This window comes from Polynucleobacter sphagniphilus (assembly GCF_029892205.1).
In the GTDB taxonomy this organism is placed as follows: Bacteria; Pseudomonadota; Gammaproteobacteria; order Burkholderiales; family Burkholderiaceae; genus Polynucleobacter; species Polynucleobacter sphagniphilus.
The window spans coordinates 56,893-113,437 of sequence record NZ_JARXVX010000001.1; the positions used below are offsets into that span (position 1 = coordinate 56,893).

64 protein-coding genes (2 of these 64 running past the window's edge) are annotated in these 56,545 nt (G+C 44.8%); 31 read left to right on the top strand and 33 right to left on the bottom strand.

Annotated elements, in window-relative coordinates:
• Positions 1–152, top strand: the end of a protein-coding gene (gene ribD, locus M2125_RS00300) for a bifunctional diaminohydroxyphosphoribosylaminopyrimidine deaminase/5-amino-6-(5-phosphoribosylamino)uracil reductase RibD (RefSeq protein ID WP_280742530.1). The gene continues 967 nt to the left of window position 1, outside the view; only the last 152 of its 1,119 coding nucleotides appear in the window; the start codon falls outside the window, past its left edge; it ends in the stop codon at positions 150–152.
• Between the two features lie 7 nt (positions 153–159).
• On the top strand, positions 160–777 hold the full coding sequence (locus tag M2125_RS00305) for a riboflavin synthase (protein ID WP_076024034.1): 618 nt from the start codon (positions 160–162) through the stop codon (positions 775–777).
• Positions 778–783: 6 nt separating this feature from the next.
• Here M2125_RS00305 and queC read toward each other — a convergent pair whose 3' ends face one another.
• From queC to tolQ, 7 genes are all read right to left on the bottom strand, one after another.
• The gene (queC, locus tag M2125_RS00310; RefSeq protein WP_076024035.1) at positions 784–1,524 is read right to left on the bottom strand and encodes a 7-cyano-7-deazaguanine synthase QueC; all 741 of its coding nucleotides are present in this window, start codon (positions 1,522–1,524) and stop codon (positions 784–786) included.
• Positions 1,525–1,538: 14 nt separating this feature from the next.
• Complete coding sequence (gene ybgF / locus M2125_RS00315) at positions 1,539–2,270, bottom strand: tol-pal system protein YbgF (RefSeq protein WP_076024036.1); 732 nt, start codon at positions 2,268–2,270, stop codon at positions 1,539–1,541.
• Positions 2,271–2,774: a peptidoglycan-associated lipoprotein Pal gene (gene pal, locus M2125_RS00320; RefSeq protein WP_277540393.1), complete on the bottom strand. Its 504-nt coding sequence runs from the start codon at positions 2,772–2,774 to the stop codon at positions 2,271–2,273.
• Between the two features lie 145 nt (positions 2,775–2,919).
• A complete protein-coding gene (gene tolB, locus M2125_RS00325; RefSeq protein ID WP_425334227.1) occupies positions 2,920–4,221 on the bottom strand; it encodes a Tol-Pal system beta propeller repeat protein TolB in 1,302 nt (433 codons plus the stop codon).
• A 3-nt stretch (positions 4,222–4,224) separates the two neighbouring features.
• Positions 4,225–5,055, bottom strand: coding sequence for an energy transducer TonB (locus tag M2125_RS00330; RefSeq protein WP_076024039.1), 831 nt, complete (start codon positions 5,053–5,055; stop codon positions 4,225–4,227).
• Positions 5,056–5,086: 31 nt separating this feature from the next.
• Positions 5,087–5,509, bottom strand: coding sequence for a protein TolR (tolR, locus tag M2125_RS00335; protein WP_076024040.1), 423 nt, complete (start codon positions 5,507–5,509; stop codon positions 5,087–5,089).
• Positions 5,510–5,511: 2 nt separating this feature from the next.
• Entirely contained in the window at positions 5,512–6,168 is a 657-nt protein-coding gene (gene tolQ / locus M2125_RS00340; RefSeq protein ID WP_277540389.1) for a protein TolQ, read from the bottom strand.
• 65 nt (positions 6,169–6,233) lie between these two features.
• Here tolQ and glyA point away from each other — a divergent pair, with 65 nt between their 5' ends.
• Positions 6,234–7,478 carry a serine hydroxymethyltransferase gene (gene glyA / locus M2125_RS00345; RefSeq protein ID WP_280742305.1) on the top strand — a complete coding sequence of 415 codons (1,245 nt, stop codon included), beginning with the start codon at positions 6,234–6,236 and terminating at the stop codon, positions 7,476–7,478.
• A gap of 6 nt (positions 7,479–7,484) precedes the next feature.
• Positions 7,485–7,931, top strand: coding sequence for a transcriptional regulator NrdR (gene nrdR, locus M2125_RS00350; protein WP_280742306.1), 447 nt, complete (start codon positions 7,485–7,487; stop codon positions 7,929–7,931).
• On the opposite strand, the gene M2125_RS00355 is transcribed toward nrdR, so the two are convergent.
• Together M2125_RS00355 and M2125_RS00360 are read right to left on the bottom strand one after the other, a co-directional pair.
• The gene (locus M2125_RS00355) at positions 7,924–9,645 is read right to left on the bottom strand and encodes an O-linked N-acetylglucosamine transferase, SPINDLY family protein (RefSeq protein ID WP_280742307.1); all 1,722 of its coding nucleotides are present in this window, start codon (positions 9,643–9,645) and stop codon (positions 7,924–7,926) included. The two genes, nrdR and M2125_RS00355, sit on opposite strands and share 8 nt — an antisense overlap.
• Positions 9,642–10,982, bottom strand: coding sequence for a radical SAM protein (locus M2125_RS00360; protein WP_280741372.1), 1,341 nt, complete (start codon positions 10,980–10,982; stop codon positions 9,642–9,644). The genes M2125_RS00355 and M2125_RS00360 overlap by 4 nt, the downstream gene beginning before the upstream one ends.
• A 22-nt stretch (positions 10,983–11,004) precedes the next feature.
• Between M2125_RS00360 and M2125_RS00365 the strand changes: the two genes are divergently transcribed.
• Entirely contained in the window at positions 11,005–12,609 is a 1,605-nt protein-coding gene (locus tag M2125_RS00365; protein ID WP_280742308.1) for an autotransporter outer membrane beta-barrel domain-containing protein, read from the top strand.
• A 148-nt stretch (positions 12,610–12,757) separates the two neighbouring features.
• On the opposite strand, the gene adk is transcribed toward M2125_RS00365, so the two are convergent.
• The 6 genes from adk to M2125_RS00395 all read right to left on the bottom strand — a co-directional run bounded on the left by adk (position 12,758) and on the right by M2125_RS00395 (position 16,701).
• A complete protein-coding gene (gene adk, locus M2125_RS00370; protein WP_280742309.1) occupies positions 12,758–13,423 on the bottom strand; it encodes an adenylate kinase in 666 nt (221 codons plus the stop codon).
• Between the two features lie 96 nt (positions 13,424–13,519).
• Positions 13,520–14,278 carry a 3-deoxy-manno-octulosonate cytidylyltransferase gene (gene kdsB / locus M2125_RS00375; RefSeq protein ID WP_280742310.1) on the bottom strand — a complete coding sequence of 253 codons (759 nt, stop codon included), beginning with the start codon at positions 14,276–14,278 and terminating at the stop codon, positions 13,520–13,522.
• Positions 14,279–14,290: 12 nt separating this feature from the next.
• Positions 14,291–14,470 (bottom strand): Trm112 family protein, encoded by a 180-nt coding sequence (locus tag M2125_RS00380; protein WP_076024048.1) that lies wholly within the window; start codon positions 14,468–14,470, stop codon positions 14,291–14,293.
• 12 nt (positions 14,471–14,482) lie between these two features.
• The gene (lpxK, locus tag M2125_RS00385; RefSeq protein ID WP_280742311.1) at positions 14,483–15,574 is read right to left on the bottom strand and encodes a tetraacyldisaccharide 4'-kinase; all 1,092 of its coding nucleotides are present in this window, start codon (positions 15,572–15,574) and stop codon (positions 14,483–14,485) included.
• Positions 15,575–15,625: 51 nt separating this feature from the next.
• Entirely contained in the window at positions 15,626–16,072 is a 447-nt protein-coding gene (locus M2125_RS00390; RefSeq protein ID WP_083657551.1) for an ExbD/TolR family protein, read from the bottom strand.
• The gene (locus M2125_RS00395; RefSeq protein ID WP_280742312.1) at positions 16,069–16,701 is read right to left on the bottom strand and encodes a MotA/TolQ/ExbB proton channel family protein; all 633 of its coding nucleotides are present in this window, start codon (positions 16,699–16,701) and stop codon (positions 16,069–16,071) included. Before M2125_RS00395 ends, M2125_RS00390 begins: the two co-directional genes overlap by 4 nt.
• 314 nt (positions 16,702–17,015) lie before the next feature.
• On the opposite strand from M2125_RS00395, the gene xseA reads away from it, so the two are divergent.
• Both xseA and M2125_RS00405 read left to right on the top strand, forming a co-directional pair.
• Positions 17,016–18,221, top strand: coding sequence for an exodeoxyribonuclease VII large subunit (xseA, locus tag M2125_RS00400; protein ID WP_280742313.1), 1,206 nt, complete (start codon positions 17,016–17,018; stop codon positions 18,219–18,221).
• Between the two features lie 54 nt (positions 18,222–18,275).
• Complete coding sequence (locus M2125_RS00405; protein WP_277540371.1) at positions 18,276–18,470, top strand: type II toxin-antitoxin system VapB family antitoxin; 195 nt, start codon at positions 18,276–18,278, stop codon at positions 18,468–18,470.
• 22 nt (positions 18,471–18,492) lie between these two features.
• Here the strand turns inward: M2125_RS00405 and murB are convergent, their stop codons facing one another.
• Entirely contained in the window at positions 18,493–19,530 is a 1,038-nt protein-coding gene (murB, locus tag M2125_RS00410; RefSeq protein WP_280742316.1) for a UDP-N-acetylmuramate dehydrogenase, read from the bottom strand.
• A gap of 94 nt (positions 19,531–19,624) precedes the next feature.
• Here murB and M2125_RS00415 point away from each other — a divergent pair, with 94 nt between their 5' ends.
• The 9 genes from M2125_RS00415 (at position 19,625) to M2125_RS00455 (ending at position 24,361) form a co-directional block, all read left to right on the top strand.
• Positions 19,625–20,110, top strand: coding sequence for a YajQ family cyclic di-GMP-binding protein (locus M2125_RS00415; RefSeq protein WP_076024053.1), 486 nt, complete (start codon positions 19,625–19,627; stop codon positions 20,108–20,110).
• A 4-nt stretch (positions 20,111–20,114) separates the two neighbouring features.
• Positions 20,115–21,044, top strand: coding sequence for a site-specific tyrosine recombinase XerD (gene xerD, locus M2125_RS00420; protein WP_280742532.1), 930 nt, complete (start codon positions 20,115–20,117; stop codon positions 21,042–21,044).
• Positions 21,045–21,146: 102 nt separating this feature from the next.
• Complete coding sequence (locus tag M2125_RS00425; protein WP_076024055.1) at positions 21,147–21,380, top strand: antitoxin; 234 nt, start codon at positions 21,147–21,149, stop codon at positions 21,378–21,380.
• Positions 21,377–21,769: a type II toxin-antitoxin system tRNA(fMet)-specific endonuclease VapC gene (gene vapC / locus M2125_RS00430; RefSeq protein WP_280742317.1), complete on the top strand. Its 393-nt coding sequence runs from the start codon at positions 21,377–21,379 to the stop codon at positions 21,767–21,769. Before M2125_RS00425 ends, vapC begins: the two co-directional genes overlap by 4 nt.
• Before the next feature lie 67 nt (positions 21,770–21,836).
• Entirely contained in the window at positions 21,837–22,490 is a 654-nt protein-coding gene (gene plsY / locus M2125_RS00435) for a glycerol-3-phosphate 1-O-acyltransferase PlsY (RefSeq protein WP_076024057.1), read from the top strand.
• A gap of 2 nt (positions 22,491–22,492) precedes the next feature.
• Positions 22,493–22,864 carry an MAPEG family protein gene (locus tag M2125_RS00440; protein WP_076024058.1) on the top strand — a complete coding sequence of 124 codons (372 nt, stop codon included), beginning with the start codon at positions 22,493–22,495 and terminating at the stop codon, positions 22,862–22,864.
• Between the two features lie 14 nt (positions 22,865–22,878).
• Positions 22,879–23,682: a GTP cyclohydrolase I gene (folE, locus tag M2125_RS00445; RefSeq protein WP_076024059.1), complete on the top strand. Its 804-nt coding sequence runs from the start codon at positions 22,879–22,881 to the stop codon at positions 23,680–23,682.
• Positions 23,683–23,687: 5 nt separating this feature from the next.
• Entirely contained in the window at positions 23,688–23,903 is a 216-nt protein-coding gene (locus tag M2125_RS00450) for a hypothetical protein (protein ID WP_076024060.1), read from the top strand.
• 149 nt (positions 23,904–24,052) lie between these two features.
• Complete coding sequence (locus M2125_RS00455) at positions 24,053–24,361, top strand: high-potential iron-sulfur protein (protein WP_076024061.1); 309 nt, start codon at positions 24,053–24,055, stop codon at positions 24,359–24,361.
• Between the two features lie 132 nt (positions 24,362–24,493).
• Here the strand turns inward: M2125_RS00455 and M2125_RS00460 are convergent, their stop codons facing one another.
• On the bottom strand, positions 24,494–24,640 hold the full coding sequence (locus M2125_RS00460; RefSeq protein ID WP_277540358.1) for a hypothetical protein: 147 nt from the start codon (positions 24,638–24,640) through the stop codon (positions 24,494–24,496).
• A gap of 105 nt (positions 24,641–24,745) precedes the next feature.
• Complete coding sequence (locus tag M2125_RS00465; protein WP_280741365.1) at positions 24,746–25,957, bottom strand: glycosyltransferase family protein; 1,212 nt, start codon at positions 25,955–25,957, stop codon at positions 24,746–24,748.
• Positions 25,958–26,033: 76 nt separating this feature from the next.
• Here M2125_RS00465 and M2125_RS00470 point away from each other — a divergent pair, with 76 nt between their 5' ends.
• Complete coding sequence (locus M2125_RS00470) at positions 26,034–26,930, top strand: alpha-1,2-fucosyltransferase (RefSeq protein ID WP_277540355.1); 897 nt, start codon at positions 26,034–26,036, stop codon at positions 26,928–26,930.
• Positions 26,931–26,937: 7 nt separating this feature from the next.
• Here the strand turns inward: M2125_RS00470 and M2125_RS00475 are convergent, their stop codons facing one another.
• Positions 26,938–27,873, bottom strand: a complete 936-nt coding sequence (locus tag M2125_RS00475) for a glycosyltransferase family 2 protein (RefSeq protein ID WP_280741364.1) — start codon at positions 27,871–27,873, stop codon at positions 26,938–26,940.
• Positions 27,874–28,032: 159 nt separating this feature from the next.
• Here M2125_RS00475 and M2125_RS00480 point away from each other — a divergent pair, with 159 nt between their 5' ends.
• The 8 genes from M2125_RS00480 to M2125_RS00515 all read left to right on the top strand — a co-directional run bounded on the left by M2125_RS00480 (position 28,033) and on the right by M2125_RS00515 (position 37,224).
• The gene (locus M2125_RS00480; RefSeq protein WP_277540353.1) at positions 28,033–29,496 is read left to right on the top strand and encodes a mannose-1-phosphate guanylyltransferase/mannose-6-phosphate isomerase; all 1,464 of its coding nucleotides are present in this window, start codon (positions 28,033–28,035) and stop codon (positions 29,494–29,496) included.
• Positions 29,497–29,504: 8 nt separating this feature from the next.
• Positions 29,505–30,461: a GDP-mannose 4,6-dehydratase gene (locus M2125_RS00485; RefSeq protein WP_277540351.1), complete on the top strand. Its 957-nt coding sequence runs from the start codon at positions 29,505–29,507 to the stop codon at positions 30,459–30,461.
• A gap of 9 nt (positions 30,462–30,470) precedes the next feature.
• Entirely contained in the window at positions 30,471–31,601 is a 1,131-nt protein-coding gene (gene gmd / locus M2125_RS00490) for a GDP-mannose 4,6-dehydratase (protein WP_280742318.1), read from the top strand.
• Between the two features lie 46 nt (positions 31,602–31,647).
• Positions 31,648–32,628 (top strand): GDP-L-fucose synthase, encoded by a 981-nt coding sequence (gene fcl, locus M2125_RS00495; RefSeq protein ID WP_280741360.1) that lies wholly within the window; start codon positions 31,648–31,650, stop codon positions 32,626–32,628.
• Between the two features lie 7 nt (positions 32,629–32,635).
• On the top strand, positions 32,636–33,388 hold the full coding sequence (locus tag M2125_RS00500; RefSeq protein ID WP_280741359.1) for a hypothetical protein: 753 nt from the start codon (positions 32,636–32,638) through the stop codon (positions 33,386–33,388).
• 162 nt (positions 33,389–33,550) lie between these two features.
• Positions 33,551–34,483, top strand: a complete 933-nt coding sequence (locus tag M2125_RS00505) for an FkbM family methyltransferase (protein WP_280742319.1) — start codon at positions 33,551–33,553, stop codon at positions 34,481–34,483.
• A 70-nt stretch (positions 34,484–34,553) separates the two neighbouring features.
• Entirely contained in the window at positions 34,554–35,897 is a 1,344-nt protein-coding gene (locus M2125_RS00510) for a hypothetical protein (protein WP_280742320.1), read from the top strand.
• 160 nt (positions 35,898–36,057) lie between these two features.
• A complete protein-coding gene (locus tag M2125_RS00515; protein WP_280742321.1) occupies positions 36,058–37,224 on the top strand; it encodes a hypothetical protein in 1,167 nt (388 codons plus the stop codon).
• 154 nt (positions 37,225–37,378) lie between these two features.
• On the opposite strand, the gene M2125_RS00520 is transcribed toward M2125_RS00515, so the two are convergent.
• Complete coding sequence (locus tag M2125_RS00520; protein WP_280742322.1) at positions 37,379–38,233, bottom strand: hypothetical protein; 855 nt, start codon at positions 38,231–38,233, stop codon at positions 37,379–37,381.
• Positions 38,234–38,237: 4 nt separating this feature from the next.
• Positions 38,238–38,435: a helix-turn-helix domain-containing protein gene (locus M2125_RS00525; protein WP_280742323.1), complete on the bottom strand. Its 198-nt coding sequence runs from the start codon at positions 38,433–38,435 to the stop codon at positions 38,238–38,240.
• An 82-nt stretch (positions 38,436–38,517) separates the two neighbouring features.
• Between M2125_RS00525 and M2125_RS00530 the strand changes: the two genes are divergently transcribed.
• Complete coding sequence (locus M2125_RS00530) at positions 38,518–39,444, top strand: site-specific integrase (RefSeq protein WP_280742324.1); 927 nt, start codon at positions 38,518–38,520, stop codon at positions 39,442–39,444.
• On the opposite strand, the gene M2125_RS00535 is transcribed toward M2125_RS00530, so the two are convergent.
• Both M2125_RS00535 and M2125_RS00540 read right to left on the bottom strand, forming a co-directional pair.
• Complete coding sequence (locus tag M2125_RS00535; protein ID WP_280742325.1) at positions 39,441–39,860, bottom strand: divergent PAP2 family protein; 420 nt, start codon at positions 39,858–39,860, stop codon at positions 39,441–39,443. The two genes, M2125_RS00530 and M2125_RS00535, sit on opposite strands and share 4 nt — an antisense overlap.
• Entirely contained in the window at positions 39,857–40,714 is an 858-nt protein-coding gene (locus M2125_RS00540) for a decaprenyl-phosphate phosphoribosyltransferase (RefSeq protein WP_280742326.1), read from the bottom strand. Before M2125_RS00540 ends, M2125_RS00535 begins: the two co-directional genes overlap by 4 nt.
• A 187-nt stretch (positions 40,715–40,901) precedes the next feature.
• Between M2125_RS00540 and M2125_RS00545 the strand changes: the two genes are divergently transcribed.
• Both M2125_RS00545 and M2125_RS00550 read left to right on the top strand, forming a co-directional pair.
• A complete protein-coding gene (locus M2125_RS00545; protein WP_280742327.1) occupies positions 40,902–42,251 on the top strand; it encodes an FAD-binding oxidoreductase in 1,350 nt (449 codons plus the stop codon).
• A 1-nt stretch (position 42,252) separates the two neighbouring features.
• Positions 42,253–43,002 (top strand): SDR family NAD(P)-dependent oxidoreductase, encoded by a 750-nt coding sequence (locus M2125_RS00550; protein ID WP_280742328.1) that lies wholly within the window; start codon positions 42,253–42,255, stop codon positions 43,000–43,002.
• A 23-nt stretch (positions 43,003–43,025) separates the two neighbouring features.
• On the opposite strand, the gene M2125_RS00555 is transcribed toward M2125_RS00550, so the two are convergent.
• The 9 genes from M2125_RS00555 to M2125_RS00595 are packed head-to-tail and all read right to left on the bottom strand — an operon-like array spanning position 43,026 to position 54,740.
• Positions 43,026–43,973, bottom strand: coding sequence for a lysylphosphatidylglycerol synthase transmembrane domain-containing protein (locus M2125_RS00555; protein ID WP_280742329.1), 948 nt, complete (start codon positions 43,971–43,973; stop codon positions 43,026–43,028).
• A 6-nt stretch (positions 43,974–43,979) separates the two neighbouring features.
• On the bottom strand, positions 43,980–44,381 hold the full coding sequence (locus tag M2125_RS00560; protein WP_280742330.1) for a GtrA family protein: 402 nt from the start codon (positions 44,379–44,381) through the stop codon (positions 43,980–43,982).
• Positions 44,378–45,664 (bottom strand): NAD(P)/FAD-dependent oxidoreductase, encoded by a 1,287-nt coding sequence (locus M2125_RS00565; protein ID WP_280742331.1) that lies wholly within the window; start codon positions 45,662–45,664, stop codon positions 44,378–44,380. Before M2125_RS00565 ends, M2125_RS00560 begins: the two co-directional genes overlap by 4 nt.
• 14 nt (positions 45,665–45,678) lie before the next feature.
• Positions 45,679–46,617, bottom strand: coding sequence for an NAD-dependent epimerase/dehydratase family protein (locus M2125_RS00570; RefSeq protein ID WP_280742332.1), 939 nt, complete (start codon positions 46,615–46,617; stop codon positions 45,679–45,681).
• Positions 46,618–46,632: 15 nt separating this feature from the next.
• A complete protein-coding gene (locus M2125_RS00575; RefSeq protein ID WP_280742333.1) occupies positions 46,633–48,429 on the bottom strand; it encodes a hypothetical protein in 1,797 nt (598 codons plus the stop codon).
• A gap of 9 nt (positions 48,430–48,438) precedes the next feature.
• A complete protein-coding gene (locus M2125_RS00580) occupies positions 48,439–51,519 on the bottom strand; it encodes a glycosyltransferase (protein ID WP_280742334.1) in 3,081 nt (1,026 codons plus the stop codon).
• A complete protein-coding gene (locus tag M2125_RS00585; RefSeq protein WP_280742335.1) occupies positions 51,519–52,895 on the bottom strand; it encodes an ABC transporter ATP-binding protein in 1,377 nt (458 codons plus the stop codon). The genes M2125_RS00580 and M2125_RS00585 overlap by 1 nt, the downstream gene beginning before the upstream one ends.
• Positions 52,885–53,727, bottom strand: coding sequence for an ABC transporter permease (locus M2125_RS00590; RefSeq protein ID WP_280742336.1), 843 nt, complete (start codon positions 53,725–53,727; stop codon positions 52,885–52,887). The genes M2125_RS00585 and M2125_RS00590 overlap by 11 nt, the downstream gene beginning before the upstream one ends.
• A gap of 20 nt (positions 53,728–53,747) precedes the next feature.
• Positions 53,748–54,740 (bottom strand): glycosyltransferase family 2 protein, encoded by a 993-nt coding sequence (locus M2125_RS00595; protein ID WP_280742337.1) that lies wholly within the window; start codon positions 54,738–54,740, stop codon positions 53,748–53,750.
• A 236-nt stretch (positions 54,741–54,976) separates the two neighbouring features.
• On the opposite strand from M2125_RS00595, the gene M2125_RS00600 reads away from it, so the two are divergent.
• The 3 genes from M2125_RS00600 to M2125_RS00610 are packed head-to-tail and all read left to right on the top strand — an operon-like array spanning position 54,977 to position 55,904.
• Entirely contained in the window at positions 54,977–55,255 is a 279-nt protein-coding gene (locus tag M2125_RS00600; RefSeq protein ID WP_076022754.1) for a type II toxin-antitoxin system RelE/ParE family toxin, read from the top strand.
• Entirely contained in the window at positions 55,255–55,590 is a 336-nt protein-coding gene (locus tag M2125_RS00605) for a HigA family addiction module antitoxin (RefSeq protein ID WP_076022755.1), read from the top strand. Before M2125_RS00600 ends, M2125_RS00605 begins: the two co-directional genes overlap by 1 nt.
• Positions 55,590–55,904, top strand: a complete 315-nt coding sequence (locus M2125_RS00610) for a hypothetical protein (RefSeq protein WP_076022756.1) — start codon at positions 55,590–55,592, stop codon at positions 55,902–55,904. The genes M2125_RS00605 and M2125_RS00610 overlap by 1 nt, the downstream gene beginning before the upstream one ends.
• A 196-nt stretch (positions 55,905–56,100) precedes the next feature.
• Here the strand turns inward: M2125_RS00610 and M2125_RS00615 are convergent, their stop codons facing one another.
• On the bottom strand, positions 56,101–56,545 hold the 3' portion of the coding sequence (locus M2125_RS00615) for a M23 family metallopeptidase (protein ID WP_280742338.1). 254 nt of this gene lie beyond the right edge of the window; the window shows 445 of its 699 coding nt (coding positions 255–699); the start codon falls outside the window, past its right edge — the gene reads right to left on this strand; it ends in the stop codon at positions 56,101–56,103.

Here is a 56,545-nt window from a genome sequence, read left to right on the forward strand (position 1 = left end):
TGCTGTATTACGCCCCTTTCTTTATGGGAGAGGGTATTGGTATGGCTAATATCTCTTTGCCCAGCCTAGAGCAGCGCCAAAATTGGCAGATCATCGATCAACAATTGTTTGGCGCAGACTTACGTATTCGACTACTTCAATCATCAAAATAGACCTCATATGTTTACTGGAATCATCACTGCAGTTGGAAAAATTACATCAGCCCAAGCGAAGGGTGATGGCATGCATTTGCGGGTGGAAGTGCCCGATGGCTATTTGAGTGACGTTGCTTTAGGTGACAGCATTGCGATTCAGGGTGCTTGTATGACGGCGACTCAAATCGAAGGCAATACTTTCGCGTTAGATATCTCTGCTGAGTCGCTTCAAAAAACAGTTGGATTGGATGCCCTGGGCGGTGTCAATTTAGAAAAGGCTTTGCGTTTGAATGACCGTTTGGGCGGCCATTTAGTCAGCGGTCATGTGGATGGTGTTGGTACAGTTGCGCACTTTGCTGCCGTGGCCCAAGATGCCTACGGCTCCTGGTTGCTGCGCATTGAGGCACCGCAAACACTTGCTGCTTTTTTAGCCTACAAGGGTTCGATTGTAGTTAATGGTGTATCGCTCACAGTGAATAAAACAGAAGACACTGCTACTGCCTGTATGGTGGATATCAATCTCATACCCCACACCTTGCAAAGTACTACCTTAGGTAAGTTAAAGCAGGGCGATCAAGTGAATTTGGAGATTGACCTTATTGCCCGTTACGTGGCTCGCATGCTTGAGACACAAGCAAAATAAAAAAACTTATTTCTTTTGGTAGCGAGTGGGGTCGCTGAGCTTGGCTTGCAAGAAGCCTGCTTGCCTTAAGCGACAGGATTCACATTCACCGCAGGCTTCCCCCAAGTCATTTGCTTGATAGCACGATACTGTTTGCGAGTAATCAACGCCTAAGGTGCTTCCTAAAGCGATGATCTGCGCTTTACTCATGCTAATGATGGGCGCGTGCACGCGGAAACGATTTTCATTATTTAAAGCTTCTACACCGGCTTTAGTGGCCAGATTAGCCATTGTTTCAAATGAAGCTACGTATTCAGGTCGGCAGTCAGGATAGCCTGAGTAATCCACTGCATTGGCGCCATAAAAAATATCTAGCCCACCTAAAGACTCTGCCCAGCCTAAGGCTAGTGACAGCAAAATGGTGTTGCGGGCAGGTACATAGGTCACCGGAATTTCTTGATCATTACCGGGTGTAATGGGCACATCAATCGATGAGTCAGTTAAGGCAGAGCCACCAAAGCGGGTGAGATCAAGATTGACAACCTCATGACGCACTACACCCATTTTTTTCGCAATGTGTTTAGCCGCTGCTAATTCAGAAGAGTGACGTTGGCCATACCCCACTGAGAGAACATAAGGGGCGTAACCTAAATCTTTTGCTAGAGCGAGGATAGTGGTTGAATCGAGTCCACCAGAAAACAAAATGACGGCAGGCGCATTGGGTATTCTGGGGGCAAGGTTTTCAAATGCAGCGGACAACTGTGACATAAATGAATGGTGACTTACTTGATAGTAGCCAAGAGTTGATGTGCGTCCTTTGCGGTGTCGCTATCTGGATATTTGGCAATAATTTCATTCAATGTTTTTTTAGCAGCTGCTTTATTCCCGCTCTCTAGCTGTGAACTACCCAAGGTCAGCATGGCCGCAGGAATGCGCGGGTGATTTGGGTAACGTTTGATGAGTGCTTGCAACTGAGCAATAGCACCCGCATAGTTTTTATTGGCATATTTGCTATTGCCACTCCAGTAGAGGACCAGTGGCAAATAGGGGCTTTGCGGGTACTTATTGGCAAAAGCAGAGAAGGCATCCTCCGCTTTTTTGAGGTTACCAGCCTGAAACGCTTTTAAAGCATCGTCATACGCTTTTTTCTCGCCAGGCTGCACGGTGCCGGTAACACCTTCAATGGTTTCAGTACGCGGCTCAAAATTACCCAGGCGGGTATCTAAATCTTGGTAGTACGTTTTCTGACTGCTACCAAGATCTTCACCTTGTTTTTCTAAATTCTCAATCTTGCCGCGCAGTTCCGCATTCTCAGTCTTGAGCGTCTCAATTTGATTCTGCAATTCCAGCTGAGTAGTCGCTAAAGATTTACGCAGATCCAGAATGGCTTTACGAGCTTCATCATCTGAGAACAGAGCCCATGCGTTGCTTGAAAGGGTCAAGCAAATGAGGGTAGCACTTAAACAAAACGCTCCTGAGAGCGTTTGTTTAAAAAGGTATTGAGACTTTTTCATTTAGTTGGTGATGTACACAATATCAGCACGACGGTTTTCAGCCCAAGCTGCTTCGTTATCACCTTCAGCTTTTGGTTTCTCCTTACCAAAGCTGACTGCTTCCATTTGGTCATCCGATACGCCCATCAGGTTTAAAGATTTGCGTACGGCATCAGAACGACGTTGACCCAAAGCCAAGTTGTATTCGGCGGTACCACGATCATCGGTATTACCCTGGATGATGATTTTTTGTTTTGGATTAGCCTTTAAGTAGCTAGCATGAGCAGACAATAATTTTTGGTACTTGGTCTGCACAGTGTATTCATTGAAATCAAAATACACGCTGCGTTGATAGAGTGGGCTTTGTGGATCATTCCAAGGCTGTGAAGCAAAATTGCCAGAACCACCTTTAGAGCCATCAGCATTGACATCGTCTAATGCTACGCTTGAGCAAGCGGCCAAGAGTAGAGCGCTTGCCCCTAAAATTGCTAATGTTGCGGCGCGGCGCGCAGTAAAAATCGTCATGATCTTCCCTTTTTTCTTACAAAATAAGTAACTAAATAACTGAATACTTAATATTATGCTCCCAAGAGACTTTATTTTTCACTCAAAGCCCCATTTTTAGGCACTAAATCGGGCTTTCACCACATTGTGAAATAAGTTTGCAGCCTTAGTCCATAAATGGACCCCAGGATGGTTGACGTATATCCGATCCTGGAATGGTGAGCACTTGCTTCGAGTTGCCGTCCACTGAGACTGCCGCTAATACGCGTTTGCCATTGACCTTGGTGGAATAGAGGACATAACGACCATTGGCTGCAAAAGAGGGAGATTCATCGGAGCTGCCATCCGTTAGCGCTTGCGCATCACCGGTAGCGAGATTAAGGATATACAGGCGGAAGGCGCCCCCAATATTGGCGATATAGGCTAGGTACTTGCCGTCTGGGGAGATGCGTGGCGAAGTTACAAAACCTTGCTTGTATGTCACGCGCTTGGCGCCCTCGACCTGTTCTCCTTCAGCACTCATACGATAAATTTGCGGATTGCCACCACGATCGCTCGTAAAGTAGATGGAGCGGCCATCGGGAGAGTACTGTGGTTCGGTATCAATCGTGCTGCCGCGTGTTAAACGACGCAGGCCAGTACCATCTGAATTAATTTCATAAATTTGAGTATTGCCATCTTTTGAGAGGGATACTGCGAGCTTTTTGCCATCAGGCGACCATGCTGGTGCACTGTTATTCCCCTTTTGGTTGGAAAGGGAAATGCGGCGGCCGGTTGCTAGCTCGTGGACGTAGATTACGGGTTTGCGATCCTCAAAAGAAACGTAAGCCACCTTCTTGCCATCGGGTGACCAAGACGGAGAAATAATAGGCTCAGCACTATTGAGTGCATTGCGAATATTTTGACCATCCGCATCTGAGATGACTAAGCGATAACGCTTGCCTTCTTTAATGACATAGGACAGACGGGTCGAAAATACACCGCGCTCACCCAGTAATTTGAAGATGATGTCATCAGCAATTTTGTGAGCAACGGCACGCAGATTATCGGCGCTGGATGACAGATTAAGGCCGCCTAAACTTTGGGATTTGCGAATGTCAAACAGCTTGTAGTGGATATCAAATTGACCATTGCCAGTTTGCACAACGGAGCCAACGACCAGGGCATCTGCGCCGCGCGCCGCCCAGGACTTGTAATTGGGAGTGCCTTCATCGCTTTCGACAGCATTACCATTTTCGGTATTTTTAAAGTAGCCACTGCGCGCTAAATCTTGACGAATGATCTCGGTGACATTGGTAGGTAATTTGTTCTCATCCTTAAAGCGCATGACTGCAATCGGATAAAGCGATTGACCAACACCAGTAATTTCAATATTCATCTGGGCAAAGGCCGGCGTTATAAAGCCCATGCTACAGAGGGAAAAAGCACAAAGAGCGATGGAGAATGGTTTCTTAAACAAATGCAACATGCTTTAGTCCTTGGGTTTAAAGGTGAGCTTTACTTGTCGTTGAGGAATTTTGCCATTGTCATCTTTTGGCAAGCTTTCAGCGCGAGTTAAGGCAAGTAGTACTGCGCGATCCCAGCCCGCATTGCCACTGGAGGTCAGAATGCTGGTGCTTAAGATAGCCCCATCCGGAGCCAAATCTACTTTGATCACTGCCGCTGGATTGCCACTGATTGATTCAGGGTTAAACACAATTAAGGGTTTGACCTTTTTAATTACTTTATCGGTCCAGCCAGGTGGGGCATTGCCGCCGCCACCAACCCCACTGCCACTAGTACCTCCACTGCCACCTTCCGCCCCAGCAGCTGCGCGTAGCTTGGCCAATTGGTCGGCACGTACTTTTTCAGCAGCAGCATCTGCTTTGGTTTGCGCTGGTGAGGGGGCTTCTGCTTTTTTGGGAGGCTCAGCTTTTTTAGGTGGTTCGACCTTTTTCGGTTTTTCTACCTCTTTTGGAGGAGGTGGTTTGACTGGCGGCACTGGCTTTGGCGCCTCTTTCACCACCTCTTTTTTCGGAGTCTCTTTTTCAACCGGCTTTTTCTTGACAGCAATTTCAGCAGCTTCTTCTTTTACTTCTGTCTTGAGTTCTGGTTCTGGAGTAACTACCGTTGGGACAGGGGCATCCCAAAGTTCCACTTCGACCCCAGCCGGAGTGCTGTTATTCCACTGAATGCCAATCATTAAAAAGGCTAGCAAGCCTAAGTGAATGACGAGCGAAAAGGTAAAAGCACGCTTGGTACTTTCGCTCTTCGTTAAGCGACCGCGCTCAAAGGGCTTGGGCGAGAAGGGCACGCTATTCATGAATAATGGATTGTGAAAGAAATAATGATGCTTATTGGCTCTTTACCGCTAGGCCAACCCGTTTCACGCCATTCTCTTTTAATTTGGACATGACTTCCATCACCACTTCATATTTGATGGATTTATCGGCTGCCAGAACTACGGGCTGCTCAGCGGAATTTTCAGCTTGACTGCGTGCAAATGCACCGAGTTCAAATTTAGTTAAGGTTTGGGTGGGTTGGCCATCTTTGCGCACAATCACATTTTCATCAGCATCAATGGTTAAAAATACAGGTGGTAGGGCTTGTACCTTCGCGCCACCAACGGTAGGCAGATTGACTACTCCGGGGTTAACCATGGGGGCGGTGACCATAAAGATGACCAAGAGCACTAACATCACATCGATGTAAGGCACCACATTAATGTCGGACATGACCCGACGTTTAGAGTTTCTTTTGAGTGAGGAGCTGGCCATACTTATTTACCTACAGCTTGGCGTTGCAAGATGTTGGTGAATTCCTCAATAAAACTTTCAAAGCGAATGGCCAAGCGATCAACATCAGTGGCAGCGCGGTTATAGGCAACCACGGCTGGTATCGCTGCAAACAAACCAATTGCCGTAGCTACTAAAGCTTCAGCAATACCAGGCGCTACTGCAGACAAGGTAGCGTTTTGTACGTTTGCCAAGCCACGGAAAGCGTGCATGATGCCCCAGACGGTTCCAAATAGGCCGATATAAGGAGAAACCGATCCAACTGACGCTAGGAAGGGGAGATTGGCTTCCAGGTTATCCATCTCGCGCTGATAAGTGGCTTTCATGGCGCGGCGTGCGGCATCAATTTCACGTACTTTTAAGAACTCTTGCATCCCTGCCTCAAAAATATGCTCTAAGACGGCATCGCTGCGGGTATTGCGCTGCGAGGCTTCTAAAAGGGTGTTGAGGTCGCCGCCAGACCAAAAATCACGCTCAAAGCGCTCGGTATCGCGCCGCACACCCCGCAAAACAGCTGTTTTTTTGAAAATAATGGTCCACGAGGCAATCGACATGCCCAGTAATAAGAGCATTACCAGTTGAACCAGCAGGCTTGCATTAAGGACAAGGGAGAGAAAGGAGAGGTCTTGAGTAGGGTTCATGTGTGGATTTTGTATGATGTAGGTTGATTTTACTTAAGCAATCCAACTTCTTCAGGATTATTACTATGTTTGACCGTCAAAACACCCTCGCCAAAACTGACTCTGAGTTATGGGCAGCCATCGAAAACGAAAATCGCCGTCAGGAAGATCATATTGAGCTGATTGCTTCTGAGAACTACACCTCTCCAGCAGTCATGACAGCGCAAGGCTCACAGCTAACCAATAAGTACGCAGAAGGTTACCCAGGCAAGCGCTATTACGGTGGTTGTGAGTTTGTGGACGTGGCTGAACAGTTGGCGATTGATCGCGTGAAAGCGCTGTTTGGTGCGGAAGCGGCAAACGTACAGCCCCATTGCGGTGCCTCTGCTAACCAGGCGGTATTTTTAGCTTTCTTAAAGCCAGGCGACACCTTTATGGGGATGAGTTTGGCCGAAGGTGGTCACCTAACCCACGGTATGGCATTGAACATGAGCGGTAAGTGGTTTAACCCCATTGCCTATGGCTTGGATAAGAATGAAGAAATTGATTACGAGCAAATGGAGCGCTTGGCTCGTGAGCACAAGCCTAAATTAATTATTGCTGGCGCATCGGCGTATTCAAAAAAAATTGATTTTGAGCGCATTGGCAAATTAGCCAAAGAGGTGGGCGCGATTTTCATGGTGGATATGGCGCACTATGCCGGCTTGATTGCTGCTGGTGTCTACCCAAATCCTGTGCCACATGCTGACATTGTGACCTCTACAACACATAAGAGTTTGCGCGGTCCTCGTGGCGGCATCATTTTGATGAAAGCGGAGCACGAGAAGGCAATTAATTCAGCGGTATTCCCTGGCTTGCAAGGCGGCCCTTTAATGCATGTGATTGCGGCTAAAGCGGTTGCCTTCAAAGAGGCGCAAGAACCTAGCTTTCAGGATTATCAAAAGCAGGTAGTAGCTAATGCTAAAGCCTTGGCAGAAACCTTGATTGAGCGTGGTTTACGGATTGTTTCAGGTGGCACAGACTCGCATGTGATGTTGGTAGATTTACGTGCCAAGAAAATGACAGGTAAAGAGGCCGAACGGGTATTGGGTGAAGCGCACATTACCTGTAACAAAAACGGTATTCCAAACGATCCGGAAAAACCGATGGTGACAAGCGGAATTCGTTTGGGCTCACCAGCGATGACCACTCGCGGTTTCAAAGAAGCCGAGGCAAGACAGGTTGGTCATTTCATTGCCGATATTTTGGACAACCCAAATGATCCCGAGAATATTGCTAAGGTGCGCGCGCAAGTTGCTGAGCTCACTAAACGCTTCCCGGTTTACGGCTAAGCACACGTGCGCTGCCCATTTTGTCATGGTGACGATACCCAGGTGATGGACACCCGGGTATCGGATGAGGGCGATACCATTCGCCGCCGTCGCCGTTGCACTGCCTGTGACAAACGTTTTACAACCCATGAGCGCGCAGAGCTAGCGCTGCCTTCAATTGTGAAAAAGAATGGCAGTCGCGTGGAATACAGTCACGAGAAATTAGCCAGCTCTATTAAGCTGGCATTACGCAAGCGCCCGGTTTCATCTGATTCAGTGGACGAATCCATTGGGCGGATTGAAGAGAAACTCCTCAGTCTAGGTGAAAAAGAAATTCCCAGTGAGCGCGTCGGTGAATTAGTGATGCGTGAGCTTAAACGCTTAGACAAAGTGGCATACATTCGCTTTGCTTCTGTCTATCGCAGCTTTGCGGATATTGAATCTTTTGAGAGTGCGCTCAAAGAGCTCAAGTAGCAATAATTTCTTCTATCAGTCGTACAAAATGTTTTACAAATATTGCGGGGCTTCCTAGCGAACTCGTTAAAAATCTCTTTCTAATGGATGTGCGAAGTTGAGAGAGCTCCTCTAGATCGCTGGTAAGTTTGATTGCTTGGGCTGTGAATTCTTCAGCGCTGCTAGTGATGTATTCATCTAAGCCAATTTGATGCAGGATGCTCGCCGCTTGATTAGATACAGGTATGCTACCAGTTCTAGTAAGTACGGGTACGCCCATCCATAATGCCTCACAGCAGGTAGTGGCACCTGAAAATGGGAATGTATCTAGAGCAATATCAACCTCATTATAAAAATGAAAAAGAGACTCATGATCGCAATCAGAATAGAGTTCAACCCTGGCATTTTCAATTCCAAGATCAATAAAAGCATTGCGAATAGATTTTCTGACTTCAGGGTCTTGGAGGGATTTCCAGCGTAATTGAAGCTTAGATTTTGGAATTGCTTTTAAAGTAGTCGCCCAAGTGTTTAAGCAGGTTTGGCTAATTTTGGATGTATTGCAAAAGCTGCCAAAAGTAATTACTTTATTTTGTAAGGCTGGTAATGGCGCTATCTCAATAGCATAAGGAGCTGTGTAATTAAAGCGAGAGCACTCGAGTTCATAGACTTTTTCAGTAAAAAAATCATTTGGAACGCCATCCAGGTGCTTTTTATCAAATATCACGCCGTCAATTTCTGGCATATAAGTTGATGAGAAGTAGCCGAGATAACTGAGTTGCTTTGGAGCAATGCGTTGATTAAATATTTGCAATCTACCACCAGCGGTATGTCCCGATAAATCAATTAAAACATCATTGCCATCTTGTTTCATTTGATTGATTAACTCTCCATCATTGATCTGACCAATAAAGCGGAATTCTGATGCGGTAGATATGATTGTTTGCGTTAATGGATCGATCTGATGATTTGTATAGTAGACAACGGTTTTGTAATGCGCGCTTAGTTCTTTTAGAAGGGCTACAAAAAACCAACCAACAGGGTGTTGCCTCATATCGCCCGAAATAAATCCAATTTGCCATGGATGTCCGGGGGACTTATTTTTAGCTGGGGGGATGTGCGTTAATTTTTCAGTATGTTTTAAGGCATGCTTAGCTATGACAATATACTTTTCTGGTGCTTCAGAATAATTTGAAAGCATCAAGATATTGGAGATCGTGCTGAAATCAAAAATACCTTTTTGAATGCGCTCAGCCAAAATTTCCAAGGCTTCAGTTACCCGCATTTGTTCGCAAAGACTAATTGCTAGATTATTGATTGCGCCGATGCTTAACTTTTCCCTCTCAATAACATCAAGCACTTCAGATGCTTTGGATGGCTTTCCAATATTAATATAGGCAGTTGATAATGCTGTTCTAGCCCTTTCTCCACAATGGGTCGAAAGCAGTGGGCTCAAAATGGCAAGAGCATCTAAATACCTCCCTTGTGCGAGGAAAATATTACCCCTTTGTAATTTTGCCTCATGCAAAATAGCAGCATCAAGATTTTCTGTTTGATTTACTACTACCAGTGCTTCATCTAACTTTCCAAGACCCATGAGTGCTGATGAGAGCTCCAAATACAATACTGCATTGAGGGGTGTCAACGAGATGAGCTCTTGATATTGACTAATAGCTAACTCGAATTGTCCTGACAGAAGATAATTGCGGGCGACTTGGGCATCAATTTGCATATTCATAGATCTTGAATTGTTAAATGCAGATTGTTACGGATGCATACAGTGCAAAAAGAATGTTGGTATTTCAATGCTTCAATTTTGCTGGTGGTATGTTCCATAAAATAGATCTTTTCATTTGCTTTTTCTGATAAATCTTGGGTTGTGCCACAACATAAAGAAACCGAGCCATCATAATTAATGGCAGTCATATTAAAGCGTAACTCGCAATCCATATTTCCAGATCTTTTTGGCTTTACATTTTTGACAATGCTATTTGGATGAAAAAATAGCTGCGCCTCTATTCCGGATGGTTTCTCATCACCTTTTTCAATCAAGGATAGCGCTTTTTCAATGGGGGCCATGATGGCGTAAGATGGCCTATATCCAAAGCCAAACTGGTTTGCTAGCGCTTGAATTTGCTCCATTTCCTCGGCTGTATTTTTATAGAGATGGTGCCCGATCCAAATGTCAGTCGTGGATTTATTGCGGTCTCTAGCAAGTGCCAGCGTTTCAAAATTGGCTATTACAGTATTGATGTTGCCACGCTCGTGTGTAATGCCATAAATCTCCTGCTTTAAACTCGATATAGATACCTTTAATCTAGTTGGATTTGCCTGCATCAGTTCGTTGATGCGATGGGTTATGTTGAGATTGGTTGAAACGAAAGAAGTCAGCTGAGCACTGTGAATGAGCTTAATGTAATCTGGGAGGCGCTCGTTTAGTAGTGGTTCACTCCAGTTGAATAACCAAATATCAGGGGAATATTCCCCGCTTTCCATGCAAATCTTATTTAAGATATTGGCAAATAATTCCTTTTGCATTAAGCCCTTTGCCATTCCATCTTTATTGCCGATTGGGCAGGTGGGGCAGCGTAAGTTACATCCCCCCACAATATCAATTGCATAGACATAAGAGTTTGACTCTATCGGACTATAGCGCTCAAGTTGTTTTTTTTGAGCAGGACTATAGATCGTCTTTTCTAGGTAAGCTGGGATCTCAATTTGCTTTTTCAGTGCATTGAAATCTGGAATCTCAAGTTGATGAATCGCTGCATATTCTAGCCATACTTGGGCATGTTTTTTATAAGCTTGTGCCAAATAGATTTGAATGAGAAGATGAACTGCTTTATTTCGGTCAATTTCATTTCCAGCGTCTAGGGCAAAAGCATCTTGCACAAGAGCATCACCTTTTAGAACTCCGCGGCGCAGTAGTAATGTACCCATATTAAAGAGTGCCCCTGCATGCCGAGGGTTAATACGGAGAGCCTGTGCATATAAGTTTTCAGCCCTTTCTGTTAAATTGAGTTGATAACATTCGGTGGCCGCAAGGAGTAATTCATTTAATGTTTGTGTACTCATTGCACTAATTTAATGGAATATTATGAAATTCAGTAAACCCTCACCACTAAGCCTATTTCTGCTTGCTATGTCTGCATCCGGTGGGGCATATGCAGTCAACTGTACCCCTGGGACCTATAGTTCAACTGGCCAAGATACAGCACCTGGTGGATGTATTCCAGCTCCCGTCGGTACTTATGTTTCAACTTCAGGGGCAACCGTTGCAACACCGGCAGCAGCTGGTTACTACGCCCCCGTTACTGGTCTGACTGCGGCCCTTTTGGCCCCAGTTGGCTCGTATGTTCCCGGCACAGGCGCGTCTGCTCCAACACCGGCACCAATTGGTAGCTACGCCCCCGTTACTGGTCTGACTGCGGCCCTTTTGGCCCCAGTTGGACATTTTGTACCTAGCGTCGGTGCAATTGCTGCTATACCAGCTGGACCTGGAACTTATGCCCCCACTACTGGTATGTCAGCTGCGCTGCAAGCCCCAGTGGGAACTTATGTTGCTAATACAGGTGCAAGCGCTCCAACACTTGCGCCAGCCGGTAGTTTTGTCTCCACTACTGGGCAGACTGCCGCTGCTTTTGCGCCTATCGGCAGTTATGTTACTAGTTTTGGTCAGTCATCAGCTACGCAAGCATCCCCGGGTTTTTATACCTATGCTCCCGGCGCATCTAATCAGGTGCCCGCTGGTCTGATGTCAGGACCCATGAATACAACCATTCGTGCAAATGAGGCCAGTATTCGCGATGCAAGTGCGCTGATCGAAGACGGCAATGACGCAACGATCAAATCGTCCTTCTACTTCCAGGGAGGCTCAGTTGATCAAATTGGTCAATCTTCCGGGGCACGTCAAAACATTTCCTTTTGGGGATTAAACCTAATGGGTAATTTATTTGGCAGTAAGGATGAGCCCGGTGGGATTTATGCTAACGTGAGCTCAGCGAATTATTCAGCAGGCTCAGATGGAAGTGGTAATGGGTTGGGCGTAAGTCTTGGGATTTTTAAGAAGCTTCAATTGGATACGGTGAAGTTGATTGGGACTGTTGTACTGGGTAACTATCAATACAGTAATACTCGACAGAACCTTTCCCAGGGGGAGATTTCTGGGGTGACAGCTAGTAATCAGGGCGCTACTGGTAATACGAGTGTGAATATTTACGGGGTTAATGCTCTGGGCTTGTTGCCATTGACTAATGCCCTGTCAAATCTAGATGGGTTTTTGAATGTGGCTGTCACAAACTATGCTTTCACTGGGATGAATGAATCTGCTACTGGTGCGAATGGAAATCCCAGTGCAGGTCTAAATTCGTCCTCAATGAATTACGTTTCAGTTCCTGCGACTCTCGGTGCAAAATACTATTTAATGGATCCATCAAATCAGAAGCAATTGGGTGCAATCTCCATTGGTTATAAGTATGACTTTGGTAAGTCATCGAATTTAAATTTAGCTACGCAGTCCGCCCCTAGTTACCAATTTGGTATGCCAATCGCCTTGACGAACGCACGCGCCACGGTGATTGAGATTTCTTCAGCTAATTATGAATTACAGAAAGACCTTAGTTTGTCTGCTGCAATTTCAACCGAGTTTTCCAGTAATTATTCTTTCTACCAAGGCTCGATCAGATTACTGAAGTTATTTTAGAAATGCTGACATGAGGGGGTGGGCGCCACCCCCTCAAGAATTCTTATGCAGCAATATCTCTAAGCCCCACTTTGTGTTTAATATTTTTTCAATCGTTAATAAAAAAGTCGGCGAAACCAACCGCAGGCTTTTTTTGGCTTTATGCTGATTACTTCAAAGCAGCATAGATCGAAGCTGTGATCTCTTCCACTTTCCCAGTACCGCTTACCTTGCGATAGGCTGGCGCTCTTACCGTGTCAGTCGCACTACTTTGGGTGGCCCAAGTAGAGTAGTACTCCACTAATGGCCTGGTTTGATCGTTATAAACCTGCAGACGCTTGCGCACCGTTTCTTCTTGATCGTCATCACGCTGAATCAATGGTTCGCCTGTGACATCATCTTGACCTGCCACTTTGGGTGGATTGAATTTGATGTGATAAGTGCGACCTGAGGCTGGATGAACGCGACGACCACTCATGCGATCAATGATTGCATCAAACGGTACATCGATTTCTAGGACATAGTCGATGGGCACGGCTGCATCTTTCATTGCCTGCGCTTGAGGAATGGTGCGTGGGAAGCCATCAAACAAGTAACCCTTACTGCAATCAGGTTGTGTCAGACGGTCTTTTACCAAGCCAATAATGATGTCGTCAGAAACGAGTCCGCCTGCATCCATAATTTTCTTGGCAGCAATACCTAATTCAGTGCCTGCTTTTACTGCGGCACGCAACATATCGCCTGTTGAGATTTGTGGAATGCCAAATTTTTCACAAATGAACTGAGCTTGTGTTCCTTTGCCAGCACCTGGTGCACCGAGCAGAATTAACCGCATTGTTTTCCCCTTTGAAGACCTTAGATTGTCTCGTATTTTTTTGGGATCTTGACCCCGTAAGTCTTAGGATTATCCCCGAGAAGTGCCAGAGACCCTTTAAGCCGGAAAATCACCCAGGATTTGCCGAACGCGCTCGAGGTCTTCGGCGGTATCCACCCCTGCTGGCGGGGCTTCTGAGGCAGTATGAACAGCAATGCGATAGCCATTCCACAGGGCGCGCAACTGTTCTAAGGCCTCAGCCTGCTCTGGAGGAGCCGGGTCTAGGCGCGTATATGCCTGCAAAAACTCAGCCCGATAGGCATAAATGCCTAAATGGCGTAAGTGGCTTGTTGATGTATTGGGATCTCGCACAAAGGGAATCGGTGCCCTGGAGAAATAAAGCGCTTCACCTGCCTTATTGAGGACGACTTTGACCGCATTGGGATTGTCAATTTCTGCTGGGTCACAGATTTGAACGGCTACTGTAGAAATTGCGCATGCCGGATGATCGGCTAGTGTTTGGGCTACTTGATTAATCAGCTCTGGTGGAATGAGAGGTTCATCACCTTGCACATTGACGACTAAAGTTTGCGGAGGGAGTTTGAGTAGGCGTGCTACCTCGGCAATGCGATCGGTACCAGTAGGGTGATCGGCGCTAGTGAGCAAGCACTCAATTCGATGTTCCTGACATGCCTGGGCAATTTCAGGTGAATCCGTTGCCACAATGACGCTTTGGGCCAGCGATGCTTTTGCTCGCTCTGCCACCCGAATCACCATGGGTTTACCGCCAATGTCAGCAAGAGGTTTGCGCGGCAAGCGCGTAGAACCCAAGCGGGCCGGTATAACTACGAGAAATTCCAGAGGGGACTGACTCATCAAAATGAGCGCTTAAACCAACTCATCAGCAGTCAAGCTACGTGCTTCATCCACTAGCATGACGGGGATGTCATTGCGGATGGGGTATGCCAGGCGATCGGCTTTACAAATGAGCTCCTCTTTTGAGGAAGCTAAATGCAATGGGCTCTTGCACAAAGGGCAAACCAAAATTTCAAGTAAACGTTTGTCCATGCTGTTTCCGTTTTATAAAGTGTAGCCCTGAGGGTCTGGTCTGTGCAAAATGGATGTGACCCATTCAATGAATGCCTCGGGAAGCGCTAAATTCTGCGGCACCACCCAAATCCGCTCATCCTGTATACCCGCACATTTTACGGCATCCTTTTCGGTAATCAGAATGTACTGAGCAGCCAGATTCTCAAAGAATGGGGCTGTGTAAGTCGCATGGTCAGCCAGTGCAATTCCCTTGAGCGCAATCCCCTCTTTTTGGAGATCATCAAAAAAACGCTGTGGGTTACCAATAGCCGCTACTGCAAGCACATTATGTTGCAATGAGGCCTGCGCTATTTCTGCCAAGCTATTCGTGTGAGTAGAATGAATGAGTTGGTAAGGCTGTCCCAAATGGGTGCTTAAGTCGAACGCACGACGACCCATGAAATACTCATCGTTAAGATTGTGCCTGGATGCATTGTTAGCTGACATTCCAGTCATGAGTGTGGCATCACGATCACGCGTGCTTGGTTCGCGTAAGGGGCCTGCAGGTAATAAAAACCGATTACCTTCACCGCGTGCATCGCGCACTACCAATTCAATATCGCGGCCACCTTCGCGTGCTGGCCAACGTTTAAGACCGGCATGCTGCAAACCATCATCACTAATGATGACGTTAGTCTCTGGAAATTGCTTTAGTAGCGCTTCAATCGCAGCCTTGCGTTTTGGAAAAACCCACATTGGGAATTGCCCATCCGTTCTTTTGGCAATTAGCACCGGTTCATCCCCAACCATGGCAGGATCAGACTCTTTGGTCACTTGCATGGGGGTGGATAAAGATTGCGCGCCATAGCCTCTGCTAATAATCCCTGGTTTCCAACCGAGCCGTGCAAGTTGTGTGGCTAAGGCAATCACGATCGGTGTTTTACCAGTGCCACCCACCCGAATATTGCCCACAATGATGATGGGTACCGGCAAGCCTTTTTTCTGCCCTAGTTCAAGATCGCTTATGAGCTGGCGCGCACGCAGACCCAAGCCATACAGCCAAGAAAGGGGCCATAGCAAGAGGCTGATGGGTCCACGTCGTTCCCAAAAGCGTGGCGCATGTTTAAAAAAAGCCTTTTGCATTTTCGCGGTTATAGGTTTTTTAGAAAAGAGCATGAACTGTACTTTTGCCCATTATTTTTTAGTTTGACTACTAAAAACAATATTGGTGACATTGGCATCACGCGCTGCTTCAAGGGCGCTCATCACTGCTTGATGGGGTGCTCTAGCATCAGCGTCAATTTCAACTTGTATGTTTCCATTGGCATCTTTGCTTGTAATGCTATTGATCGCTTCGCTTAGTTGCAGGCGATCAGTCATTTTTCCATTGATGGCGTAACGACCATCTCGGCTAACAGCAATATGAATTTGCTTGATCTCTGTTTGGCTGTCGCTGCCATTTGCGGTTGGTAGGGTAATGGCTAATTCTTGATAGTGTGTAAAAGTAGTGGAGATCATCAAGAAGATCAAGACCACCAAGAGCACATCAATAAATGGAATGAGATTGATCTCAGGTTCAGGAGCAACTTCAACGGCTCCTAATGAAAACCTATTTTGCCGGCGGTGGCTTAACCAACTCATTGTCTTTCCAAAGCAGCTGGATAGAGTCTTTTAAACATTTGCCGTGTGAACTCTTCACACTCACGTTGACGATGATTGGCCATCGCCCTTAGCCCACGCCAAGCCGCCAATGCAGGCACTGCAATGAGTAAACCAAAAGCAGTGTTGTAAAGGGCTACCGAGATTCCATGTGCGAGCTGTTGGGGGCTACCTGCTGCGCCGCCACTACTACCGAAGATATCAATCATGCCAATGACTGTGCCAAATAGGCCTAATAGTGGAGCGACTGTAGCAATGGTGGCTAATGCACCGAGATAGCGATCCAGTTTGAGCCAAACAGCCCCAGCGCTTGCTTGCAGTTCGTCTAAGGCCGATTGGGCGCTTTGACCAGCACTCTTTTCACGCAAGACACATGCTAATAGCGGGCTTGCAGGTGAGAGTTGGGAGAGGGTGGTAATTTCTGCTGAGGTCAGTGTTTTTTGATTGGCCAGCTGTTCAGTGAGGCTAAAAGCGATTTCCAGGCAATTTTTAGGCAGGATGTGAATTTGGCGCAGATACCAGGCCCGCTCAATCACGATGGCGAGCCCCACGATGGAGATGATCAATAAGGGCCAAATAGGCCAGCCAGCAGACAGTAGAATGGAGTACATAAGCTCAGTACTTTAGCTCAATTAGTTACCCGCTTTCAGATTGCTTGCCTGTGGATAACTCTGTGCAAAACTTTTTAGTCAAAGAGAGGTAAGTCCTTGATTGATGGTGGAGTTGGGGTTTTAAGGGTGTATTGAGACTCCAATATCTAGAATATTTGTTGATATAAAACAATGGCTTGAAAATAATGTGTTGGATTTATGAGACGATCGGGGTCAGTAACTACTTACTTCAAATCCATGCTTTTAGAGCCAATCAGCTTCTGTGGATAGATATGGCCAGCAAAGCCTGATAATTACAGGAATGAAAAGAAAAAATGTCGGAAATATCTAAGCAAATCCTCAGTGTCGGCGATCTAAACCGCGCCATTGCAAGCTCTTTAGAAGAGCGTTTTGATAGCGTTTGGGTGAGCGGGGAGATTTCGAACTTCAAAGCCTATGACAGTGGGCATTGGTATTTCTCTTTGAAAGACGAAGAAGGCCAGATCCGCTGCGTGATGTTCCGAGGGCGTAACAGTCAAGTTGGCTTTATGCCGCAATCCGGTGATTTGGTTGAGGTGAGTGCGAATTTGGGTTTGTATGTGCCCAGGGGCGATATTCAGCTGACAGTGCAATCCTTACGCCGCGCCGGGATGGGCGGACTGTACGAAGCGTTTTTAAGGCTCAAAGCCAAATTAGCGAATGAAGGTTTGTTTGATGCCGAGCGTAAACGTGATATCCCAAGTCACCCGCGCTCCATTGGCATTATTACCTCGCCACAAGCAGCCGCTTTAAAGGATGTCCTGAGCACTTTGGCTAGAAGGGCGCCGCATATTCCCATTGTGATCTATCCCACCCTGGTCCAAGGCCCAGATGCTCCTGCGGGAATCATGGCTGCGCTCAAGGCGGCAGAAAAAGAACATGCTGTCGATGTGCTTTTGCTGGTGCGTGGCGGCGGTAGCATTGAAGACTTGTGGGCCTTTAATGATGAGCAATTGGCTTATGCCATTGCCCAGTCACCTATTCCAGTAGTCAGTGGGGTGGGCCACGAAACAGATGTCACGATTGCTGATTTTGTTGCAGATTTGCGTGCACCTACACCAACGGGCGCTGCCGAGTTAGCCGCTCCCCGTAAGGATCAACTCTTGCAAGAGTTAGCCGCAATCGAGCAAGCACTTTTACAACGTGCCACACAAAGAATCGAACGTGAAGCGCAAACTTTGGATCAACTGGCTCTGCGCTTAAATCACGCTTTGCCCAATCCAGATCGTATGCGCGAGCAAATTACCAATTGGCAACAACGTTTAAATCAGGCGTGGAATGTGCGTGTAGATAACCTCAAACGCAATCAAAGCCACTTTGCTGCTCAACTAGAAATGCTCAACCCACAGCGCACCCTAGAACGTGGTTATGCAGTCATTCTGAACAATCAAAAACAAGCCGCGCGTCATCCCAAGCAGCTCAATACCGATACCAGCTTTGAGATTCGGTTAGCGGAGGGTCAGGTGCAGGTGCAGTTTTCGGAAGTATTACAAGGGCAATAAATCCAAAGTGCCAATATCGAATAACGGTACGTTATTTTGGAACAAGGAGACCCTATGAAAATAACAGTAACCATTGAAGATGCCTTGTATGAAAAGGCTCTAGAGTTTGCCGATCCTGCTATGGATGATTCCGATGTCATTAGCAAAGCGATTAAAACATTTATCCGAATGAAGGCATCTAAGCGCTTAATTGCATTGGGGGGATCATTGCCGCAGATGCAGGAGATTGCTCATCGATCTGGTAATTAGTAATAGGTAATAGGCGCTTTATTCAGAAGATATTGGGTTCAATCTGCAATGGCACCCCAAACTTTTGCAGTACCGTTTCTTGAATATGTTTTGCAAGATCGAGAATATCTTGCGCAGTAGCGCCACCATGATTGACCAACACTAAGGCTTGATTCTGGTAGACACCAACAGCACCTACGCGCTGGCCCTTAAAGCCGCACTGATCAATAAGCCAACCAGCTGCTAGCTTTCTATTGCCAGATTGATCTGGGTAAGAGGGTAGGCCAGGAAATTCCTTACTCAGCATCTCGTATTGAGTATGGGGCACCAGCGGGTTTTGGAAAAAACTGCCTGCATTACCAATCACTTTGGGATCTGGTAATTTTCTAGTACGAATTTGACAGACCGTATGAAAAATATCTTGTGGGCGAGGATCTTGAATGTCCGCTAGCACCTGAGCCAATTCAGCGTAGTCCAGCTTAGGGCTCCACGGCTTCGGAATCTTAAAGGCGACCTTTGTCACAATAAATCGCCCCGGGTTTTGCTTGAAGTAGCTATCGCGATAAGCAAAGCGGCACTCGTCTTTTGAGAGGGTGACAAAGGCATTAGCCTGCACATCATAAGCTTCTATAAAGTCAATAAATTGCGCCACTTCTAAACCATAAGCACCAATATTTTGAATCGGTGCAGCGCCTACCGTTCCGGGTATTAAAGCTAAGTTTTCTAGGCCAGGTAAATCATTATCTAAAGTCCAGCTAACAAATTCGTGCCAGCCCATGCCTGCGCCAACGATTACCTCTGTATACGAAACATCACTTTTACTGATTTCACATCCGGGAATATTGATCAGTAATGTGGCCCCAGGCAAATTGGCAGGAAGGATGACATTGCTTCCTCCGCCTAATACTCTCCAGGCTAGATTGGCATCTTTAATAGTGCTCAAGAGTGCGGGTAATTGTTCGGGCGCGCTGACCTCATAGGCAAACTGCGCCTGGCATTGCAGGCCAAAGGTATTGCGATCCGTCAGATCGTAATGGGATAGCAATTTTGCTGGCAAGGGCGCATTTTGAGCACGGTTCATGCCACAATCTTATTCGTGTTCCAAGTTTGCTCAAAAAAAGTGGGTAATTCTTGGAAAAGCATTCACTAATAAAGCATTTAATTAAGGAGTAGCTATGCCCTCATTTGACGTGGTTTGCGAACCAGACATGATTGAATTAAAAAATGCCATCGAGCAGTCCAATAAAGAAATCACCAATCGTTTTGACTTCAAAGGCTCTGATAGCCGTGTAGAGCAAAAAGACGAAACCCTCATTTTGTTTGGTGACGATGATTTCAAACTGGGTCAAGTACGTGATGTGCTCTATGGCAAGATGGCTAAGCGCAATGTGGATGTGCGCTACCTCAAGGATGAAAAAACCGAGACCATTGGCGGCGATAAGCGCAAACAGACCATGAAGGTCCAAAAGGGCATTGAAACCGAATTGGCTAAAAAGGTCGTACGCGTGATTAAAGACAGTAAGGTCAAAGTGCAGGCGAGTATTCAGGGGGATGCAGTACGAGTGACTGGTGCCAAGCGCGATGATCTACAAGAAACCATGGCTTTATTGCGTAAAGAAATAACAGAAGCGCCATTAGGTTTTAATAATTTCCGTGACTAAGAAAATGATTGTGGTTGAGAAATCAGCTGCAATAGCACCAGCAAGCCAAGAGGCTATCGAGCGCTTTTGTGATGCATGTTGGTTAGAAGATGGGCTAGCACAAAATAGCTTGTCAGCCTATCGCCGCGATTTATTGCTATTAGCCCAATGGTTGTTTAAAGAAAGTGGGACTGATTTATATGCAGTGACCGAGAAAGACCTCACTGCCTATATTGCCCATCGTCGTTCTGATAAGGCAACCACCGCTAATCGTCGCCTGACTGTCTTTAAGCGCTTTTATCGCCATGCCTTACGTATGAACTTGGTAAAACGTGACCCCTGTATTGGTTTGCGCGCTGCCAAGCAAGCACTGCGCTTTCCAAAAACGTTGAGTGAGGATCAAGTCACCGCTTTATTGAACGCACCGGATATTAATACCCCTTTGGGTCTGCGTGATCGCACGATGTTAGAGCTTATGTATGCCAGTGGCCTACGCGTTTCTGAAATTGTCTCCTTAAAAACCGTGGCGATTGGTCTTAATGAAGGCGTAGTGCGCATTGTCAATGGTAAAGGTGGCAAAGAACGTTTGGTGCCTTTTGGAGGCGAGGCAGGGCAGTGGCTACGGCGTTATTTTGCCGAGGCTAGAACACCCTTGCTTGAGGGGAAAACCAGCGATGCGGTATTTGTGGGGCGTCACACTGGTGGCGCATTGACCCGGCAAGCTTTTTGGGCCCTGATTAAGCGTTATGCCACGGTAGCTAATATTCCCGTGGCACTATCGCCACACACCTTGCGCCATGCTTTTGCGACCCATTTGCTCAATCATGGGGCTGATTTGCGGGTAGTACAGCTCTTATTGGGGCATGCCGACATCTCAACTACCCAGATTTACACCCATGTGGCCAGAGAACGCCTCAAGTCGATTCATCAGCAGCACCATCCACGTGGCACCTAAAGCCAATGGTGGTGATAAATATTTCTGAAGTTAATTTGTAAAGCTTTGCCCTTTTCTGTAAAGTATATATCAATGATATGTATCATATTAAAGGACTAAGTCATGGATACAGCACAGGTTTTTAAGACGGGCAGAAGCCAGGCTGTAAGACTGCCTAAGGAATATCGATTTACCGACTCTGAAGTAACAGTTCAGCATTTTGGCGGCGGTGTTTTGCTTTTGCCAAAAAATGGCTTGTTTGCCGCAATATCGGCATCATTGGCTGGTTTTGAGGCTGGGTTGCAATTGACCCGCGATCAGCCAGAGCAACAAGAAAGAGTGGGGATTGCTCCTTGATCTTGCTTGATACGAATATTTGTATTTACATCATTAATCAAAAACCGCCAGCAGTGATAGAACGCTTTAAGGATTTTGCTGCGGGAGAGGTTGGTATCTCAAGTATCGTGGCAGCAGAACTGGCCTTTGGAATTGAAAAGACAGATTCCTTGCCCAATAAACAAGCCTTGGAGCTATTTCTGGCTCCACTGACTATATTTTCTTTTGACGAGGCATGCATTTGGGCCTACGCCAAGTTGCGGGCCCAGCTTGAAAAGGCTGGGCATCCGATTGGATCATTGGATGCGATGATTGCAGCGCAAGCCCTTGCCTTAAATTTTCCCTTGGTAACTAATAATCAAAAAGAGTTTTCAAGGGTACCTGGTTTAAGGCTGGAAAACTGGGTCTAGAAGCAAGTGAATGCATATCTTGTTCGGAGATAAGTCGATGCAGGTAATAAATGATTAAGATAGCCGCATGAATTTCAATTTCGATCTCTTGCTCATTCCAATTGGTTATTTGATTGGTTCGGTTTCCTTTGCAGTGGTGGTTAGCAAGTGCATGTGCTTGCCTGATCCACATACCTATGGCTCGGGCAATCCCGGGGCTACCAATGTGCTGCGTACGGGTAATAAGCTGGCAGCCGCCCTGACTTTTTTGGGTGATGCCCTCAAAGGGTTTGTTGCGGTCGTATTAGCGCGGATGATTTTGGGCAGTGATTCCCTCACCTCCACCCTGAATTCTTGGATCTTATGTAGCGTAGTCATTGCGGTGTTTTTAGGGCATCTCTTCCCGCTTTTTCATGGCTTTAAGGGTGGCAAAGGCGTTGCGACAGCCTGTGGAATTCTCTTTGGCATTAACTGGATTTTGGGCTTAGCTACTTTGAGCACCTGGTTGATCGTGGCGCTTTTTATGCGCTACTCTTCTTTAGCAGCGCTAGCGGCAGCGATATTTGGCCCGATCTATTTCGTGTTTTTGTTTGGCTTTCAGCCAATGGGTATCGCGCTGGTAGTCGTATGTCTTTTGCTGATTTGGCGCCATCGCAACAATATTACAAATTTGCTGGCTGGTAAAGAGTCGCGCATTGGTGCAAAAAAAGTAGTGCAATCTATTCAATCAGAGGAGGGTTAAGCATGACCATCGCATTTGCATGTGTACTCGTTATGGGGCTACTTCCCTATGTGGCTGCAGGGATCGCTAAAAAAGGCTTTGAGGGCTATGACAATGGTGCTCCGCGGGAGTGGCTTGCCAAGCAGACTGGCTTTCGGGCGCGCGCCAATGCAGCCCAAGCCAATCTTTTTGAATCTCTACCCCTCTTTTTTGCTGCTGTGATCATTGCCTCGGTAGCGCATGCACCGCAGGAGCGCATTGATTTGCTGGCAATTGGTTTTGTGATTGCGCGCATGACGTATTTGCTTTGTTATGTGGCTAATTGGCCCACTGCCAGATCGCTGGTCTGGGCAGCTGGCATTGCTTGCGTCATCGCACTGTTCTTTCAAATTTAATTCAAAAGGCCTACATGCCCACCACCAAAACGGCCTCTCAGAAGACGCCTACTAAGTTATCTGTAAAAAAAGTCAGCGCCAAAGTTACAGCCAAAGTCACAAGCAAAGCGACCCCGAAAGTCACCACTAAAACAAGCGATGCTGGTACACCCTTATCGGTAGTGATTCGTAGGCGCATTGAGGCAAAAAAAGCGCGCTTTAATGCTAATGACAACATTTCTGCTTTTATCCAGCCTGGTGAATTAGATGGTTTGGTCGATGAAGTGGCGCAAAAAATGCAAGCGGTTTTAGAAAGCTTGGTCATTGATACAAAAAGTGATCACAACACTCAAAACACCAGTCGCCGTGTGGCCAAGATGTTTGTCAAAGAAGTCTTTAATGGCCGATATGTTGAGCAGCCTGTTTTGACCAAGTTCCCCAATGTGAGCCGCTTAAATGAGTTGATGATTATTGGTCCGATTACGGTTCGGAGCGCCTGCTCACATCACTTATGCCCCATCATGGGCCGCATTTGGATTGGGGTCTTACCAAGTAAGGAGTCGGCGCTGATAGGCCTGTCAAAGTATTCACGCCTAACAGAGTGGGTGATGTGCCGTCCGCAAATCCAGGAGGAGGCGGTAGTGGAGTTAGCGGACATGCTGGAGAAAAAAATTAAGCCAATTGGCGTAGCGATCGTGATGGATGCGGATCACTTTTGTATGCAGTGGCGCGGTGTCAAAGATCGTGACTCCAAGATGGTCAATAGCGTGATGCGCGGTGCGTTTTTGAAGGATTCTAATTTGCGTAGAGAGTTTTTATCTCTCTTAGATAAGCGCTAAATTTGATGAAACAGGGATTCAAACTCATTGGTATGGCACTCATCAGCGCAAGCCTATTGGCTTGTGCAAGTTACCCCACCGTCAATGAGGACCCGGCTAAAAATAACCAAGCTACTTTTCAAAAAGATGCCTTGGATTGCGCCAAAGACTACCCTGAGGCCGGTGGGGGCGTGCATGTCAAACAGCGTATTGCTTGTATGAACTTAAAGGGTTGGCATTAATCTGGTGGTATAGATTTATTCTTGAGAACAGTTCTCAACTATTAATCTAATGAAATCAATTACTTGGGGTAGCTCTAGCACCCTGATTTCATCTGCTCTATGATGCGTTTAGTTCCACAACATCATTCTTACAATCTCTTGGAGTTCATATGAAAAATAGTCGTCGCCAATTTATGATTTTGTCTGCTGCTGGTGCCTGTACATTGGCCTTGAACAGCAAAGTTCAAGCCCAAGCCATGGTATCTGCTACTGATCCCCAGGCGGTTGCTTTAGGTTATGTGGCTGATGCAGCCAAAGTGGATAAAGCAAAATATCCTAAGTTTGTTGCGGGTTCACATTGTGGTTCATGCGCACTCTATCAAGGTGCTGCTAGTTCTGCTGCTGGTGGTTGCGCCTTGTTTGCTGGCAAACAAGTTGCTAATGCTGGCTGGTGCTCTGCGTATGCCAAAAAGGCTTAATAAGCCGATTGTTTTCAGCGCTCCACGTGATGGAGTAAGAAAAAGCCGCTCAGTTGAGCGGCTTTTTTGTGCTGATTTCTCATGCCAGCACTAGCAAGTGCCCTAGTTTGAGCTAAATTACAACCTAAGCGATTACTGAATTTTCGAAGCGGCGATCGAGGCGATGCAGTCTTTAATGCTGTAATTTTGGTATTTACCAAAATTTTCTTTGCGAATGGATTGGGCACATTCAGTCACTGAATTGCGTAATTTGATCTTAGGGATATTTGCTGTACTCACTGGTAATCTCCTTTTGTTGTGTTTGTTTAGGAAATTATAGGTATGCAGCGCCTAAAGATGCAAGACGAATTGGTGCTTGGTCACCCATCTAACACTTTTTAGTTTCTAAAGGGTGTTTAGCTCGTTTAAGAAGGTCTGGGCGCGATGAAAGGTAGTGTGCTTGGCAAAAACCTCTTGCTGAGCTATCAGAGCCGCCTTTTCACCAAGCTGGGGATTGTGCATTAATTCCTCAAATAGCTCGGTATATTGCGCTGGGCTGTCCGCCACAAATACCGCAGTTTTGCTAAATGTTTTATCTAGCAATTGAGGGTGATCAATGAGCTGAGGCACGCCACAGGCTGCCAGTTGATAGGTACGCTCATTGAGTTCATACACCACATGTAATTGTTCTGGTAAATGCACATTCAGACCGACCTTAGCGCGGGAATAAATGAAGCGATCTCGATCGCGATTAAAGCGAAAGTCTTTAATGTGGCTCCATCCTGGCCCATCAATAAATCCGGCATACCTTTTAGAAATCTCGCGGAGATACAAAATGTGTTCCCGTTTGCGCGAGGCAATCAAGACGTAATTTAGATCCCTCTCCAGTCCCCCAACGGGGTAATAGCGCAAGATATTGGCCCCCCAGGGCAGACATAGGAGCGGAAAGCCCTGGTCGATGAGCTCTTGGTATACCGCTTGGGTAGTGAGGTATTGGGAATCTCGGAAGCTATAGAAAAAATCAATGTGGTTTTCTTTGGCCCACTGTACTTTTGGGGTGTTTGGCGCGACATCATTTTCCAATAAGGGTGCGGTGATGCCGACCTTGAGAACCTGATTTTCTTTGTATTGCTGGACACTATCCCAATCAATTTGATTGAGGTAGCTATCGTGTTCACTGGTAAGCAATACGGTTGGTTTAAATGCATTGAGTAGACTCTTGGAATCATCTCCCCAGCCCAATATGACAGTAGGCACTCCCATGAAATTGAGGCATTCGGCAAGATTCGTAAATAAAGAATAGCCAGCAGGGGAGGACTCTGCAGAAGGCACGTGGATCAGAATGCGCTCGCCACAGTGTTGATATTGATTCAAAAAGGCCGCGCAAACGGATTGTCGAAGTTGATGACCTTGTCTTACTGTAGCGTCGGGTGAGTTTTGGCAAAGCGCATCCGATTCAAAATAACTCTTTTCTTGCAGGGCCTGCTCGGCACTGATCAGAATGCTTGAGCGTTGCAACTGGGTTTGGCGGTGTAATTGAAAGTGAAATGCCCATTTTTCATAAGAGAGAGTCGCTTTCTTCTTCTTGTGTTTGAGGGTGTCTATCAATTTACTCATGGGGTGCGATCTTATTAAAAACGAGGCTACTGGCTGAGATGGTCTTAGTGAGAGCCTTTAGTTTTATTATAGGCAGATGACTATCATCACTCAGATCCAAGGCGGTCTTGGCAATCAACTGTTTCAATATGCCGCTGGAAGGGCTCTTTCGCAAGCGGGCGGTGAGAGCCTGATTTTGGATGACCGTTGGTATGGGCCGCAAGAAGAGGGAGTGACACCTCGATCACTGCTCCTTGGAAAACTATGCATTCGGGGGCAAATTCAGACTTACCCCCGTGTGCTTGCCACCCCGAAACGGCTTGCGCGCATATTGCAAAAATGCTTGCCGCTCAATCCCTATGTACTCAAAGAGCGCCGGGGCTATATTTTCCAGCAGGGCTTGGATCGTATTCGCAACTATGCCAAACAAGATTTGTATCTGATGGGCTATTGGCAATCATTTCGTTATTTTGAGTCTATTCGAGAGGTATTGTTAGTAGAAATCATCCCTCAGGAGCCATTGGATTCACATTACCAGCGCTATCGAGAGCTGATTGCTAGCACCCCAAATGCCACGATGGTTCACATTCGTCGGGGTGATTATGTGCATTTACCAGCCGCTGCTCAAGTACATGGGGCGCTCGATTTGTCTTATTACCGCAAAGCAATGGCGCTATTGCTTCAAGAAAAGCCAGACGCACATTTTTTTGTATTCTCGGATGATATTGCTTGGGCGAAAGGCAATTTGCCCATGCCCGAGCGGCTTACCTTTATAGAAAATTTGCCTGATGAAGAGGCGGTCGTGCAAGAGCTGGAACTAATGCGCTCCTGTGAACATCACATTATTGCTAATAGCTCACTGAGTTGGTGGGGTGCTTGGCTGGGTGATCGTGCGGGGCAATTGGTATTTTGTCCACCGCGCTGGATTGCGGATAGCAGTTTGCCACTCGGTGACTTATTGCCAGCCAAATGGCGGCGCCTGTCTGGGGGGTGAAGCCGTTTTAAAGATGACCGCGTAGGCTTGCCACTAGGGCAACCAGCAATCGCTCTAGGCGAGTGAAGATGGTCCAGATTCGATTGCCGCGTTTCTGAAAGCGGGCATAAATTTGATAGTTGGCTTTCACTGAAACCCTTTTAATACGTTTATTCAGTTGCCATAAAAAGGCGGGGCCCGTTCGCAATCTGTCAGTCCAGGCCAATGGGCGCGGGCGCATGTGAGGGGGAATTTCCAATCCCAGTAAATACCGTTCTTGACTATGAATGTTGGCTGCTTGGGTTTGCGCTAATTTTTCTTGGCTAATTTGACCGTCATGAACACGGTAAGTCAGTAAGTTTTGCTTGAGGTTGGCAAAGCGGTAGCCAGCTAAGCTGAGGGTTTGCCAGAGCGCGTAGTCTTCTGCCACATCCAAGCTGGATTGATAAGGGTGGGATTTGAAAACCGCTGCTTTGCCCATCACCGAGGGATTGCATAGTGGGCATGCCACCACCATCATGGCGCGGATATCTGCATCACGATGCACTTGTTTAGATTTTTTGCGCCTGCCAGTAGCTTGGTACAGGGTAAAGTGGTCGGTGCCGCACACATCAGTCGAACCACCCTCAAGGAGCGCTACTTGCTCTGCAAGTCGTGTTGGCGCTGCGATGTCGTCTGCATCCAAAAAGGCAATGTATTTTCCGGTAGCTGCATTAACCAGTGCATTGCGCGTTACCACCAATCCTTGGTTTTGTTCATGACGCAGAATGCGTATACGTGAATCAGTAAAGGCAGTAGCAATGGCATGCGTTTGATCGGTAGAACCGTCATCGAGTATGAGAAGCTCAAAATGGGGGTAGGTTTGCGCCAAGACGCTCTTGATAGACTCCCCAATAAACCGCGCCGCATTAAAAGCAGGCATTAAAACGCTTACTACGGGTGGGGATTGAGGGGTTGAAGTCAAAATGGGCAGATTTACTCAGAAATGATGACTAAATTATAGGTAGGTCTCGTAAGGGAAAGCGCCGGACTGATAGGCAAGCGATAAAGAGCACAATAGCAGGGAAGTTCTTGAAAAGGCTTAAAATTCATCATCATTATTAATCTTTTTAAAAGCCCTCCTTTGAATAGCCTCATTCATCCTGTCATCCTCTGCGGCGGCTCCGGTACCCGTCTTTGGCCTTTATCCCGCTCAGGATTTCCTAAGCAGTTCTTAGTGCTGTCAGGAGATGGTTCAAATCAAAGCTTGTTTCAACAAGCGATTGACCGTATTCATTCTGTTGGCGGTAAAGAAATTACATTTGGCAAAACACTAATAGTGACCAATGAAGAGCACCGCTTTTTAGCCTTAGATCAATTACGTGAATTAAAAGACGTTCAAGCTACCCTATTGTTAGAGCCCACTGGCAAAAATACTGCTCCTGCACTCACTTTAGCGGCGCTCTATGCGCAAGACAGCGGCGAGAGTCAAGAAGATCCCATTTTGGTAGTAACCCCAGCAGATCAAACAATTACCAATCCTGCTGCTTTTACCAAGGCTTTACAAAGCGCTATTGCGATTGCCAAAAAAGGCGCGATTGCGATTTTAGGTATCACACCTACTTCCCCGCAAACAGGGTATGGCTACATCAAGGTAAAAGGTGATGCTGTTAATAATGCTTATACCGTTGAGCACTTTGTCGAAAAACCCAATGAAGCCACTGCCAAGCAATACCTAGAAGAAGGTGGTTACTTTTGGAACGGTGGTATGTTTGTCCTTAAGGCTAGTGTTTGGCTCTCCGCCCTAAAAGAATTCCGCCCTGATATTTTTGGCGCTACTGAAACGGCTTGGGTTGAAAGAACTACAGATCAAGCGACTTTTGTGCGTCCTGACAAAACCATTTTCAACACGATTCCCAGTGAGTCGATTGACTATGCCGTGATTGAAAAGTGCCCAGGCTCACAATACCCCATCAAGATGGTTGAACTTGATGCGGGTTGGAATGATCTCGGTGCCTGGGATGCAGTTTGGCAAGTCGGCAAACAAGATGAACAAGGTAATGTCACCAGTGGCGATACCCTCATCACTAATTCTAAGAACTCATTAGTTCATGCCAGCACCCGTTTAGTGAGCGCAGTAGGGGTGGAGAATCTCATCATTGTGGAAACGGCTGATGCCGTTTTAGTAGCTGATCGCAAAAACAGTCAAGATGTGAAGCACATCGTCAATCAATTAGAGTCTCAACAGCGCGAAGAAAAGAACTTACATCGCAAAGTATCTAGACCATGGGGTTGGTATGACAGCGTCGATGAAGGAGATCGTTTTAAGGTCAAGCGCATCCAAGTCAAACCAGGAGCCAGCCTCTCACTTCAAATGCATCACCATAGAGCCGAACATTGGATTGTGGTCAAAGGAACTGCAGAGATTACCAACGGCGATCAAGTGATTATGCTCAACGAGAATCAAAGTACTTATATTCCGCAAGGCCAGATCCATCGCTTGGCTAATCCAGGTAAAACTCCTTTAGAGATTATTGAAGTCCAATCGGGCAGCTACTTGGGTGAAGACGATATTGTGCGGTTTAAAGACACGTATGGGCGTAGTTAACAATATCTATGAACAAACGTACAGCACTCATTTGCGGAATCAGCGGTCAAGATGGTGCTTATCTTGCTCAATTTTTACTGAATAAAGGCTACTCAGTGTTTGGCACCTCGCGCGATGCACAAGGTAGCTCCTTTGGTAATCTTAAAAAATTGGGCATTAGCGATCAAGTGCAGTGTATTTCAATGGCACCCGAAGATTTTCGCAGTGTTTTGGTGGCCCTACGAAAAAGCAATCCAGATGAAATCTATTACTTAGCTGGGCAATCCTCGGTAGGATTGTCATTTGAGCAACCAGCAGAAACCATGCAAAGCATTAGCTTGGGAACGCTCAACATACTCGAGGGATTGCGCATGATGGACAAACCAATCCGTCTATACCAGGCCGGCTCGAGCGAATGCTTTGGGGATACTCATGGTGAACCTGCAAATGAGAGCACACCCTTTCATCCAATGAGTCCTTATGCTGTTGCTAAATCTTCGGCCTATTGGTTGGTAAATAATTACCGCGATGCCTACAGCTTATTCGCATGCACCGGTATTTTGTTTAATCACGAATCGCCTTTGCGTCCAGAGCGTTTTGTGACACAAAAAATCATTCATGCTGTCAAAAGGATTGCATCCGGCAGTAATGAGAAGTTAAAACTAGGAAGATTAGATATTTCGCGGGACTGGGGCTGGGCTCCTGAGTATGTCGAGGCGATGTGGCTCATGCTTCAGCAGAATAGTCCGCAAGATTTTGTGATTGCTGCAGGTAACACTATCTCTTTACAAGATTTTGTGGATACCGCATTTAAGCAAGCTAATCTGAACTGGAAGGATCACGTCATTCAAGACCCCAATTTATTTCGGCCTACAGACTTGGCAATTGGCTGCGCTAATCCCAGTAAAGCTGAAAAAGAATTGGGCTGGAAAGCCTCCACTCGTGGAGTCGATATCGTCAAAAAAATGTATCAATCATTAACATAAATACTAATAATGAAAAACTCTAAAAAAGTCGCCCTCATCACCGGCATCACTGGCCAAGATGGCTCTTACCTAGCTGAGTTCTTATTAGAAAAAGGCTACATCGTTCACGGCATTAAGCGCCGCGCTTCTTCTTTTAATACTGAACGGATTGATCACATCTATCAAGATCCCCACATCAATCATCCAGACCTGATTCTTCACTATGGTGATTTAACTGACACCAGTAACTTGGTACGCATCATCCAGCAAACTCAGCCTGATGAGATTTATAACTTAGGTGCGCAGTCTCACGTCGCCGTCTCTTTTGAGTCTCCTGAGTACACCGCAGATGTGGATGCCATTGGCCCTCTACGAATGCTTGAAGCCATTCGTATTCTAGGTCTTGAGAAGAAAACCCGTTTTTACCAAGCCTCCACTTCTGAGCTCTACGGTTTGGTTCAAGAAATCCCTCAAAAAGAAACTACCCCTTTCTATCCACGTAGTCCTTATGCCGTAGCCAAGATGTATGCCTACTGGATTACTGTGAACTACCGCGAAGCATATGGCATTTATGCGTGTAACGGCATCCTCTTTAACCATGAATCCAAACGCCGTGGTGAAACTTTTGTCACCCGTAAAGTGACCAGAGGTCTGGCCAATATCGCTCAAGGTCTAGAGAAGTGCCTCTTCATGGGTAATATTGATGCCCTACGTGACTGGGGTCATGCCAAAGACTATGTGCGTATGCAGTGGCTTATGCTGCAGCAAGATAAGCCAGAAGATTTTGTTATCGCGACCGGTGTGCAGTTCACCGTACGAGAATTTATCATCCGCAGCGCCAAACAGTTAGGCATCACTCTCAAATTTGAGGGAACTGCTGAAAACGAGAAGGCAGTCGTTGCCTCTATTGAGGGCGATAAAGCTCCAGCGTTAAAGGTGGGTGATGTGATCGTACAAATTGATCCGCGCTACTACCGCCCTACAGAAGTCGAAACCCTCTTGGGAGATCCAGGCAAAGCCAAAGAAAAACTCGGTTGGGTTCCCGAGATTACTCTGGATGAAATGATCATCGAGATGGTAGCAAACGACTTAGACCAGGCTAAGCAACATGCTTTGTTGTTAAAGCATGGCCATAGTGTGGCAGTAGGTAAAGAGAACTAATTGACTAATTTAACAAGTCACGCAAAACACGAAAATCATCCAACACGTGAGTAACGATCTCAATCAAAAGATTTATGTTGCTGGCCATCGCGGTATGGTGGGCTCAGCCATTGTTCGTAGCCTACAAGCTCAAGGTTTTACTAACATCATCGGTAAAACCCATGCCCAGCTCGATTTAACTAATCAAGCTGCTGTCGAAAACTTCTTTAAAACAGAAAAACCTGATCAAGTCTATTTGGCTGCTGCTAAGGTGGGTGGCATTCATGCCAACAATACCTACCCTGGCCAATTTATTTACGAGAACTTGATGGTGCAAAACAATGTCATTCATCAAGCCTTTGTGCATGGCGTGAAAAAACTTCTCTTTTTAGGTTCAAGCTGCATCTATCCCAAACTTGCCCCTCAGCCAATGTCTGAAGATGCGCTACTCACTGGCAAGTTAGAGCCCACCAATGAGCCGTATGCTATTGCCAAGATTGCCGGTATCAAGATGTGCGAGAGCTATAACCGTCAGTATGGTATCTCTCATGGGGTGGACTATCGCTCCGTGATGCCTACTAACTTGTATGGCCCAGGTGATAACTACCATCCAGAAAATAGCCATGTCATCCCAGCCCTCATTAGAAGGTTCCACGAAGCTAAAGTAGCCAATGCCCCTGAAGTGGTGATCTGGGGAACGGGAACTCCAAGACGTGAGTTTTTGTATGTTGACGATATGGCTACCGCATCAGTCTTCGTGATGCAGCTAGATAAAGCCACCTATGACAGCCAAACAGAACCTATGCAAAGTCATATCAATGTGGGCTATGGATCGGATGTCACTATAGCTGAGCTAGCAAGCGCCGTAGCAAAGGCAACTGGATATCAAGGCAGCATTAGTTTTGATCCCTCCAAACCCGATGGCTCTCCTAGAAAGTGGATGGACTCGGGAAGGTTAAATAGGTTGGGGTGGCATGCAGAGGTCTCCTTGGATGATGGGTTGAAACTAGCTTATGCCGATATGTTGACCAATCTAAAAGCTGCTTGATTAAACGATGGCGCTAAATAAAGAAATTGTATTTAAGCTAGAGTATGGCGGCCTTGGGGATCATTTGTTTTATAGCGCCCTACCAAGGATGCTCAAAGAGCAGGGCTTGGCAGAAAAAGTCTATCTCTCTGATCAAAGCAATTTTCGTAATCCCCAAATATTTGATCTGATTTGGAAAAACAACCCCCATTTAGATGGGATAAGTGATCAGCCGCCCACACCCTTGCAAGACAATCCTGCAAGCAAGCAGAGCAAAATCGTTAATCTCATTTTTGAAAAATTTGGTATCACTGCCGATCAAGAAATCCCGGTGGAGGTTTATCCCAAACTAGAAGTAAATCCGGCTCTTGAAGACAATTACATTGATCTCAATTACGTTTCCTTTGTGGGTGCTTTTTCTTGGCTCGATAAGATCGGGATATACCGCCAATATCCTAATCACGTGATCGTGAACCCAGATAGGCTTACCCGTTGGTTATTACCAAAGCGCAAAATGATTTTTACTAAATCGCTATTGGAATATGCGCATTTAATCAACGCCGCCACTTCATTTATCACCTTGGCCTCGGGTGGGGCCACTTTGGCTGCAGCTCTAAACAAGCCTTCGACTATTTATTATGGTTATGGTCAAAATACCGTTTTTCATCATGAGATGCATCGCTATGTTCAGGTGGGCGGGAATCACATTTTTAGAAGACGACTTGCCCGCTTCTATGAAAAGCGCAATAGTCGCCGATTAAAGCGCTCTCGCAATAAATAGGTCAGTAAAGATTTCTAATTCTTATTACCTATCCAGCGTGTTTGCCAAAAATTGTTTGTAGGCTATTCGTATTGTTCAAAGAGTAAACTGCGTAAACAAAGCGCTACAAGCAGGACCATCAATGGATCTTGCCAATGCTTGGGCTAAATAAAGGGGGTTGTAATGCAGTGGAGTGGTTTTGAGTACCTGCAAACGGGTAAAGAGAAATTCGCTCGGGAGCAAAAGAGGGTGGCATACAAAAATTTAACCCAAGCAGCCCCAAACTTATTTTTTTTGGCTGGCGATCGCTTGCCAATTGAGCCTTTGACAACAGGTGTTTATGAGCCCCATGTCAAAAAACTCATCGAGTTTGCTGCCAATGACGGCTATCAAGACTTTTTAATTGATATTGGTGCCAATATTGGCATGACCTCTGTGCAAAGTGGGTTGTGCTTTAAGGAAGTGCATTTATATGAGCCCAATCCAGAATGCATCAGCATCCTCAAATTAAATCTTCATCGGGCGCTCGGCAATCATCCCTATTACCTTCATGAATTCGGGTTGGGCCAGGGATCGCATGACACAGATCTGATGGTACCGCGCGGTAATCTAGGCGGCGCCTTTGTTCCGGATCAAGATAATGGCCTGTCTCAGGAGCTTTTGGCAAAAAAAGATGGCTATTTAAGTGTTCAGGCCCAAAATTACCGCTCTCAACAAATTCGTATTGAGGATGCCAAAGAGCAAATGCAAAAGCTATTCTCCAGCTTAAAAACCCGCAATCTCCTCTCTGGGGTCATTAAGATTGACGTCGAAGGATATGAGTCAACCGTGCTCTCGGGCATGCTGCCCTTGCCTGTCGGTATGCGCGCCATGATTATTTTTGAGTGCTGGGACCCTCAGTTTGATTTTGCGGCGCTACTAGCTGGGCAAAATGGCAGAGCCACCGGTTTCAAATTGATAGAAAAACGTCATCAATATAATCTGTTTCGTCGCTTACTAAAAAAAGTGGCCCCGCAATGCGGCCCTGGAACATCCCATACACTGATTCCTTATAACGGTGCTGCTGCTCAGAGTGCTGATGGTGCTGGAGATTTAGTCATGATCATTTCTGGATAATCAGAAGGTAAAAGTGCATCCCAACCAAAAAATTTCCCCAATCCCCCAGGTCCTGGTTTTGACCTTGTGCATGCTTTTTGCAATCTTGTATGGTGTCTGGCTCTTGCCCCATACCGTGTTTGTCCGCAATAGCTGCCTCGTGGGGGGTGCATTGCTCAGCTTTCCCATCATTGCAAAACACTGGCGCTTACTGTTTCAAAGGGCGGCAGCGCCCATTTGGCTCATCGTTCTGTTACTAGTCTGGGTCACTATCCACCTCTTATTTATTGGTCAGGACTTTGATCGCCAGTATCTGGAATACACCACGATTTGGAAAAAGATTGCCATTGGCTGTGTGTTTGCATTGGGGCTCGGTTTGGTAATTGGCCAAAATACCAATCCTAAAACAGCAAAAACCTCTTGGGCCATCATTTATTGGGGTTTACTGCTTCCTAGCCTGATTTACTTTGGTAAATACATCTTGGGGATTGTTGCCTTGCACTATGGGCTCACGCTCTCACCTTATCTGATTCTCAATCCCGATCACATGGGCAGCCCCTTTGGGATTGCGCGGGCAAGATATGTGTTCTTCTGTTTGCCAGCTATGGCTGTAGGTCTGGGATGTATCGCCAACGATTTAAAAAGAAAAACCCTTCATTGGCAATCAGCCATTTTCTACCTACTGAGCGTGCCTCTCACCTTAACGCTCTTCGAATTAGAAGGCGATCGATTGGGGGCAGTCTATGCAATAGCGCTATTGGGCGTGTTTGCACTGGTAGTTGCGCGCAATATGATTGATGTCAGAAGGCCAATTCTGACCATGCTCGCCTTGGCTTTGATGGTATCGGCAAGCGTGTGGCTTGTGCAAAAAGTCACTTACCAAAGCCCGCTATGGCATCAATTTTGGGCCGATGCCAAGATGGCTGTCCAAGTCGACAAATACGATGCATGGCAAACCCGTGTGTTACCAATCAATGAGTTGGGTATTCCTGCCAGTGATTCAAACTACATGCGTATAAGCTGGGCTATCGTGGGCACTCGTCTATTAATGCAAAACCCCTTGGGTTATGGTTTACTAAGTCTATCCTTTGGGGGTTTGGGTAAGCAAATATGGCCAAACGCCCAAATCAGTTGGACCCACAGCGCCTGGCTCGATTTTGCCCTGAGCTATGGTCTCCCGGCCTTAATCATGATCTGGCTTGCTATTGCCCTAACCTGGCAGGAGGCAAAAGCGCTCAATCCCCCCTGGAATACCTTGGGGCGCTGGGGGCTCTTCATTGCAGCAGCAGTGATGTTAACCAAAGAGGTTTCAACCGAAGTGGTCCTAAATAGCATGATTTTCATGATCGTATGGGTGGCAGCCTTAGGTCTGAGCACGCCCAATACAAAACCCAAACTTCCACCTACACCCAAGCCCACTCCCGGTCAACAGTAACTGTTTGCGACAGCTCCATGCGCCAAGCCTCCTATGCGCGATGCCCCCCAATCGCCGTAATCGCATGTCAATTTTTGCAAAGCCAAGGGATCGGTCGTTTTGTTATAAAATTCAAAACGATATTAGTGCGCATTCACATTAAAAGAGAGTATCTAAACCCATGAGCATCAATCATGCCTTGCAACCAGAGTCTGAACGCAACGATCAAGATGCTGAGATCTCCCTGCTCGATATTGTTAATTTTTTGCAGTCGACTTGGAAAAAGTTAGTAATCGCTAGCATACTGGGCGCTGTTTTGGGTTTGGCAGGGTGGTTTTTCCTGGGCAGTTATCAGGCTGAGTTAGTGCTCAATAACAATGGGGGCACCGATATAGTCGGGTTAAGGTCTTTGCAAAAGAGCCTTCCAAACCTAGCCGATCAATTGATTGATGAATCAAAGGTTCCACAAGGTCAAGAATCACTGTATCGCACCCTAAGTAATTCAGAATGGTGGGTAAAAAATGTCGTACCAACCTATGGCATGAGTAAAGCAGATATCAAAGATTTAGCCTCTACTGCGGGCCTAGAGACAGCGGGCACCTCGATTGTAAGCTTAAAAATGACAGCAACTGGATCCTCGCGGGATAAGGCGATCGATAACGTTCGCGGTGCCAAAGACTTTTTATTGCAAGGTGCTTCATACTTAGCGCTCAAACTCCAATTTAGCGGGCAAGAATCCCAAGTCATTAGTAGTGATGCGGATATTGCAAGAAAAATGAATGCCGCTCAAGTGGAGTTGGAGTATCAGCAGGAGCGACTCAAAAGTCTAGAGCTCTTGGCTAAGCGCTTCCCGGGCGAGCAAAAATCGGTCAGCCAAGGGGTCGACCCCAAAGACTCTGGTGCTAAGTATATGCCCATCAGCACCCAGATCATTGCAGTCAATACCGACATCAATGCTACTAAAGAGTCGATAGAGCGCTTAAAGGATGCAAGGGCGCAAATGGCCATCTTAAAAACCTGGGTCACCCAAATCACCCCAATAATGAATAGTACCTTTGACGGCATTGCCCTCAATCAAAAGCTATTGGAACAAGAGTCCCAATTGCGAACCACAATTGATTCAAACGACACGAAGTCCCTAGTATTTGTTGATAGCTTGCGATCGAGTTTGTTGGCAAATAGCATACGTTTTTCAAAGGGCTTTGAAATGAATGCCGCGCCAACGGCTGCCAAAAAAGGCATGATCAAAGCGACGGCAGGTGGGTTGTTCGGTGCATTTTTCTTGATGCTTTTAGTGCTGTTGGCGCAAAAAGTGTGGATTAACGTTAAGAGCGGTGGTGCTAAGTGATGATTGGGGCGCAATTGAATGCGCGAGATGGGGTATTAGCATCCCCACTCACCAACTCGCCTCATTTACAAAACGAACTGGTTCTTATTTGCTAATACGTCTCATTCAGAATGACCGAATACTTTTGCCATTCAAACACTAGGGTAATCATTCCCTAGCTTTCTAATTGCAACGCATCACCCAAAGTGTTTTTGAGGCGCCATTCGTGATGCTTACGAAACTCTCCCAGAGTGCGCACAAAGGCTCGGCCTAAATCATCCCCAGCACGTTGCGCTCCTCCCAATTGCATCAGATTTAATAAGCGCTCTTGTTTGATTGTGGCCACGTTCTGGCGAATCGCTTCTTGATGGGTGGTGCACCAAAGTGATGACTTCATGCTTGGAATAACTACGTCGAAATAGGCGGGCACTATAAATTTAAGCCCCTCATCTCCAAAGCGAACCTGAAACTGAGCGACCTCTTCACATGTCGGTTCACCCTCCTTGGGAGGGCTAAAGGCCTTATAAAAATCGATCATCATTTTATAAAATTTAGGAAAGGCGGCTTTAATTTGGGCCAACACCTCCTCGGAAACATGCTGTCTTTTATAGGGTGTAATGAACTCTAAAATCTTGATGTACCTTTGCTGCTTTTCTTCATCCAAGACCCCGCGCTCAACCCAAGCCTGATGGGTTTCTTTTGTATAGCCGTTGCCACAAGATAGAAATTCCTCAAGCGTTACCGGATCAGACAGTTGTTTAACGAGGTAGTTTTGCTCAAGCTTTTCTAGGCGGAGTTTTTTCCAGGTGATTACAGCAAGCTCGCGGATTAAGATAATTTCTACAGCATCTTTGGGATAGAAGTCCGCATTAAATTGCGCGAGCAATGAATCGAACTCTTCGTGATTTTCATCAGGCAACACCACTAACTTGGAATAAGTTCCCGTCTTAAGGGAGTTACGGGAGGAGATCAATTTACCTTGATCAGTCTTTGGGCCACCAGATCGTCTTGATTTTGATGGAATAGTCATCAGGTTACTTTGAGCCAGTATTAAGGCGAACGCCGGGGCGATCCTCTGGGGTGCCAATGAATTCGACACCCAGCAACTCAAGGGCCGCTTGAATTGCCTCTACTGAGCGTGCATTTCCAGATGGAACCCCAGCCATCAGCTCAAACCTTCGAATGGTTGCAACCCCCACTCCCGATTCGCGAGCCAATTCATCGGCCGTCACCCTAATTAACTGCCTTGCCGCTCTAATTTGCTCTGAAGTTATCAATTTAACTAAATTATGATATTATAAATATCAAATATCCATGAATATGCTATTAAGAAAGGTTACCATGAATGCCCATGAAATCCTTATTAAAACAGCTGAAAAGATTGAGGGTGCATACGCACCGTCAACCATAAGGGCCTATAAAGTTAATTTTGAGAGATTTATTCATTTCTGCGATGAGCTGCACTGCAGCCCTCTTCCGGCTAATCCATCAGAAGTTGCAATTTATATAGCTAGGCTAACCAAGAGTGGATTGAAATCCTCCAGCATCCGCATTGCAGTTGCTGCAATATCTTGTATTCACAGACTCAATCAAGAGCTAGACCCAACTCAGCACCCCGATGTCAAAATTGAACTGAGGCGTATGCATCGCACACTTGGACGCTCTAGCAGTCAGGCATATGGAGTAACTGCACCCATACTAGAGAAAATGTTGAGTGCGACAGAAGACAATTTACGAGGGGCTAGAGACAGCGCACTTTTGCTATTGGCCTATGACAGCATGTGTCGACGCAGCGAGCTCGTTTCATTAAAAATATCAGATATCACTTTTAATGAATCCGAGGCATCTGGTGAAATGAAAATACGCCTACGTAAAAGCAAAACTGACCAAGAGCTACAGGGTCGTTGGATTTTTCCGAGCAAAAGAGCAATAGAGTCCATTAAGTCATGGCTGGAAAAAACCAAGCTAAATGATGGTCTTCTATTTAGGGGAATCAATAATGCAATGCAAATTACTGCAGAATTAAATTGCGGGCAAATTAATCGAATTTATAAGCGCCTTGCAAAAGATGCAAAACTTCACAAGGAAATCATTAATCACATTAGCGGCCACTCAATGCGAGTTGGGGCCGCTCAAGATTTACTTAAATCCGGCGCTAGCATACCGGCAATAATGAATAGAGGTCGCTGGTCAAAAACGGATACTGTAATGCGCTACCTTGAAGGGGTAAATCCGAACTAACTCAGAGACCCAACAAGATATCCAACTACATACCCAACTAGAACCCCAGCGAAAATTTCAACTCGGGTGTGCCCCATCCGTTCACGCAAAAATGAGGGATTCTGATTGGTTAAATTATTGAGCTTATTAATAGCAATCGCATGTTTGCCAACTTGCCTACGCAAACTACTAGCATCCAAGATTACGATAAACGCTAGAGCAACAGCAACCCCAAAGGCCGGATTCTGAATGCCTTCGTTTAAACCAATTAATGTAGCCATGCTAGAAACAATAGCGCTATGATTACTTGGCAACCCTCCATACCCAATCAAATCAAAAGCAAATCGACGTGCTCTTAGACTATTAATTAAAAACTTCAAAATTCCAGCGATTAGCCAAGCCAAAAATGGGGTTAGTAAATAAGAAAAATATTTCATAAATGCAAGCCTGAAAGCGCCCATACACATGCACCAATCCAAAGGGCAACTACTGCTAATAATTGCCAGTCAGCCAACAAAGCATCGGTGGGAGACTCTCCGCCATCAAGGGCTTCGACCACATACCAATAGCGAAATAATCCATACAAAACGAGGGGGATAGTAATAACCAGCTCGGGTCTAGCGGACATCACAAACATGCTGTAAAAAAGCAAAGCCCCCGTGGCCGACATTTCTGCATAACGATCAACCAACTCCACCGAATATTTCTTCAAGACCTTACGACCCTCAGAGCCATTTTGAGCCAATTCTTGACGTCGTTTTACTGCAGCCAAATAGAGCGCCAAACATAAAGTTGTGACACACATCCAAGCTGAGGCATCCAAATTCAAGGCCATTGCGCCCGCCACCACACGCAGAACAAAACCTATGGCAATCGTAAAAATATCAATAACTGGCTCATGCTTTAAGACACAGGTATATACCAAATTAAGAACGGAATAGCCCGCAATGACCAAAATGACTTTTGGCATTACGAAATACCCCAAAATTAAAATTACATAGAAAACTGCCAGGAGTGCGAATGCAGCAGTTTTAGAGACAAGCCCTGAAGCTAAAGGGCGAGATTTAGACTTTTTGGGATGACGACGATCTAGGTCAATATCGTTAATATCATTAATGATGTAAGTTGCGGAAGAAGCAATACAGAAAAATAAGGCAGCCAATAAAGCATTTGAAAATGCATCAAAATTGAGCATTTCTCCCGAAAAAACCAAAGGGGCAAAAACGAAGCCATTTTTAACCCATTGCTTTGGGCGTATTAGCTTTAAAAGCCCAAGGAGGCGATCTTGCATGCTATAAGTGGTCCTGGTAATGTTCATCTGAAGATATTGCCCTCAAGAGCTAAAGTCATTCATGTTGTGGGCATGGTTATTTTCGCATTAATTACAATATCAATATATATTGAGGGCTCAATCAAGCCATCAGACCGCCCTTATCAAGCTCCGCCCCTCAAATGATAACCTCGCTCTAAATGAATCAATGCCACCCCTCTCCTCAAATCTTAAAAAACTCTCCAAGATCCCAATGAAACCAGTCTCTTCCTGGGGCCGTTTAAGCCATGAATTACATAACGCAATCCCCTTAAATGATCGAAATAGGGTGGCAGATCTTATTCAGCACAACGATAGCCTTGGATTTGGGTTGGCGCATGGAATGGGCCGAAGTTACGGTGACGTAGCTTTAAATCCCAATGGAACCTTATGGCTGACTACAGGCCTTAATCATTTAATTGATTTTGATGTGCATTCGGGACTCCTTCGATGTGAGGCAGGCGTTCTGTTAAGGGATATCCAAAGACTCTTCATCCCAAAAGGATGGACATTACCCGTCACACCGGGATCGCAAATGGTTACCGTAGGAGGGGCAATTGCGAATGATGTTCATGGTAAAAATCACCACCTAATGGGAACATTTGGGGGTCATATCCAAAGCCTTAAATTAGTGCGCACTGACGGCATGGAAATAGAATGTGGACCAACTCATAATCCCGAATGGTTTGCTGCTACTTTGGGTGGATTGGGACTCACTGGTTTTATAGTTGAAGCAGTAATTCAACTTCGCCCCATTTCTGGGCCATGGCTCGATACTGAAACCATCCCTTACTCAAATTTGTCCGAATTTTTTGAATTGGCAGATTCCTCGGAGGCGGATTGGGAGCATACTGTCTCCTGGATTGACTGCATGTCCAACAAAGGCCAAGGTATCTTCATGCGAGCTAACCCTAATAAAGAATTAAAAGATGTGCCCAAAATGAAAGCGGAGAAAAAAATGCCTTTTATGCCGCCCATTTCTCTAGTCAACTCGCTGACCTTGCGCCCCTTTAACTTCGCTTACTACAACCTCCAAAAATACAAAGCCGGCTCAAGCATTGCGCATTACGAACCCTTCTTTTATCCATTGGATAAGTTACTGGAATGGAACCGAATGTATGGTCCCAAAGGATTCTTTCAATACCAAAGTGTTATTCCGAGAAACGTAGGTCAAGATGCGACTCAGGCAATGTTAAGAGAGATCGAAAGGTCTGGTGAAGGATCATTTCTGGCAGTCCTGAAGACCTTTGGCAACAAAGAGTCCCTCGGCATGCTCAGCTTTCCAGAGCCAGGTGTGACTTTGGCCCTGGATTTTCCTAATCATGAATCCCGTACACATAAGCTCCTGGCTCGCTTAGATGCCATTGTCAAAGAGGCCAAGGGCCGGATATACGCAGCCAAAGATGCACGAATGCCTCGTGAATTATTTGAGGCTGGCTATCCTAAATTAAATGAATTTTTAAAATACCGTGATGCAGGCATTAGCTCATCACTATCACGTCGCTTACTAGGAAGTTAAATTGAAGACTACAAAACGAATTGCCATTATTGGAGCGACATCATCTATAGCAGAGCATTGCGCAAGAATATGGGCGCAGCAAGGTTCAGTGGAATTGATTTTGGTTGGCAGAGATCAAAAAAAGCTAGAGGTAGTTAATGCTGACTTATTGGTACGCGCACCAAACACCAAAACAGAAATGGTGGTAACTGATTTTATCGACCCCACCACTATCCAAAAAATGGTTAATGACCTATTTGCAGTCGGTCCAATCGATATTGCTTTAATTGCACATGGAACCCTTCCAGAGCAACAAGATTGCCAAAATGATTTAGCCCTCAATTACAACACCCTAGAAATTAATGGGATTTCACCCGTGCTTTATGCGGAAGCCTTTGCACAGCATATAGCCAAATTGAATCAAGGCTCTATTGCCATCATTGGTTCAGTTGCGGGTGATCGTGGACGCAAATCCAACTATGTTTATGGCGCTGCCAAAGGTCTAGTAACAAGATATACGCAAGGGCTACAGCACCGCTTTGCAGGTACAAGCGTTAGTGTCACACTGATTAAGCCGGGTCCAACCAATACGCCAATGACTGCCGGAATAAAAGGCAGCGAGAAATTTGCCTCTGCTGAAGAAGTTGCAAAAACTATAACCTCCGGTATTGAGTCTAAGAAAGCGACCATCTATGCGCCTGCCAAATGGCAAATTATTATGATGGTAATAAGACATCTTCCAAGCCTCATCTTTAACAAGATGAATATCTAGAAGTAAGGTAAGCGAAGTTTAGATCAGATGTTAGGTTTGTCTAGCTTTGATTTCCATATCTCTAAAATTCCTAAACAAATAAAGCCGGTCAGTACCGCAAACCAAATTGTTGCAAAACGAATTCCAATTGCTGCGATCATGGCGATACTGGCCGTTACACCATAGATTCCTAAAAGCAAAACAATAGTCAACTCTGTTGAGCCCACACCACCCGGTAGCAACGATGCTGCACCCGCCAACATAGCCAGAGGGTATATCGTGAATGCCTCTAATGGTTGAATTGACACTCCTAAGTCCCTCAATAGCCACATAAAACCATAAGAAGTTAAAGCCCAAGCGAATACGCCATAGCCCATGGAGACAATTAAATCCAATGGATTGCACCAAAATCGACATGAGGATAGCGCATCACGCACAACTAAAAATAACTTTGCTAATTTAACCCAATAATAACGACCTAGAAATGTACTCAACTTTGTGAGAAGTTTTGGATTCAGAGCAATTCCAACCAATAAGCCAATAAAGATTACTACAAAACTAAGCGCAAGCATTAGCAAGTCAGAACGACTAATCACCAACGAAGCCAATAGCAACACAACAATCAAATCAAGGGCTCTCTCATAAATAAAAGCGCCAAAGGAAATATTGGTGGGCACACCTACCCGAGAGAAGTATCGAATCCGGATTAATTCACCGACTTTTCCTGGGGTTGCAGTGAACGCAAACCCCGAAAGATAAGCAATAAATCCGTACACCCAATCTACTGAATATCCAGAGCGGGATAAAAGCCAGCGCCAGCGAAGATAGCGAGATAAATAGGAGACAAGCGATACAGCTAAAAGAAATGGAATTGCATGTACAAGATAATGAATCTGGGTGATGACATGATGTTTTTCATCAACCCAAAGCAACAGCCCCAAATAGAAAAATGTGAGGAAAATAAATCCTATTGCCGCCTTACCGATTTTCATGAGAAGCTATTTAAATGACCAACGTTTGTGGCCAAGATAGCTGGTGAACACTGGGAATATTATCCCAACGGCACTTGCGATATCTGCGACGTGTTGCTCAACTCCGATGGCAGGCAAGACATAAAACTTGAGTCCCATACTAATTGACCAGGTCTGAGCTGCAGCCAACAAGTTAACCAGAGCGAATATCATTGCAGAACGTTTAACCGATTGTGTGCTCGACTTAAAGACAAATAGCTTGGCCAAGACAAAGGCAGTGACCATACCCGTAAGGTACGCAAAAAGAACTGATGTTGAAAAGCTGTAATACTGGTTATAAAAAATTCTCGATAAAAAATTTACTATCGCTGCTATTCCACCAGTAATTAAAAAACCAATAAATTGTCTGGAAAAAAATTGGCGGATCACCGTATGGCATCCCGAGCCATTTTTCTACCAAAATCAATACTCTCAGAAATACCTCGATCCTCAGGATAGTAGTAGGAAGTATCGGCAACCCAAAGGCCATCAATTGGTAACTTAGCATTAGGAATGGTTTCCAAATAACCTGGGACGCCAATAGGCTGCGCGAAACGATAACGACTTGCGCGAATATCTAAAAAATCCTCATCTTTCAGATTTGGATTAATCTTTTTGAAATATTTGCGCACCTTCTGAAGAAAAACGTCATCAGGCTCAGAAAACTTTGGGTGTTCGCCTGGCATATAGAATGGCACATAAACAATTGAATTCTCTAGCGGACGCAAATTAGAGTATTCAACTATTCCAGGGATATCCATCTCAGTATCATTTGTATTCAGCCAGAAATTCTCAGTCAATGGTTTACGCAGTTTCACGATTACACAAACAACAGCAATATTTTTTACTGATTTAAATTGAGTCAAAATTGTACTTGGCAGATCTGGAATTAGCTTAGGAATATATGGGAGCGGGATTGTGCTGATGACAGTATCGAAGTTTTCAAAACCCTTTGCAGTCTCAACACCCCTTACAGCACCGTTTTCAATGATGACTTTAGTGACGGGTGTTTGAAGTCGCAATTCTCCGCTGTGCTTTTGAATGTCGGCATGCATACCCTGTAAAAGGGTCTCGGAACCTCCCTCAAGGTAACCAAGCTTTTCTTTAAATAGGCTGTAGCGTGAGCGTCCAATTCGACGAATACGGCTCCAAATCCAAGCTGCTGATAAATTGGATGTGTAATCATAAAACTTATAATCAAATAAACGACGCCACAAAACCTCGTAAGCTTCTGGACCTACCCAGCGCTGAATCCACCGCACTGCATCAACCTTGTCCAATGGTTTCCAGTCATCGCGCTTAGTGGATAAAAAAGCATGTAAGCCATAACGAAACTTAGCAATAAAACTTAAGCCCCTGAACTTCAATAAAGCTATAGGATTACCCCAGGGTTGCAATTGATTTTGATACCAGTAACCCATTTTCGTAGGAACCCAATGCATCTTTTCTGCCAAACCGAGCTCATCTAAAACTTTCAAAAAAGCATGATCGGAAATGCAATGAAAATGGTAGTAACGCTCGATTGATAAGCCAGAGAAATCAAAGGCGGCAGTCATTCCCCCAACACGATCATCTGCCTCATAAACCACCGGCTGATGCCCATCTCTTGCTAGCTGATATGCCACGGCTAAACCCATAGGGCCTGCACCCAATACGGCTACTCTTTTACCCATTCACTTAATCTTTCTTAGAAATCCAATGCCACTTTGCTGTAAGAGGGGTGGTTAAATGTTTCATCAATTGCTTTTTCAAAAGGCGTATAAGAAACGCCAAATATTGTAGGCCAATCAGCAACCTCGAATTCATCCTTTGCAACCAGCGCCTGCAATTGCTGGGTAGTGAATGGCGGACTCTTATCAAAGAGCGCCCAAACCCACAGCAGCGTATAAAACACGCTATAGGGAATCTTCATGATGACAGCCTTGGCATGCGTCGCTTTCTTTATGATGCGAATCATATCAATGTAATCAATTTTTTCATGCCCAGAGATATTAAAAATACCCTTGGGAATTTTATTCTCTATACAACTAATAATGACGTCACAAAAATCCCCCACATAAAGGGGTTGCCGCATAAATCGGCCATTACCGGGTATTGGAAATACAGGAATTTTTTGCATTAAACGAGAAAGCCACCCAAGGTGTTTTCGATCAAACCAGCCAAACATAAGGGTTGGGCGCAAAATGGGGCAAGCAATGCCACTAGCAAGAACCAACTCTTCTTGCTCAATTTTGCTACGCGTATAAAAGTCATCAGCGACAGATTCAACTACAGAAGAACTAATATGAACCAAGTATGGAATATTTTTAGATTTAACTAAATCCAAAATTAAACCAGTGGAGGTGACGTTGTTCTCAACAAAGTCTTGATAATACAATCCCCCAATTTGTGCTTGAAGCATCACGACAGCATCCGCACCATCAAAATGATCCTGCCATGAACCTGGCCTAGATAGATCGGCATAAACCGTTGTAATTTCTGGTTGCACCGAGCGCAAGATATCTAAATTTTTCTCATGCTTATCAATCACAATAATATTCTTGTAACCCCTAGCAAGCAAGCGAGCCACTAAATTCTGACCAACAAGGCCCGCTCCACCGGGGATAACTATTTTGGTATTTATCACTTTAGATCCATAAATTTAATTAAAAGCTGCGGCACTCCACTCACCCCAACCAGTCCCGCCATCAATAAGCAGCACCGAAAATCTCTCAGGTAGGGATGGATTGGAAAAGCTCAAAACCACCCAATCATTTGCTATCGGCATTTCAGTTGAAAATTTATTTTTTCCGTCGTTGATTAATATTAATTGTTTCGAATTGATTGGGCCAGACCTGTAAAGAATTTTTTGCCCCTTTGTTAAACCAAACTCTAAAATACCAACATCCTCATCAGAGGAAATAAAAGAACCATATATTTTTACCCCTGGAATTGCGCTCCTGAAAAAATCGAGGCCACTCCAAGTGCTTTTTATAACAACATTGGAGGGGGCGAGTTGATGGAAACTCTCTTGGGCAGCAGGCAACACGGAGAAAGGCTTAATCAAGAGTTTGTAATCACAAAACTGAGCCTTATTGATACCGAGCGGAGACATTACATTCTCGCGATACACAACATTATTAGGAAGTATGCTTCTGAGCTCTGATATGTCTAATAACATTTTTAGCCTTACTGAATCAGGATAAGGGATATCTAAAAATGACTTATTACTCAGATAAGTCTCATCACCCGTACATAGATATCCACGAATATTTTTTTCCTGATTTGCTCCAGTTGTCTTTTTGGCGACAAGCTCTTCGAATAACTTCTCCTTTACCCCCATTATTCCAAAAAAAATTGCAAGTAACCAAACTACAATGCTCAGACGAGCAATCAATTTAAAAAAACCTGTAGATTTATCCAGAAAAATTAAAAGAATGCCAAAATTTAGAGCTAGTCCAATAGTAAATAAATCTAAGTATCTTGATGAAAGCACAAGTGAGTAGCGACCGTAAGCGAGCGTTGCAAATTGAGCGAAAACCCAAAATTGAAGAGCAATCAAAAAAATATAGGGCTTCTGTCTCCACCCGGGGAATCGAACAAATAAATAGAAAAAAAGAGAAATGGGTGCCTGAATTAGGGCAGCAAATACTACCGACTTTAAGGGCCATGAGCATGCCAACATAAAAGCATGAAAAAACTCATGTAAGTTTCTGGCCTTAAACTGAGCATGATAAGCGAGTGTGGGCGTAGCGTAAATTGCAGCAGTAGTAATAATCAGCAAAAGAGCTGCCGTCATCAACGCAAGCTTGTCTTTTTCCTGAAAATCACGCAAGAGGAATACTCTGCCCATAATTATAAAGACCCCAACCCCTAAAGTGAGAGCGCCCGAGGCCAAGCTCAAGGGGCATAAAATACCGAGAAAAACTCCGAGCCACCATATTTTTGAATGAGGTTCTTTAGTCGAAATAATCCATAAAAAGCCGAAGGAAAATAGAAGTAAAAAATAAAATTGGGACTGAAATCCAGCCAATGTATTCTCCCAACCAAACGGTATGGAAAATATTAGGAAACTAAATGCAAGTAGATAAATTATTCTTTTTGATGGAACAGATTTTCCAATACAGAAAATTAATATAAATAATGCAAACACATGTACGACTGCATTCACGAACATCTCTAAAATTGGGTTCCAAATACCGCCATTCAAAATTAATAATCCTAGCGAGAGTAGTCTCATTGTTAGTATGCGATGTTCATTATGCGGAGCAACTAAATCGCTGAAGTGAAGCACTCCATTGATCCAAGGTAAAAATAAATTCGATGCCTCGCCATCCCATTGATCCCAGAATGGTGTTGCATTGCCAAAGAGATTAATCACCAAATATTTAGTGGCCAGCAATAAAGTTGCAAATAAAAGGCATGCCTTCAAATTCAATTTCAATGGGGTATCAGCCATATAATTCGCCTAAATGCGCGGGGGCCAAGCATAGCGAAACGCGCCATGGTGATCTAAAGATAAATTTGGGCTATAGCCAGGATCCACAGACAGCATGTCGCCCCAGCGTGCTGCCATATATTTAATTTCGGAATTAAATCTAGCTACTTTTGCTAGACTATCCTCCGCCCCCCGAGTAGCGGATTCGTGGTGATAAAGTAGTGCGTAAGGAGTATAGATATTGCGATAGCCAGCCTCTATTAGCCTTAAACAAAAGTCAACGTCATTAAAAGCCACAGTTAAATCCTGTTCATTCAAACCACCCACTTGCTGGTAGTTTGATTTTTTAACCAATAGACAGGCTGCCGTTACTGCGGAATAAGAGCTGATTAAGCCAGCGCGCCCAAAATATCCACAATCATCCTTTGGGACCAGATGGTGACTATGTCCAGCAATACCCCCCAACCCTAAAATTACTCCGCCATGTTGTAGTCGACCATCAGGATAGAGCAATTTGGCACCAACGGCACCTACACCCTCCTGACCAACCAAGGACACCATTTCAGAAAGCCATTCTGGAGAAATCACTTCAATGTCATTGTTAATTAAACCAATGATCTCACCTTTGGCATGCGTTACTGCAAAATTATTAATGGCAGAATAGTTAAAGGCATGGGGGTATTTAAGTAAATTGACCACACCCTCACCGGCTAATTGATCAAAGTACTGGAGTGATTGTGACTCATCTGAATTGTTATCAACCAAGATAATTTCATAATTGAGATAACTTGTTTTAGCAACGATGGATTCGATACAATTTCGGACCAATGCATGGGCATTTTTTGTGGGAATAATTAAACTTACTAACGGCAACTGTTTTGGCAAATCATAATGAGCGCGATAGCCCGAAGGAACCGCTTCCGCATAGCCTTTAATACCCATCCTATTGAAGTGCTCATTCAAAGCGCGCTCGCCAGCAATAATTGCATATGGTTTGGTATCCGCTGATAAAGCCGTACTCATGTCGTGCGCTCGCCAATGATACAAAACCCGTGGAATATGATGGATTTTCCGTGCGTCAATTTTCTCAATGCAACGCAATAACAAGTCGTAATCCTGAGAACCCTCAAAACCAATGCGGAAACCTCCTACCTCATCGATTAATTGCTTCCGATAAACACCTAGATGGGAAAAATAATTTTGTGAATATAATAAATCTCGATTCCAGTCAGGCTTAAAATATGGGTCGAATCTAGCGCCCAAGCCATCTATCTTATCTTCATCTGAATATATCAAATGTGCATGAGGATTTTCATTGATAGCATCCACCGTCCAAAATAATGCATGTCGGTTTAATACATCATCATGATCCAGCAAGGCCACCCACTCACCTTTAGCCAATTCCAAAGCGCTATTGGAAGAATTTGATATATGGCCATTTTGGTCCCTGAATATGACCTTAATCCGATTATCCCTCTCAACATAATTATGCAAAACAGCAAGCATTTTTTTATCAGTAGATGCATCATCGGCAATGCATAACTCCCAATGGGGGTAGGACTGCTTGCGTACAGATTCGATTGCCTCAATTAACCATTCAACTTTAGTATTAAATGTAGGCATAACAACTGAAATTAGTGGAAATAAATGAAAATTTTGTAATTTTTTATTTATTACGTGCTCAATATCTTTATCTTCAAGTTCGTGGCAACTTAGCCATTTTGAATAACTATCTTTACTAACAACCGCTCCCTCAGCAGCCCCAAAAATTAAGAAATGCTCCAATCCACTAATAAATTCACCACACGCCACAGCTTCTGCCACATCCGGCCTCCCGAGTAAATACTGGCTCTCGTCAAAGCCTCCTATATTCATTATTTTATTTTTAAGACCTTGAAACCCATTATTTTTTAAAAAAAATATAACTTTACTGACTAAATGCATTGGGGATTTTAGTTTTGATAATTCTTTCTTTATTGATAGCGCTCTATAACCAATATTCAATTTTTGGGATTTATATTTTTTTGAAAGAAGAATGAATTTTGATTTCATTTTTGAATAATAATAAGAAACTCTTCGTAATGGGGACGTTATCCTCCAACTTTTAGAACTGAAAATTTCCTTAATTGCATTATCTCTTTGGACGATCTCCTTATTCAATCCGCTGATTGCATTCTCTCTTTGGACGATCTCCTTATTTAATCCGCTGATTGCATTATCTCTTTGGACAAGTTCCTCATTTAGCTCCACTGTATCTTCTAGAGATTGTTTTAATAATTTCTCCATGTGCATAATGATCTCATCTGGAGCAATCTCACGCATATTATTTAACTGTATATGCAATACATCCAATCCGTACATTTCGCCTTTTTCTTGCAGGCAATCCAAAGCAACAACAGTATCCTCCGCGCCTACAACCCTCCGAATCCCAAGCATATTTTTCTGCTTACTAGCTTTTTTAATTATACAAATCGAATTAATAAATTCAACTGAATGTATATGCGATAAGCAATCCTCATCAACGCTGACGCCGTATTCAGAAAAGAATCCCTTTAAAAGATCAACCCTAGCTTTTCCATTGCCCCAATGCTCAAAATTTAAAATATCTGCTAGGCGTTTAAAAAATGAAATGGATGAATATGGGTGGTATAAACCACCCTCATAATTCAGCCAATAACTACAATGTAAATCTTCCGCAATGAATATTCCACCCTCTTTTAATGCGGGGAAATACAGCAAAAATGATTTAATAATATCGCTCGAAAGATGCGATCCATCATCGATGACGATGTCAAAACTGGATGATATTTCCAGAATCTTTTTTCTTGATTCACCCCCGTTTGCATCACCAACAATAACCTTAACATTACTATTTTCATAAGTAAGTAAAGCACATTTTGGATCAATATCGCACCCAATAATTTTTTGGAAATTCGGAAAATATTTTTCCCAGATCTCTAAAGAGCCGCCGTTTTGTATTCCAATTTCAAGAAGAGAGACTGATTGGCTGCGATATGGCGCCAGAATTCCTTCATAAGCATCAATGTATAACTCCCACTTATCGGAAACCTTCCCATCGTGCTCCCTGTATAAATCCGCTAATGATTTCATTACACCTTCTTCATTTCGACTGTATTAAATTCAACGCCAACCAGACCCCACCTCACCTTACTTGACGCCACCTGCAGAACCACAGCATCGTGCATCCAATGATGTTGAATGTTCTGGTGTAGGTCGCCATCGGCTAAAGATGCCATGATTGAGTAATGCCCATTGGGAAGCATTGGAATCTTAAAAATAAAACTGGCCTCAATAACACTGCCCGGCTCACCAACAATAGGATTGGAGTCTGTAAACGGCAATGTGTTTTCGCCAAATAAATCCTGACCAAGTTTATCGCGCAAAAGAAAGCCAAGAATGGGGCGCTCCATACGCTGATGCAGTGCAGCAGAAATTCTTACTTTCACCATTTCTCCGCCCTTTAATGCACCCGAATCCCCACCATTCAGAAGGCCGAATTCAAATGATTTGATCTCACCAGCTCCCGTCTTCCAGCCGTTAGCATCGCTCAAATTGGCGCTAACTGAAAAGTCTCCACCATATTCAATCGCTAGTGAATCTCTTGCATTCTCTACTTCACTACTAATAGCGCCTGTAACCTGCTGATCACTCTTGGCGGAGCCAATCTGCCCCTCACCAAGCAACCTCGCCTCTTCGCCATACACTTCCTGCAACGTGTACTGAAGATAGTCTTCGGCAATCACCTTAGAAGCCCCTTTTTCCCGGATGCCACCTTGATGAAGCCAAACAACCTCTTCACATAAATTTAAAATAGAGCCCATGTCATGACTGACAAATAACAGTGTTCCAGTAGCCTTAAATTTACGAATAAAGCGCATGCATTTTTGAGTAAATACGGCATCGCCAACCGAAAGAGCCTCATCAATCACCAATATATCGGCATCCACATGGGCAATCACTGCAAATGCCAATCTGACCATCATGCCGCTTGAATATGTTTTAACCGGCTGATCAATAAAATCGCCAATATCAGCAAACGCAGCTATTTCCTTAAATCGTAATTCCGTTTCTGCGCGACTTAATCCCAGAATCGATGCATTTAAATATACATTCTCTCTGCCAGTAAATTCAGGATTAAATCCTGAACCAAGCTCCAATAAAGCGGCAACTCGCCCATTAACCCTAACATTCCCACTGGTAGGGGTTAATGTTCCGCAAATAATTTGTAATAAAGTAGATTTACCCGAGCCATTGCGCCCAATAATTCCGAGCGTTTGCCCTTTTTTTACCTCAAATGAAACATCGCTTAGCGCGAAAAAAGGATTGAAATAATTTTTAACATGGGATCCCAAAAGTTTCGCAATTCTTGGTAAAAAAAATTGCTTTAAACGATCACCCGGGGTGTTATAAATTTCATAACGCTTACCTAAACTCTCAATAGAGACTGCAATTAGATCAGAGGACATCAGCAAAACCCTTTCTTGTCTTCTGAAACCAAGCGAATCCAAGCCACATAAACAATAAAGCCACAATTGCATAAAGCGCTAGACCCTGCCAGTCAGGCGATAGGCCAAATATTAAAATAGCTCTCGCCTGTTCAATAATGAAGCTAACTGGGCTCAATGCTACCCAACCTTGAAACTCTTGAGGCAAAGAGCTTAAGGGATAAAAAATAGGAGAAACGAACATTAATACTGTGGTTAGTAAACCTACCGTTTGACCAACATCGCGCATAAAAACCCCAAGCGATGCCAAAAACCATGAAATACCTAGACTTAAAATAATCAATGGCGCAAAAACTACCGGAATATATATTGCAGTCCAAGGCAAATAACCATTAACCAATATAAAAGCAACCAACAAGATAAGTAAGCTGACGAAGCTATGAAAAAGGGCGCTTCCCATACTAATAATCGGAAGCATCTCCAAGGGAAAGACAACTTTTTTTACATAATTAACATTACTAATTACCAAACTGGGTGCTCGATTAATTGCCTCTGAAAAAAGACCAAAGACTATCATTCCCGTAAAGAGAATTAAAGAAAATTCAGTTTTACTATCAGATGCGGCTCCAGCCCACTTTGCTTTAAACACTATAGAAAATACAAAGGTATAAATAACCAACATGAAAATTGGATTAAAAAATGACCAAGCCACGCCAAAGACCGATCCTTTGTACCTCCCAATAACATCGCGCTTAACCATCTGATATATTAATTGACGATTAATTGCAATATTCCGAACCAATCTTGATAGCGAAGTCGATTGCGTTCGATGTGGATTGTTTAATTGGCCCATTTACATTCTTTTCTAAGTATCTATATTTTTTTCAGCAGAATGGCTAGAAACAGGCTAAATGTACCCCGCCTTGTTTGTCGATATAAACCGCAAACTTCGATTAGTCGAAATCGATCCATTAAGCGCGCACTTCTCAGCGTTTCGAATATCTTCAAAATCTCTTGGTAATTTTTTACGAGCAAATGCTTGACCTCTTTTAAGGCGACAATGTTTTGAGTATTCCAATCCTGGAAACGTCCTTGCCAAAGCATCTTCACCCGCTCCATTTTTGCCGAGAACGAATTATTACCCCCCACCAACGCGCCATCATGTTGACGATATAAAAGGTATGGCACTGGGTCATAAAACACATCGCCTTCAGCACCTGAGATCAACTGATACACCCACCAGTCATGCGAAGGTACATTCAGCGGACCCGCTTTTTCAATCAATAGTTTTGCGGCCAAGTTAAAGACCATCGTATTGCCCCCGGCGATACTTTGCACTAAGGCATTACGAAAGCTTGGCGGAAACACAAAAAGCGGGGAAATACCACAAGGCTTTAATTGCTCGGTAACGTAAGTAGTGCGCCCGCAATAAATAAAGGGTACATAGATATTTTGATTGGAAGTGATCGTTTGCACGGCAACCGCGAGCTTTTCAGGGAGCCACACATCGTCTTGATCGCAAAAGGCGTAGTAATCAGCCTTAATTTCAGAATCGCACGCTAAAGACAGAAAGTTCTGGCAAAAGCCCTTTTGGGGACCGTTGCGAATGATCATTTTCCCTTGAGGCCATTTCGATTGATATTTGAGCAAAATGTCCAAAGTGCTATCTTTTGAGCCATCATCACTAACCATCAACACCCAATTTTGATGGGTCTGGGCTTCTAAGGAGTCAAGCTGGTCAGCTAAGAAGCGCTCACCGTTATAGGTGCACAGCAAAATGGCAACTAAGGGCTCGGCTACGGACTGAACCAACGGAAGCTCTAGATCAGAGTTTAAAGAGAGATTTTCATTAACAAAATCAGTCACTTATAGTGTTTCTCGCAAGTTGCAGACAATGATTAAAGACAAAATTTCCCCAAAGGCATCGCGCCCATCCTAGATTTAAAAATTATAACGAAATAAGCCTTAAAACAGTGCGCTAAAGCACGAAAACCTCAGCTAAATCATCAAAAATAGGGGGTAAGGAGCGCTAATGGCGTGTATCGGGCATGGTCTATGTAATGTATATATTTACATTGTAATTATATACATTACAATTAGATATGATCATATCGTTTCATCATAAAGGGCTGGAAAGTTTTTTTACTAAGGGTAGCTATCGCGGCATCCCTGCGCAGTATGCCGCCCGAATTGAACGTATGTTAGATCGCTTAGATGCTGCTGTTGTGCCTGAGGATATGGATGTGCCCGGATTTAAGTTTCATGAATTAAAGGGTAAGCGCAAAGGTGTTTACTCGGTTACCGTTTCGGGGAACTGGCGAATAACTTTTAAGTTCGATGGCGAAAGCGCAATCGAAGTGGATTTGGAGGATTATCACTAATGAAGAAAACAATGCGAAGTTTGAGAAACGCAAACCGTAGGCCAACCCATCCAGGCGCTATATTGCGCGAGGATGTTTTGCCGGAACTCGGTATTACCCAAGCAGCTTTTGCAAATCATTTGGGTGTGAGTCGTTTGACGGTTTCCGAGATACTGCATGAAAAAAGAGGTATCAGTGCTGAAATGGCAGTAAGGATCTCCAAGGTTATTGGCGGAACACCCGAGAGTTGGTTGCATATGCAAGAGGCTGTTGATTTATGGGAGGTTGAGCAGAGATTTAAGAGTAATCCTGCAATTGCTCCAATGGCAATGAAGCCTTTAATGGCGGCAGCCTAATGTCTAATAAATTGCAAGATCGGCTAATCGATTTAGGTGAGAAATTGAGTAAGGGGTACGAATCCTATCAGGAGGAAGTATTGCTGTTGATATCGGATGTTAGAAAAGATCTGATAGCAAGATTTGGAATGATTGCCCCATGGGAATCTGAGGAATTAGATCTTGCGGAAAATTATGTAGGAGCAAATTTTCTCAAGGCATCACTATTGGCAGTCTATACGGCTCTTGTTGTATCTGAGTATTCGGATGAGGAGTACTGGGTAGGGTATCGCTATACACATAAAGATGTTAAGAAAGTTCCTAGGAGAGCTTAAGATATCTTGGTTTAGCAAATATAGGCTCGCTATGGACTAATATCATTTCAAAGGGCAAGAGGCCTACCATAGCTTGTGGGTGTCGCCTGATTGGTTAGCTAGGCAGGCCAAAATCTTGCTAACTAAATCCACTGATAAATTAGGCTATTTACATAGCAAGGATAAAAGGGATTGCTAATACCTCGTGTGTGGCAATTTAGCGGTTGTCCGCTGGGGTACTTGTACGCGATCTGACTAAAACGAAGGGTTCGCCCGAAGAATGTTTGCCAGTGGAAGTATAAAGAATTTGGCTGGGATATTTGCCTTGGGCCAGTTGTTGTAATTGCCAGGGAGCTTTGAGTTTGGTGGTGGTAAAAGTAATCACAGATCGATTGGACATTTTGTTATCAATAAAGGCGCCGCCCAAGAGTATCTTGGGATCAAAAGGCACTTTATTGAAACTGACTTCAAAATGTAAGTGAGGGCCTGTAGATCTGCCAGTGCTCCCCACGGTAGCAATGATTTGTGACTGCTTTACTGTATCGCCAGTTTTCACTAAGAGTGTTTGAGCATGGCCGTAGCGAGTGGCATAACCTTGACCGTGATCGATTTCAACGAGGTTACCGTAACCGGGGGCATACCCAGCATAAGTTACTTTTCCA

Coding starts and splice junctions, on each gene's coding strand:
- xseA (WP_280742313.1), top strand. CDS start 17,016: ATGTCGGAAATATCTAAGCAAATCCTCAGTGTCGGCGATCTAAACCGC.
- plsY (WP_076024057.1), top strand. CDS start 21,837: ATGAATTTCAATTTCGATCTCTTGCTCATTCCAATTGGTTATTTGATT.
- murB (WP_280742316.1), bottom strand. CDS start 19,530: ATGAACCGTGCTCAAAATGCGCCCTTGCCAGCAAAATTGCTATCCCAT.
- M2125_RS00405 (WP_277540371.1), top strand. CDS start 18,276: ATGAAAATAACAGTAACCATTGAAGATGCCTTGTATGAAAAGGCTCTA.
- xerD (WP_280742532.1), top strand. CDS start 20,115: ATGATTGTGGTTGAGAAATCAGCTGCAATAGCACCAGCAAGCCAAGAG.
- tolQ (WP_277540389.1), bottom strand. CDS start 6,168: ATGAACCCTACTCAAGACCTCTCCTTTCTCTCCCTTGTCCTTAATGCA.
- kdsB (WP_280742310.1), bottom strand. CDS start 14,278: ATGAGTCAGTCCCCTCTGGAATTTCTCGTAGTTATACCGGCCCGCTTG.
- M2125_RS00535 (WP_280742325.1), bottom strand. CDS start 39,860: ATGAAATATTTTTCTTATTTACTAACCCCATTTTTGGCTTGGCTAATC.
- M2125_RS00360 (WP_280741372.1), bottom strand. CDS start 10,982: ATGAGTACACAAACATTAAATGAATTACTCCTTGCGGCCACCGAATGT.
- queC (WP_076024035.1), bottom strand. CDS start 1,524: ATGTCACAGTTGTCCGCTGCATTTGAAAACCTTGCCCCCAGAATACCC.
- glyA (WP_280742305.1), top strand. CDS start 6,234: ATGTTTGACCGTCAAAACACCCTCGCCAAAACTGACTCTGAGTTATGG.
- M2125_RS00590 (WP_280742336.1), bottom strand. CDS start 53,727: ATGGGCCAATTAAACAATCCACATCGAACGCAATCGACTTCGCTATCA.
- M2125_RS00605 (WP_076022755.1), top strand. CDS start 55,255: ATGAAGAAAACAATGCGAAGTTTGAGAAACGCAAACCGTAGGCCAACC.
- M2125_RS00515 (WP_280742321.1), top strand. CDS start 36,058: ATGAGCATCAATCATGCCTTGCAACCAGAGTCTGAACGCAACGATCAA.
- folE (WP_076024059.1), top strand. CDS start 22,879: ATGCCCACCACCAAAACGGCCTCTCAGAAGACGCCTACTAAGTTATCT.
- M2125_RS00440 (WP_076024058.1), top strand. CDS start 22,493: ATGACCATCGCATTTGCATGTGTACTCGTTATGGGGCTACTTCCCTAT.
- adk (WP_280742309.1), bottom strand. CDS start 13,423: ATGCGGTTAATTCTGCTCGGTGCACCAGGTGCTGGCAAAGGAACACAA.
- M2125_RS00565 (WP_280742331.1), bottom strand. CDS start 45,664: ATGGGTAAAAGAGTAGCCGTATTGGGTGCAGGCCCTATGGGTTTAGCC.
- M2125_RS00425 (WP_076024055.1), top strand. CDS start 21,147: ATGGATACAGCACAGGTTTTTAAGACGGGCAGAAGCCAGGCTGTAAGA.
- pal (WP_277540393.1), bottom strand. CDS start 2,774: ATGACGATTTTTACTGCGCGCCGCGCCGCAACATTAGCAATTTTAGGG.
- M2125_RS00575 (WP_280742333.1), bottom strand. CDS start 48,429: ATGGCTGATACCCCATTGAAATTGAATTTGAAGGCATGCCTTTTATTT.
- M2125_RS00585 (WP_280742335.1), bottom strand. CDS start 52,895: ATGTCCTCTGATCTAATTGCAGTCTCTATTGAGAGTTTAGGTAAGCGT.
- gmd (WP_280742318.1), top strand. CDS start 30,471: ATGAAAAACTCTAAAAAAGTCGCCCTCATCACCGGCATCACTGGCCAA.
- M2125_RS00555 (WP_280742329.1), bottom strand. CDS start 43,973: ATGAAAATCGGTAAGGCGGCAATAGGATTTATTTTCCTCACATTTTTC.
- M2125_RS00580 (WP_280742334.1), bottom strand. CDS start 51,519: ATGAAATCATTAGCGGATTTATACAGGGAGCACGATGGGAAGGTTTCC.
- M2125_RS00365 (WP_280742308.1), top strand. CDS start 11,005: ATGAAATTCAGTAAACCCTCACCACTAAGCCTATTTCTGCTTGCTATG.
- M2125_RS00330 (WP_076024039.1), bottom strand. CDS start 5,055: ATGAATAGCGTGCCCTTCTCGCCCAAGCCCTTTGAGCGCGGTCGCTTA.
- M2125_RS00500 (WP_280741359.1), top strand. CDS start 32,636: ATGGCGCTAAATAAAGAAATTGTATTTAAGCTAGAGTATGGCGGCCTT.
- M2125_RS00610 (WP_076022756.1), top strand. CDS start 55,590: ATGTCTAATAAATTGCAAGATCGGCTAATCGATTTAGGTGAGAAATTG.
- M2125_RS00530 (WP_280742324.1), top strand. CDS start 38,518: ATGAATATGCTATTAAGAAAGGTTACCATGAATGCCCATGAAATCCTT.
- M2125_RS00465 (WP_280741365.1), bottom strand. CDS start 25,957: ATGAGTAAATTGATAGACACCCTCAAACACAAGAAGAAGAAAGCGACT.
- M2125_RS00450 (WP_076024060.1), top strand. CDS start 23,688: ATGAAACAGGGATTCAAACTCATTGGTATGGCACTCATCAGCGCAAGC.
- tolR (WP_076024040.1), bottom strand. CDS start 5,509: ATGGCCAGCTCCTCACTCAAAAGAAACTCTAAACGTCGGGTCATGTCC.
- M2125_RS00540 (WP_280742326.1), bottom strand. CDS start 40,714: ATGCAAGATCGCCTCCTTGGGCTTTTAAAGCTAATACGCCCAAAGCAA.
- tolB (WP_425334227.1), bottom strand. CDS start 4,221: ATGTTGCATTTGTTTAAGAAACCATTCTCCATCGCTCTTTGTGCTTTT.
- M2125_RS00415 (WP_076024053.1), top strand. CDS start 19,625: ATGCCCTCATTTGACGTGGTTTGCGAACCAGACATGATTGAATTAAAA.
- M2125_RS00395 (WP_280742312.1), bottom strand. CDS start 16,701: ATGTACTCCATTCTACTGTCTGCTGGCTGGCCTATTTGGCCCTTATTG.
- M2125_RS00455 (WP_076024061.1), top strand. CDS start 24,053: ATGAAAAATAGTCGTCGCCAATTTATGATTTTGTCTGCTGCTGGTGCC.
- M2125_RS00380 (WP_076024048.1), bottom strand. CDS start 14,470: ATGGACAAACGTTTACTTGAAATTTTGGTTTGCCCTTTGTGCAAGAGC.
- M2125_RS00390 (WP_083657551.1), bottom strand. CDS start 16,072: ATGAGTTGGTTAAGCCACCGCCGGCAAAATAGGTTTTCATTAGGAGCC.
- M2125_RS00470 (WP_277540355.1), top strand. CDS start 26,034: ATGACTATCATCACTCAGATCCAAGGCGGTCTTGGCAATCAACTGTTT.
- ybgF (WP_076024036.1), bottom strand. CDS start 2,270: ATGAAAAAGTCTCAATACCTTTTTAAACAAACGCTCTCAGGAGCGTTT.
- M2125_RS00545 (WP_280742327.1), top strand. CDS start 40,902: ATGCCACCCCTCTCCTCAAATCTTAAAAAACTCTCCAAGATCCCAATG.
- M2125_RS00305 (WP_076024034.1), top strand. CDS start 160: ATGTTTACTGGAATCATCACTGCAGTTGGAAAAATTACATCAGCCCAA.
- M2125_RS00485 (WP_277540351.1), top strand. CDS start 29,505: ATGAACAAACGTACAGCACTCATTTGCGGAATCAGCGGTCAAGATGGT.
- M2125_RS00520 (WP_280742322.1), bottom strand. CDS start 38,233: ATGACTATTCCATCAAAATCAAGACGATCTGGTGGCCCAAAGACTGAT.
- lpxK (WP_280742311.1), bottom strand. CDS start 15,574: ATGCAAAAGGCTTTTTTTAAACATGCGCCACGCTTTTGGGAACGACGT.
- M2125_RS00355 (WP_280742307.1), bottom strand. CDS start 9,645: ATGAATATGCAAATTGATGCCCAAGTCGCCCGCAATTATCTTCTGTCA.
- M2125_RS00600 (WP_076022754.1), top strand. CDS start 54,977: ATGATCATATCGTTTCATCATAAAGGGCTGGAAAGTTTTTTTACTAAG.
- M2125_RS00505 (WP_280742319.1), top strand. CDS start 33,551: ATGCAGTGGAGTGGTTTTGAGTACCTGCAAACGGGTAAAGAGAAATTC.
- M2125_RS00510 (WP_280742320.1), top strand. CDS start 34,554: ATGCTTTTTGCAATCTTGTATGGTGTCTGGCTCTTGCCCCATACCGTG.